Here is a 57,671-nt window from a genome sequence, read left to right on the forward strand (position 1 = left end):
GTTCACGCAAAACACCGATAATCTGCTCTTCCGTAAATCTCTGCTTCTTCATGCGTCCGTCCTTCAATGGGCCGGACGCTAATCAATTCTGGAGGAAATTCGCAGCGGCAGGTCAAACATTGCACCATCAAAGCACGGGATCAAACACCTAGAGCTTCTGACGATGACCTGCCTAGGATTGTAATGGTTTTCGGACCATAGAGCCACCGATGCCTCGGCAGAGAGCCGCCATTCATCGGCGAAGCGGTCGTCGAGATACCTGACAACGAGCTCCCAGTAGACGGTGCTCCACACCGCGTCGATCCTGTTGTTGACCGACGGTCGCGAGCTCACCGCAAGCCAGCCCTTCATGATTTCTTCGAGCAACCCATTGTCCTGTAGTCGTTCCCGGTGGACACGGCCGAGCTCTTCGGATTTCACCACCGATCGGGTGCCGCTCTGCGTCACTCCCCTCAGTTCAGCGAGGGATGCCGCGAGCAGTTCGTTGGGTTTCGCCATGTTGGCCTACGGCGACGGTGGGTGAGTAGTGGACCACTACTTCCGTGCATTGTTGTTGCACTAATTTGAAGCCTTTGGAAAACACTAATATCATGAATTTGAATCACACTAGTTTTACGTCTCTTAACCGCACTAATTTTATGTTTTCGAGTCACTCTAATTTTATGCCTTTGACTCAAACTGAAATTCCGCCTCGCCGAGAACCGTTTCGCAATGCGAGACGAACTCGGTGTTATTGCTGACCACCAATGCGCGACAGATCGATCCGTATCCCGCGCGCGCAGCATCCTGCTCCGCCTCTGGCTGTTCCTCTCTTGCCTTCGTGTCAGCGTCCTCCTCTTCCTCGGCGGCGGTTTTCTCTCTACTTTGCTGCGGTATTTCACCCGGTGTTCCCGGATCCTCCGCCTGAAACACGCTCACGCCCTCGAACTCGCCGGTCTTCCACGCGTAGACCGCATCCTCGAAGATCTGGGGGAAGACGTTCTTGCTCGTGGGGTTGCCATACCATTTCGCAACAATCCTGAGGACCTTGGCGAACATCGCCGTGCCTTTGCGAAGATTTTGGCAGGCATCGACAAGATCGGGTTTCAGATCCGCCGGTTCCTTGACTCCCACTCCCGCCGGAAACTGCGTCAAGCCAACGCAGACGACCGCCTGACCAGCATATTGCCGTACGATCGCTATCGCCTCTTCGGCCGACGTCGCTTTCGGCACGAGGATCAGCGGCCTCCCGATTTGACGGTGATCGCGAGAGGATCAGCCGAACCCGCAGCAGCCACGAACTGCTCGACGATAACCGGCTTGGGGGAAGCGTCTGCGCATACTTTTATCAGGGCGGCGTCGAGCATGGTGTCTCCTTGGCGCTCGGGTGTTGAAGGCAATGACAAGCGGTTTTGCGAAGAGCTTCGCCCATGCGGTGGTAGCGGCGCGCTGGAGGGGACGATGGACGTCCCTTCCGTCCACCAGCCGTTTCCAACTGCAATGATGAAATCCGGGGCGTGCAGCATGAATTGTAGGACAGGTCAAACGATCAGTTGCTCGTAGCAGATCAGCGGTGCAGCCCGGCTGGCGCCGATGGAAACGACCGGATTCGCGAAGAAGTCCGCCCTGGCGCAGCCAATCTCCCCAAACAAGGATCGCCAAGGCTGCCACATCGAACCGGGCACCGGCATGCGTTCGCGATAGAGGGTGCGGCCACCCTTAAGGTTAAAGCGGTTCCTCCAGCCGGAAGAACCAGAACGTGGTGACGGCATCGGCCTGCCCGATCACTTCAGTCAATGTGTCCTTGCCACGGCCAGCGAGATAGGAGGTAAGCCGCGTCGCAGTCAGCTTCGCCGGTATATCGCCTTCACGCGGATTGCGCTGTCCCACGTGAGCGCTGCAGCAAGCGCACGGCTGGCGGGAACGAAAGCCACGCTTACGCTCATGCGGCTGCGGCCACTGTTCGGCTCGCTTTTCAAGGGTTCGTTCTGCCGGCAGGCTCTGGACGTCGATGTAGCGATGGCGTGTTTTATAGCCATTGCTTCGCGCCGGAGGAATTCGCCTGGAAATATCACACACCAGACCCGCCGCATTTTCGCGCCGGCTCTTTTACAGTGTGTTGCTGAGTGCTCGATGTTCAGAACTGTTTGCCTGCTCGCACGGTCGCACCGACGGATTTCTGTCCATCGCCTTCGATGTTGAGCAGGAGGCTCGCTTCGAGCATCCAGAAGTCCGAGGTCTGCATGGCGACGCCGGCGCTGAGGGAGCCGTAGAGGCCCGAGCCGTCGAGACCAGCGTAACCGGCTGTCACACCCAGTTTCGGCGTTATCGTCGCGCCGCTCTCCAGCGTGAAGGACCGCGTGATCTCCGCACCGAGGCTCACCCGGAACTGTTCCGCATCGAAGCCATCGATTGTGAGTTCGTCGCCATCGTCATTGTGCACCGTGTAATCGTCGACCTTTTCGTTGAAGTAGATCGCCCGGAGCTTCGGCGTCAGCACCGTCGCCTCGCCGATCTGCCACTCACCCTTGATCGCCGTGTCGATCATCCAGCGCTGCGTGTCGAACGAGCCGTCCCAAAACGCCGTATCGATATCGTTGGCCGAACCGCCATAGAGCAGGCTTGTATCCCAGAACACGCCCTTGCCGATCTCCAGCGAGGCATAGGGGCCGACGAGCCAACCGTTGCCGGTCAGTTCCGCATCCGCATCGCTCGGATCGGTCATCCGGTCGAGATGGAAGGACAGGCCGATCAGCGCCTTCTCCGAGACCAGATAGTCGGCGCCAAAATTAAGCAACGCGAAGCTACCCCATTTACCGCCGTTCTGGTCACGCTTGTGGGCCAGGAAGGTACCGTCGATCCAGACGTTGAAGGCGGAGGATGACGCATCTTCGACGCCATCGGCCCGGTCGCGGGCCGCGTCCATCTGCGCAAGGCTGGTGGAGAAGCTTGTCGTCATGCCGTCTTCAGAAGGCGTAATGCGGGCGGTCACGGTATCCGTCGCCTGCTCCATCTGCCGCCGTTCCTGAAGACCCGGCACATAGATGCCGTTGGCGATAAGGTCCTGGCGCGTCTCCACGAAGCCCCGCACCAGCGCGTCGATATCCTCGGCGACCTGCTGGGCATCGTGATGGAGATTGTAGGTGATTGTTCCGACATTGGAGGTGCCGAGTGCGCTTTCCAGCCGGTAACCAACCTTCGCCACGCCGGAGAAGGCGGGGTTCGGGCTGAACTGCAGATACCAGCCGACAGGTTCGCTCACCGGCCCCACCTGGGCGACCTGCCCGCGGATGATCTTCGCCGTGCCGGCATTGGCCGGCTCCACGAAGGTCGTCTCGGCCTCCGTGAACGGTCCCCCCGTTGCACCCGCGTTGAGATAGACGTCGGCGGGCGAGCTGCCGGCCGGCACGTCCACCACGCGATCGGGTGCCGTGACCTGACGCGGGCTCACCTTGAGCGAATAGCTCGCCGAGCCCGTTGCGCCGTTGTTGTCCCTGACCGCGATCTTGAAGCTATAGTTGCCTTCGCTTGCCGCATCGAGCGGACCGGTCAGTTCGCCCGTCGAGACATTCAGCACCATGCCCTTCGGCAGCTTGCCGGAGGCAAGGCTGTAGAGCAGCGGCGCCGCGCCACCGGTCGCCTTGATCTGCTGGCTGTAGGCTTCGCCCGCCATCGTCTCGCCAAGGCTGCCTGCGGGCGGCGTGAAGGCAAAGACCACGACCGGCGCCTTGACGAGGATCCTATAGGTGGCCGATCCCGTCGCGCCATAGGCGTCGGTGGCGGTGACGGTGAAGTCGAAGCTGCCAGCCACCGTCGGCGTCCCGCCGATCGTGCCTGCCGCGCCATCCAGCGTGAGGCCTGTCGGCAGCGTTCCCGCCGTGACGGCATAGCTGTAGGGCGCCGTGCCCTTCGAAGCGGTCAGCACGCGGCTATAGGCCTTGCCGACCGTGCCGCCGGGCAGCGTACCGGCTGCCGGCGACAGAACGATCTTCGGAGGCGTCACGGTGACAGTCACGGTCGCCGGCGATGACGTACCGGCCGCATTGGTGGCCGTGTACGTGAACGTGTCCATGCCGGAATAGCCGGCGACGGGCTTGTAGGTGACCGTCTTCTTGGAGGCTGTTGCCGTGCCATGCGAGGCGGCCGTCGCAACAGCAACGGATGTCGCCGCACCACCAGTGATGTTCAGCGCCACCGCCTGGGCCGACGCATTGGCCGCCACCGTCAGCGTTACCGCATTGGCAATCGGGGCCTGTCCACCGATGATGAGGTTGTAGCTTGCCGTTCCCTTGGCACCATAGGTGTCCGTTGCGGTAACGGCAAAGTCGAATCCGCCTGCCACAGTCGGCTTGCCGCCGAGCTTGCCCGTCGCGCCGTCCAGCGTGAGGCCGGCCGGTAGCACTCCCGCCGTGACCGCATAGCTATAGGGCGCGGTACCGTTGCTTGCTGTGAAGGTCTGACCGTAGACCGTGCCGGTCATGCCGGCCGGCAGAGCCCCCGCGGTTGGCGAGAGCGCAAGCGTTGGTGCCGTCACCGTCACGGTGACGGTTGCCGGCGACGACGTGCCGGACGCGTTGGTGGCCGTATAGGTGAAGCTGTCCGTGCCCGAATAGCCGGCAGCCGGCTTGTAGGTGATCTTCTTGCCGGATGCTGTCGCCGTACCGTGCGAAGCGGCCGTCGCAACAGCAACGGATGTCGCCGCTCCGCCGGTGATGTTCAGCGTCACTGCCTTGGCCGACGCATTGGCTGCGATAGTCAGCGTCACCGCATTGGCGATCGGTGCCTGAACGCCGACGGCAAGGCTATAGCTTGCCGTCCCGGTCGCACCATAGGTATCTGTCGCCGTGACATCAAAACTGTAGGCCCCGTCGGTATCGGGCGTTCCCGAGACCTCGCCGCCAGCACTCAGCGTCAGGCCGCTCGGCAGCGCGCCGCTGGTGACGGCATAGCTGTAGGGCGCCGTGCCGTTCAAGGCGGTGAAGGTCTGGCTGTAGGCCGTACCGGCCGTGCCGGCAGGCAGTGCCCCCGCAGTGGGCGAGAGCGCAAGCGTCGGCGCTGTCACCGTCACGGTCACGGTTGCCGGCGACGACGTGCCGGCCGCATTGGTGGCCGTGTAGGTGAAGCTGTCCGTGCCGGAGAAGCCTGCCGTTGGTGTATAGGTGATCGTCGTTCCGGACGCCGTCGCCGTGCCGTGCGAAGCCGCCGTCGCCACCGCGACCGTGCTTGCCGCACCCCCGGTGATGTTCAGCGTCACCGTCTGGGCCGACGCATTGGCCGCCACCGTCAGCGTCACCGCATTGGCGATCGGTACCTGAACACCGACGGCCAGGCTGTAGCTCGCCGTGACTGTGGCGCCATACGTATCGGTCGCCGTGACATCGAAGTTGGAGGTTCCGTCGGTACCGGGCGTCCCGGAGGCGACACCGCCAGCACTCAGCGTCAGGCCACTCGGCAGCGCGCCACTGGTGACAGCATAGCTATAAGGCGCCGTGCCGTTCGACGTTGTGAATGTCTGGCTATAGGCCGTACCGGTCGTGCCGGTGGGCAGCGCACCCGCGGCGGGCGAGAGTGCGAGCGTCGGCATGCCGATCGTCACGGAATAGGCGTTTGAACTCGAATAGGGACCCTGCCCGGTCGAACTGTCCGTTCCCGTTACCGTGAAATTGAATGTGCCGCTGGCCGTCGGCGTGCCCGACAGGACGCCGCTGCTGGGCGAAAGCGTAAGACCTCCAGGCAGAGAACCGGCCGTGACGGCGAAACTATGGGATGCCGTTCCACCGGAAGCCGAAACCGTCTCGCTGTAGGCAATGCCCGTCGTTCCGCCCGGCAGAGCACCTGCCGCAGGCGACAGCACAATCGTTGCCGCATCGACGGTCAGTGCATAGGCCTGGGCACCCGTATAGGGACCCGATGCCGTCGCGCTGTCGGTTGCCGTGACAGTGAAGTTGTAGGTTCCGCCCCCCGTCGACGTGCCCGATATCGTGCCACCGGGATCGAGCACCAGACCGGGTGGCAGCGAGCCTGCCGTGACCGCGAAGGTCACCGGAGCCAGGCCCCCGGTATGGCTCAGTGCCGTACCGTACGGCACGCCAACGCTGGCGTTCGACAGCGTCGCGGGATCGATGGTGATCGTCGGTACGGCAATGGCGATGCTGGCCGAGGCCGTGCTGGTAAAGCTGCCAAGTCCACCCGAACTGTCGGTTGCGGTGATCACGACCGTGGCATTGCCAGCCGTCGTCGGCGTGCCGGAGATAACACCCGCGCTGCTGATCGACAGGCCGTCAGGCAGGCCGCTGGCCGAGAAGTTGGAATAGGGAGCGTTACCGCCGCTGATGCTGACGAAGGCGGCGGCGCTGTTATAGGCCTCGCCGACCGTGCCGGTAGAGGCCGGCAGCGTGACCGAGAAAACGGGATCGTTCACCGGCACAAAGACCTGGCCGACGTTTGAGGTGCCGCCCTGGTTGGTCGCGACGTAGTTGAAGACATCGGTGCCGCGGAAGCCGACGGGCGGCGTGTAGCTGACGAGGCCGGCGCTATCGATGCTGACCGTGGCACCATAGGACGAAGCCCCCACCTGATAACCGGTCGGGTTGTTGGTGGCCTGGGCAGCAAGGCTGAAGGTCGTGGCCGAGCCCGCGTTGTAGACGATTGCCGCCGTCGTCAAGGACGAGACCACCGGCACCGGCGGCAAGACGACCGTCAGCGTCGCCGTCGCATTGGCGTTGTAGGGCCCTGCCCCGAGCGAGCTGTCGGTGATGTTGGCGGTTACCGTGAAGGTGCCGTCGGTCGCCGGCGTACCGCTCACGACACCCCCGCCGCTATCGGTCATGCCTGTCGGCAGGCCGCTGATGCTGTTGACCGTGTAAGCCGCCCTGCCGCCCGAGATCGTCACCGCGGCACTGCCGGTGTTGTAGGCCGTGCCGACGGTGGCCGTGGCCGACGGCAGCGACATCGAAAGCATCGGATTGCCGATCGTCACGGTGACGGTGGCGGGGCTCGACGTGCCGCCGAGATTGGTGGCCGTGAAGGTAAAGCTGTCATTGGCGTTGCGGTAGCCGACTGGCGGGACATAGGTCACCTGGCCGCTGCTGTCGATGCTGACGGAGCCGCCCTGGGCCGTCGTCGCCGAGCCGATCGCATAACTGGTCGGACTGTTGCTCACCTGGCTCGACAGGTTGAACGACACGCTCGCGTTCGAACCGTCATTGTACGGGGCAATCGATCCATAGGTGAAGCTGCTGCCCACCGGCGGCGCGACATAGGTGTACTGGTCGGCTGCGCTCGTCGCACTCGTGCCGCCCACGGTCGTAACGGTAATATCGTATGTGCCTGCCGAATTAGCCGGCGACGTTGCCGTGATCTGCGTGCTGCTGTTGATCGTATAGCTCGCCGTCGTGGCGCCGAACTTTACCGCCCCCGTGCCACTCGCCGCTGCGAAGCCGGTGCCTGTGATGGTAACCGTCGTGCCGCCCGCCGTCGGACCGGCAGTCGGAGACACCGACGTCACCGTCGGTTGGGAAACATAGGTATACTGGTCGGCCGCGCTGGTGGCGCTCGTGCCGCCGACGGTGATGACGCGGATGTCCACCGTGCCCGCCGAACCGGCCGGCGCCGTCGCCGTAATCTGCGTGTGGCTGTTGACGGTAAACCCGGTCGCCGCCGTAGCGCCGAAAGTCACCGCCATGGTACTCGCAAAGCCGGTGCCCGTGATGGTGACCGTCGTGCCACCCGCCGTCGGGCCCGCCGTCGAAGACACCGATGTCACCGTCGGCCGAGAAACATAGGTATACTGATCGGCCGCACTGGTGGCGCTTGTGCCGCCGACGGTGGTGACGGTGATGTCATACGTGCCCGCCGAATTGGCCGGCGCTGTCGCCGTGATCTGCGTGTTGCTGTTGATCGTATAGGTCGCCGTCGTCGCACCGAACTTCACCGCCCCGGTGCCACTCGCAGCCGCGAAGCCGGTGCCCGTGATAATCACCGTCGTCCCACCGCTCGTCGGGCCAGCTGTCGGATATACCGACGTCACCGTCGGCGCCGAAACAAAGGTGTACTGATCCGCTGCAGTCGTTGCACTCGTGCCGCCCGCCGTCGTGACGCGGATGTCCACCGTTCCCGAACCGGCCGGCGCCGTCGCCGTGATCTGCATGCTGCTGTTGATCGTATAGCCGATCGCAGCCGTCCCCCCGAACGTCACTGCCGTCGCACCCGAGAACCCGCTGCCCGTGATCAAAACCGACGTGCCACCTCCCGTCGGACCCGCTGTCGGCGTGACCGACGTTACCGTCGGGGCGGCGATATAAGTGAACTGATTGCCTGTGCCGATGGCGGTCCTGCCAGTAGGGGCGGTTACAAGCACACTGACAGCACCTGCAGTGCCCGCCGGCGCTGTCGCTGTGATCTGCGTGCCGCTGTTGATCGTATACGCGCTCGCCGCAACCCCGCCGAACGTTACACCCGTCGCCTCGGACAGGTTTTCCCCGGTGATGGTGACAACCGTGCCACCCGATACCGGCCCCGTAGCCGGCGAAACCCCGGTGACGTTGAGCGGAACATCCAGGTTGACCGAAATGGCAACGGACTTTGTCGCATCGCAGTTCTCCCCGCCGCCGTAGGACGGGCAGGTGTAGAGCGTAATGGTATCGGTAGCGCCGGCATCGGGGTTCACCGAAATCAGCGTCACCGTGAAGGTATCGGTGGCTGAGAAATCGGACTGGGGACTGTTGGATCTGAAATTGTAAACAGCGTTGGACGTGGATACGAGCGTATCCGCCGCTGGGTATGGAAAGGCTTGCGCATAGCCAGCCCCAGGTCGAGCAATGACATTTTCGCCCGCAACTTTATGCAAACCGCCCCAGAAGGTATAATCGCCATTGTAGTTGATGAAGATATCGCAGCTCGATCCATCGAGCGTCTGCGTATCGTTCACCGCCGAAAAGCTCAGCGTGGACAGGGTGCAGTCCGCAGCCCTGCTCTCTGTCGCCCCCCCCAGGCTGGAGCCGAGAAAGACAGCCATGAAAAGCAGCGCAGCCGACACAAACTGCCCAAGGCGGGGCGCGGACGCCGTGAACAACCTTGCGACAACACGCTGAAATGCCGGAGCCGGATTACGATTGGGAAGCGTTCCCGCTGAGGCAAAAAGGCCGCGAAGAGGTTTGAAGAGACGCGCCAAAATCGCCGAAAACACCAGAAGCCAAGCGTAAATGAGGCGTTCATAGCCACGCTTAGAGATAGCGCCGAGGCCTCCCCAGGCCCCAGTTCCCCATGCCCACATCGAAATCATCCCCCAGCGGCGGCATCGCGCCATCAATAACTCAATAAATCACACCAACCAGCACATGCGCTTCCAGGATTGCTTCTATTCATAGCTGCAACCTTCACGCCCAGCACGCATTGACCCGCACCCTGAATCCGAAAAGCGTCACACCACGACGTCGAATGTTTTGCTCCGGCGCATCTAAGGAACGGAACCCCTGCTGAGCACAGAGCGCTACCGGAATCCCCGAAGGGAGTCTGCGTCCATTTTTGACACGCCGTGAGATTGGATAAAAAAGCGATCCGCGTGAAAAGGCAGCAAGAGCTCACCACCGGTATCCGTGCTCAGTTATCGTGAACGAATGCGACGAGTTAGACAGACGCTACGCTGTCGCCTTGAATTCGCCGCGGCAAATGAGGTGAATTAAGCGTTGCTGGTCATGTTCAGTAGGCTCAGAAATCAACTTTCTGGCGCTTCGGGAGAGGCATCCAACCCATCAGTGCAAATCAAAAGCCGCATTCTCCATTCTAAGCTCTTGGTGGGAATCGAACCAACGATCCCACAACTCGTCACAATGTTCGCCATTATCGCTCCAATGGGAGCCTAGGCCGGATCGACATTCATCGCAGCCAGATCATCGCGGCGACGCGATAGACGAAGCCTTCGAAGTGAATGGTTCTGCGGTCGTAGCGTGTTGCGAAGCGCCGGAAGTGCTTCATTCGGTTGAAGCAGCGTTCAATGCGGTTGCGATGTTTGTAGATGCGTTCATCGTGGGGGATGATGATCTGGCGCGAGCTGTTTGATGGGATCACCGCCTCGGCGCCCATGTCGGCAATGGTTTACAGCAAGGCATTGCCGACATGGGCCTCGTCAGCCAGAACGGCTTCGCCACTCTGGCCCTCCAGAAGAGCCGGCGCTTGCGTGATGTCGCCGAGCTGACCGGCGGTCACGATGAAACGCAATGGTCGGCCCAGCGCATCGGCCAGCAGGTGGATCTTGGTGGTCAGTCCGCCTCGGGAACGCCCCAGCGCCTGATCCTTTGTCCCCCTTTTCCGCAGGCCGCCTGCTGATGGGCACGAACGATCGTGCTGTTGATCATCAGATACAGGTTGTCGCGGTCGGCCGTCAGCGTTTCAAGCACCCGTTCCCAGATGCCGGTATGGCACCAGCGGCTGAAGCGCGTATGCACGGTCTTCCACTTGCCATACCGTTCCGGCAGATCGCACCAATGCGATCCTGAGCGCAGGATCCATAGGCAGCCATTGATAAACAACCGATTATTCAGGCCTGTCCGGCCCGGGATCACCAGCCTTGCCCGGCAACAAAGGCGCAATCCTCGTCTATTGTAAATCGTTCAGTTCATACCGCTTAACCGCCATGCCCAACCCCCGTACTTCAACACAGTGTCCTATGAATCAGCCATCAGGTGATTTGGGAATCCTGAATGTCGACCCGGCCTAAGGTGCTTCGTGCAGAGCTCCCCCGGCCCAGCGCGGTAAACGCCGGACCGAGACTTTACTCCGCGGGTTGCGCGACCGTCATGGCCTCCGCTCTCGCCGATATGACGAGGCCGTTCTGCCCTACCGGGCGCGGGGCCGGTGGCCCGCGACGCGCCATGCGGTGCATGAGAGGCGCGAGCGCCTCGTGGGTTTCCCGGTAGAATTCGAAAACCTCGCCATAGGCGCGATTTCGGCGCATGTCGGGCTCTATGACATGGCTTTCCCGCACCATCCGGCCGGATGCTTCCGGCAGGGAACCGTAGAAACCGGCCCCCACCGCCGCATTGATCGCAGACCCGAAGGCGGTCGCCTCCAGCACTTTGGGTACGGCGATCGGTATGCCGCAAACGTCGGCATGCATCTGCATGAGGAACGGTGTGCGCGTCGCGCCCCCGCAGATCACCATGGTCTCCACCGCGACCGAATGGGTCCGCAGCGTGCGCAGGATGTTTTCCGTACCATAGGCGACCGATTCCACGAGGGCGCGCAACATATGTCCCGGCGTGTGTTTCAGGGTCAGCCCCCAAAGGGCGCCCTGAAGTTCGTAGTCGATATAGGGGTTGCGGTTTCCCTGCCAGAAGTCGAGTGCGACGAGACCGTCGGCACCGATCGGCAGCGCTTCGACCTGCCGCAGCATCTCGCCGTAACTGTCCGGGCCTGCATTGCCGAGACGGCCGATATGATCATGCCACCAGCGGACGATGGAGCCGGAGGAAACCTGGCCTCCTTCCATCACGAGGAGACCCGGCACGACACAATCGGGATGCGGCCCGAAGATGCCGGGTACCTCGACGTCCTGGTCGGTCATCGGCAGGACGAGATGGGAGGACCCGGTGATGAAGGCCGTGCGCCCCGGGCGGCAGACGTCCAGCCCGACCATCGCTACATAGGCATCCGTTCCACCGCAGACGACCAACGTATCGCGCGCCAGCCCCAGGTCTTCGGCAGCGTCCGGCGTGATGTACCCTATCGGCGCGCCGAGCGGCAGGATTTCGTCGGGGAAATGCCCGGTAATCCCGTCAAGACCGGCCTTGTGGAAGAAATCCTCGGGCCAGCCGCCCCGCCGGCCATCATAGAACCAGCGGTTGGTGATGTGATTGAGGCCGAGCGTCAACCGCCCTGTCAGCCTCAGCGCCAGATAGTCCGTCATCTCGACGAACCAGCGGGAGCGCTCATAGACGTCCGGGAGTGTTTCCTTGATCCAGAGGATTTTGGGCAGCATCCATTCCGAACTGACGCCGAGACGCGAGCGGCGCAATGCCGGATGCTTCGTCTCCGTCATGCGCCGCGCCTGCTGGGCAGCGCGGTTGTCCATCCAGAGAATGGCGGGCATGGTCGGCTGTAGACCATGGTCGAGCGCGACCAGCGTACTCGACGTGCCGTCGGCGGAGATCGCCCGGATATCGGCGATGGAAACCCCGGCCTCGCGCACCGCCTGCCGAACCGCCAGACAGGCCGCGCACCACCAGTCGACAGGTGTCTGCTCCGCCCAGCCGGGGCGTGGAAAGGTCGTCGCATAGTCGTGGGTTGCCATGGCGATAACGTTCCCCTCGGCGTCGACGACGATCGCGCGAGCCCCGCCTGTACCGCCGTCCAGCCCGATGAAATAGGCTTTCCTCCCGAGCGCCATCCCTATGCCTCCCGATGTTGCGAATGAGTGGCCCGGCCGGCACGCATGGCGACCGTGACGCCGACGAGCAGCAGCACGCCCTTGATGATCTGCCGCTGGTAATCGGCCCAGCCGAGAAGCGCGCTTCCGCTGACGAGGACGGACAGGATGAGGATCGCGGTTGTCGTCCCCAGAACGTTCGGCTTGCCGATCCTGAGCATCATGCCGCCGAGCAGGACGGCCGTCAGCCCATCGATGAAATAGGACGAACCGATCATCGGCTGGCCCGAAGAAAGGCTCGCCGCCAAAAGCACGCCCGCCAGCGCCGACATGGTCCCCGAGAAGACGAAAAGCAGCAGCAACAGGCTGCGCACGGAAATACCGGCCTGGTTCACGGCGGGCTCGCTTTGGGCGGTGGCGAAGATGTAGTGGCCGAATGTGAGCTTTTCCTGCGCGTACCAGGAGAGTGCGTAGAGGCCGGCGACGAAGACAGCGATCACCGGTATCGGCCCGATATTGGTAAAGATCAGTTCACCGAGCGGACCGGCATCGGCGATGCGGATCGACGTCCCCTTGCCAAGCGCTGCCGCGATCGAAGCGCAGATTCCGCCCGTCGCAATCGTGACGATCAGCGGCTGGATGCGCATGACCGCCACGAGCACGCCATTCACCAGCCCGGCGACGGCACCGACGGCCACGCCGGCCAGGCCCGCTGCAAACCAGCCGTGTCCACTGGCCAGCAAAAAGGCCGTCGTCATGTTGCCGAGGGCCGCGACATGCATGAAGCTGACATCGATCTTCCCCGCCGCGATCACCCAGGTCAATCCGAGGATCATGATCGCCATCAACGCGGAGGAACGCAGGATCGTCGCGATATTGGAGCTATCGACGAGGTGCGGCCTGAGGAATGCGAAGACGGCGACCATGAAGACGAGCGTCGCAAGCAGCCAGTAGCGCCCGATGAAGCGAACCTTCGACTTTGGGGCCTCGAGGCGAGCGACGGAACGGTCGGCGATGACATCGGTCATGCGCGCTTCTCCCTGTTTGCGGGTGACGGCTGGAGGAAGGCTGCGATATCGCCGAAGAAGGCACGGATGCGGGTATCGAAAAGAACAACGCCCGCCAGCAGGATCGCGCTGACGACACCGTCGCTAAAATAATACGGGATGCCGAGCAGCGAGAAACCGTCCAGCAGCATGGTGATGAGGAACGTACCGGCAAGGGTGGCGAGGACGGAGGTCCGGCCAAGAAGCGCCGTGCCGAGGAAGACGCCGGCATAGGCGGGCATCAGCAGGTTTGCCCCCTCGTTCGTATCGGCCGTGCCGGATTCGGCAAGGATCAGGAGAACGGCGAAGACGCAGGTCATGCCGCAGGCGACGAAGGCCAGCATGGTGTAGCGTTTCGTTGGCACGCCGGAATAATAGGCGGCGACCGGGTTCTCACCCGTTGCATAGAAGGACGCGCCATAGCGCGTCCGATGCATGAAGAACCAGGCCACGATATAGAGGCAGACCAGGAAGACGAAGGACAGGCTGTAGCCGAAGACGCGGGCATCGTTGAGGTCGAGGATGCCGGACGTCATGAAATTCTGGAAGATCGTCCGACCGCCCGAATAGACGAAAGCCAGTCCCCCGGCGATCGATCCAGTCGCGATCGTCGTCACGATGTCGGGAAGCCGGAAGTAGCTGATCGCCATGCCGTTGAACGCGCCGATTGCCGCACCCGCAAGGATGCCGACCAGCACGCAGAGCCAGAGATTGACGCCGCCGGCAATCAGATAGCCGATCGTCATGGCCGCAAAACAGGCCGTGCCGGCGAAGGACAGGTCGAATTTGCGGACGATGACCACCAGCGTGAGCCCCAGGGCGGCGAGCCCGTTGGCGGCCATGTGCCGGGTGACGGCGGACATGTTCTGAATTGACAGGAAACGCGGCTCTGCGAGCGTGAAGGCCGTAGCGACCATGATCACGAGAAGCAGGAAGGCCAACAGCCGGCCGCAGCCCGCCGGCAGGGCGAAGGGTCTAGTCACGATGCATTTCTCCCATGATGCCAGCCATCAGAAGCTGGTTGCGGGTCTGGAGACCGGCGGGTGCTGCGACCTGCCGTCCCTTGTAGAGCGCGAAGGTCCGGTCCGCGATGCCATGGACCTCGTCGCAATCGCTCGACATGACGATGACGCCGGCCGACCGGCTGAGTTCGCGCATCAGGCCATAGAGCTTGGCGCGGGCACCGATATCGACGCCAACCGTTGGCTCGACGAAAATGTAGACGTCTGCATCGGCAAAGAGGCCCTTGGCGACCACGATCTTCTGCTGGTTGCCGCCACTGAAGCCGCTGACCGGCATCGCGAGGTTCGGCGGGCTTAGCCCCAGCCGGGCGGCGAATTCCGCGCTTGCCCGGCGATTGCCCGAGCGCTTCAGGATACCGGCAATGCCCGACGCCCGGTTGAGATTGCCGAGCGTGATGTTGAAGATCGACGATTCCGTCAGTGCAAGCCCCTCGACCCGGCGATCGCCGGGCACGAGGAAGATGCCCTCCTTCAGCGCCTCGCGCGGCGAGCGCGGAGCGATGCGGCGACCCTTGATCGCGACGCTGCCGGCGTCCGCAGGTAAAGCGCCGAAGAGAACCTTGGCGAGTTCGTCTGCGCCGGAACCCACAAGGCCGAAAATGCCGAGAATTTCGCCCCGCCGGAGATCGAAACCGATATTGGAGAAGGCGTTGTGGCTCGTCAGCCCCCTGACGGCCAGCACCTCCTCGCCGAGCGCCGAAGCGTCTGCCTTCGCGGGGAAGACATGGTCCAGCGCCTCGCCCAGCATCAATTCCGCAAGAGACAGGTCGCGGTCGCGCACGTCGGCGACCGTCATCGTGCCGACCATGCGCCCGCCGCGGAAGACGGACAGGCGATCGGCGATCTCCATCACCTCCTCCAGCCGGTGGGTGATGTAGAGGACCGAGATACCACCCTCCCGCAGGGTGTTGATAAGGCGGAAAAGCACGGTCTTCTCGACTTCCGTCAGCGTCGAGGTCGGCTCATCGAGGATCAGGATGCGGATACCGTCGCCCGCCAGCGCCTGGAGGATCGCTACGGTCTCGCGCTCGACCGCCGACATCTCAGCAACCGCCTTCGAGAGATCGATTTCCACCGGGAATCGGGCCAGCAGCGCATCGGCGCGCCGCGTGAGATCGCTGCGTTCTATGCGTAAGAAAAGGCCAGGGCGCGCCGCCTCCCGCCCCAGAAAGATATTTTCGTAGCCACTGAAATCCGCGACCAGCTCCGGATGCTGCTGCACGGTGGCGATGCCATGCTGGATCGCCTCCTTCGGGTTCCTGCAGTCGATCGTCTCGCCGCCGACCTCGATCGTCCCCTCGTCCTTCCGGTAGACGCCGGAAAGGATCTTGATGAAGGTCGATTTGCCGGCACCGTTCACGCCGAGCAAGGCATGGACCTCACCGGCTTCGAGCACGAAATCGACGTCGCTGAGCGCATTCACGGGGCCGAACCGTTTTGAGATCGCCCGTGCGCGCAAGGCTGGAGCCGTCATGTCCCGTTCCTCCGCTTGCTTCCTGTCGCTGCGTTTATGGGGTGGCCGAACCACTATCCGACCACCCGTGGTTACCGTCAGACGGCGCGCACCCAGCCTAGCTGGTCCGCTCTACCCGGCACGTCGAAATCATCCGGAATGCCGGCCTTCAGCATAGATTCCTCGACAGCGTAGGTCGGGGTGACCACGAGGCGCGGGGTCTTGCTGCCGGCCAGATGCTGGTGAGCGTAGAAGACCGACAGATAGGCCATTTCGTAGAAGCTCTGGGCCATCGAAAGCTTAAGCTGGGACGGGCCGGCGATGTAGGTGAAAGCCTGCGATCCCCCGTCGATGCCTGTGATGATGAGATCCGGCTTGTTGGCCGCACGCGCCGCCAGCGTCCCCTCCACCGCTGCCCCGTCCCATGCGCACCAGATGGCATCGATGTCGGGGTTCGCCGTCAGGATATTGTCAACCGCCTGGCGCGGCGTGACATTGCCGGCCAGCGCGAAGGCCCAGTCGGCGACGATCTGCATTTCCGGATAACGGCGCAGCGTCCACTCCATGCCGAGCGTGCGCTGGTCCCAGCTTTCATTCTGGGGCAGCAGCACGCGCGCGATGCGCCCCTTGCCGTTCAGCTTGCGGGCGATGTAGTCGCAGGAATGGGCTCCCATGCCGAAATTGTTGGACATGGAGGTCGTGTTGACCGCGACGCCTGGAACAGCGCTGTCGGCGCAGAATACCGGTATGCCCGCCGCAATTGCACGCTGGACGGCCGGCGCGATGGCGACGGCGTCGGCAGGCGTGACGAAGAGCGCATCGGGTTTGGTGGAGATCAACGAGTCGATCTGGTCCGTCTGCGTCTTCGCGTCGAAGCCGGCATCGGTCGTATTGAGAGAGCCGCCCAGTTCCTGGACCGCCGCCGTGAACCCGTCCTGAAGATGGCGTCCCGAATCGTAGGTCGTCCAGCCGAGAGCGGCGGCAAACTTGCGGTCGCCAGCCTGGGCACGCGCAGCCGTCGAACCCAGATATTGCGCTGCCATAATTGCGGCGGTGCCGCCCAGCAATGCACGTCGCGATAGATCGAAATTGAACTTGTCCATGGTTTCCTCCCAGATAGACAGTCTCACCCTCAAGGCCCGGAGCTCCTCAGCCCGGGAACGGAACCGCGCGCCTCACCCGATCGCATCGGGCGAGGCGCGCGGTATGTCAGGCCGCCCTGCCCAGGGCGACGGAAGCACGGCGGATTTGCGGCATGAGCGAAAGCCAGGTGTCGTAGGCTTCGGCGTAGGCCGGCACGAGGTTCTGCACCGGTGTGATCACGCGATTGATGCGCGGCGCCGTCAGAACCTCTTCAGGACGGGCGCCGGTCTGCGCAATCAGAGCAAGCCGGGCTGCGCCGAACGCGGCGCCGAGTTCGCTCGCCTCCGGCACCTTCAGCTCGACGCCGAGCGAGGTGGCGATCATCGAAAGCCAGAGTTCGGAGCGTGACCCGCCGCCAATGGCAAGCAGGCTGTCGATCGACGAACCCGCGGCCCGGAAGGCATCCGCGCATTCCCGCAAGGCAAAGGCGACCCCCTGCAAGACGGCCCGCGTCAGCACCTCGTCGTCGGACGAGTGCTGCAGGCCGACGAGTGCGGCGCGGATCTCCACGTCGGCGCGCGGGGACCAGCATCCGTCGAGGAACGGAACGAAGAGCACCGGGCTCGGCGTTCCGAGTGCCGTGCCGAGATCGGCGACAAGCTCGGAGGCCGGCCGTTTCACAACGCCCGACAGCCAGTTGACGCAGGACGTCGCCGACAGGATCACCGACATCTGATGCCAGACGCCGGGCACGGAATGGCAAAGCGTCTCGATCGCATGGTCGTAGCTCGGGCGCGCCTCGCCGGTCGCGAGGAACAGCACACCGGACGTTCCGAGCGACACCGTTCCCTGCCCGTCGTGGATGACGCCCGTGCCGCAGGCGCCACAGGCATTGTCTCCGCCACCCGCCGCGATCACCGGCCGGGACGCCATTCCCCAGCGCGCCGCCAGCTCCGCCCTGACGGTTCCGGTCGGGTCGATACCCTCATAGAGCGCCGGCATCTGCGCCCGCTCCATGTCGGTCGCAGCAAGAAGCGTATCGGACCAGTCCCGCGCAGCGACGTCCACCCACATCGTGCCACTGGAATCGGCGAGGTCCGAGGCCTTGTCACCGGAAAGCTTCAGCCGGACATAGTCCTTCGGCAACAGGACCGTGCGTGTCCGTCGGAAGGTGTCGGGCTCATGGTCGCGCAACCAGGCAAGCTTGGGCGCGGTGACACCCGGCGTCGGCTTGCGACCGGCGATGCGGCGGATGTCGGGTGCGCGCACTTCCAGATCGGCGCATTCCTTCTCGGTGCGCGTATCGTTCCACAGGATGGCGGGCCGGATCGGCCTGTCCGTCTCGTCGAGCACGGCGGCGCCGTACATCTGCCCGGAAAGACCGATGCCCTTGACGGCAGCCATCGCTTTCGGGTGATGCGCGGCAAGCCCGTCGAGGCTTTCGCAAACCGCATCCCACCAAAGATCGGGATGCTGCTCCGACCAGCCCCGATTGGGCCGGGAAACCTCCACGGAGCGTGACGAGCATTCCGCAATGAGCGTCTGCGCGTCATCCATCAGAATGGACTTAACACCGGACGTTCCCAGATCGATACCGAGATACATGGTTCCTCCTCCCATGCGGACCTTTCAGGGCATCCGCGCTCCCGACGCCTCTTCCTCCAGGCGTCTCTTTCCGGTTGTCACGGGCTCCTCAACCCGCCAGCGACCGTCGCTTTCCCTCCAGAAAGCGGTCGAGCGCTGCCATCTCACCCGCCGTAAGTTTCAGGCCGAGCTTGCTGCGACGGAAAACGATATCCTCGACCGTCACGGCCCATTCCTCACGGACCAGATAGTCCACCTCCGCCTCCGTCAGTCCGGCCCCGAAGGACATGCCGAGATCGGCCCAGCTGCGGGCGTTGCCCAGGATGTCGCCCGCGCGCGTCCCGTAGTAGGTGAAGAGGCGTACAGCATCCTTCTCGGGCAGAAAGGAATGGCGTTCGCGCAGCGACCGCACCCGATCCGCAAAGGCCTCGATCGGAAAGTCGCCGCCGGGAAGCGGTGCCTCGCCCGTCCAGCCGGCGCGGCCGGCCACGGTCTTCGCCTGCCCGGCGCGCAGAAAGGGCAACAGTTTCTCCATCACCGATTCCGCCAGCCGGCGGTAGGTCGTAATCTTTCCCCCGAAGATCGAGATCAGGCCGACGCCATTTTCGTCGTCCACCTCGAGCACGTAGTCGCGTGTCGCCTTCTGCGCCGCACCGGCGCCGTCGTCATAAAGCGGCCGCACGCCGGAATAGCTCCAGACGATATCCGAGGGCCTCACCGGCCGGTCGAAGCACCGGCTGACCGCCGCGCAGAGATAGGCCTTCTCCTCGTCCGTGGCGGAGACGTTCTCGACGTCGCCGTCGAAGTCGCGATCCGTGGTGCCGATCAGCGTGTAGTCGCCCTCGTAGGGTATCGTGAAGACGATGCGCCCGTCGGCGTTCTGGAAGATGAAGCACTTGTCGTGGGCATAGAGCTTTGGCACGACGATGTGCGAACCCTGGACCAGCCGGACCTTTCCCCGTGCGGGCCGGCCGGCCATGCGAGAGACAATCTCGTTTGCCCAGGGGCCGGCCGCGTTGACGAGCGCCCGCGCCCGGATCGTCCGCTGGCCTCCACCGCGCGCGACCGTGACCGCCCACCCTTCCGCCTCGCGCCGCGCCGCAACCATGGCCGTGTGCGTTTCGATCAAGGCGCCGCGCTCGCTCGCCGCCTTGGCGTTCATCACGACGAGTCGGTTGTCCTCGACCCAGCAGTCCGAATATTCAAAACCGCCGGTCAGGGATGGCACGAGCCCCTCCCCCAGCACATTGCCGGCAAGCCGGACCGCGGCAGTCCTGGGAAGGCGGACGCGCCCGCCGATATGGTCGTAGATGAAGAGACCCAGGCGGAGCTGCCATCTGGGGCGCATGCCGGGCATGTAGGGCAGCACGAAACGGAGCGGCCGCACGAAATGCGGCGCGATCGCCCAGAGGCGTTCCCGCTCCTGCAAGGCCTCCCGCACAAGCCGGAACTCGTAGTGCTCGAGATAGCGCAACCCGCCATGCAGCAATTTCGTCGATGCGCAGGACGTCGCCCCTCCGAGATCGTCCTTCTCGCAGAGATAGACCTTGAGGCCGCGGCCGGCCGCGTCTCGCGCGACGCCGCACCCGTTCACACCACCCCCGACGATGGCGAGATCGTAGGTCTCAGCCATGGACCCGCTCCCGTTGTTCGGGGATCGTCCGCGTCGCAAGCAGGCGGTTGGCAATTTCGACGAAGCCGCCGCCACCGCGGCGGGAGGCGACGTAGGCGGGCAATGCGGTGCCGCCGCCCTCGAAATCGACCACATTGGCAACGCCGCACGAGTTCGGGAAGTAGGAGAACATGGGGCCGTCGTTCGGACTGTCGCCTACGAAAACGAAACGCGCCTTGTCGGCGTCGAGGTCGATGCCGAGCACATCGGTTGCGAACACCCTGGTCATCGACAGCTTGTCATACGCGCCGAACCAGCCGTTCACATGGATCGAGGACAGTTTGGCAACCGCGCCAGCCTCCTTGAACAGCGCCAGCACGCGATCGACCTCTCCCTGTGGCAGCGGATCGACATCCTCGCAAACATCGATGGCGAGGTCGGCTTCGCGGTAGAGTTGGTCGGAGGCGATACCCGTGCCGGGCACCTCCCGCAGAATGCGGTCGCGCAGGGCATCGAGCTTGCGGCGGTTCTCGCGGCGTTCCGCGTCCGTGGCAAAGAAGCGCTGCCGCATTTTGCGGGCCTGCCTGTCGTAGGAGAAGTAGAAGGCGCCGTTTTCGCCGACCACGCCCGCCACCGGCCAGAACCGGGCGATCATATCGCACCAGCCGGCCGGCCGGCCGGTGATGGGAACCACAGAGAAACCCGCCTGCGCAAGCTGCTCCAGCGCCGAATAGGGCTCGGCGTGCAACTGGCCTTCCGACGTCAACGTATCGTCAATGTCCGTCAGCACGACATTGACCTGCGAAAGCACGCTTGCAGGAAGATCGGAGAGCGGCCGCATCAGCATTCCTCCTCGATGAATTGTTCGAGAACACCCATGTCCGCGGCAAGATCCAGCATGGAGTAACGGTTGCGCATTTCCTTCGAGTAGCGCACGGCATCGCGATAAAGGTCGCGATCGATGCCGATCTCGGCCGGCGTCGCCCCGCCGCCGGCGGCGCGGATATGATCCGCCAGCGTGGCGGAGGGAACGGACATGCGCTGTAAAACCCGCCGCAGCTCCGGCCAGGCCTGTTCCAGCTGAGCATTGAAGAGATCGGCCTGCGCTGCATCCAGCACCTTGGCGCGCGACGCCACGAGGCAATGTTCCACCGCCGCTGCCGGATAGCGCCTGCGGATATCCGCTTCGTCGAACAGGGTCGGCCTGATCCGTGGCGCCGTCTCGCTCGCCAGGATGATTTCCTGCAGCCGCGCCATCGTGACAGACGACACGCCGACCTGCTGGCCATGAACCGTGCCGGGATGCCTATCGCCGGCAAAACTGTCGATCCAGTGCGAAATCTGGTGCTCGCCCATCGAACCCGGATGGCTCATGCCCGTCGCGCTGATGCCGAAACCGCCAAGCGTCAGGATACGGTGGAGATAGCCGATGGCGTCATGCTCTCGACGGCCGAGCCCGGCGGACCGCGCCAGCATCGCCTCTTCGTCCGCTTCCTGTAAGACGTAAGGCGATGTGGCGTAGGCCGTCTTGAGCATGACATGGGAAAAGTACCAGTCGACCTGCGCCGTCGCGCGGCAGAGGCTGTCGCCGAAACCGGCCGCAATCAGATATTGCGGTGCGTTCGCGCTGACTTCTATATCGAGAAACACGCCCTTGCCCGCATGGGCAGGCAACGTGGTCTTCAAGCCGTTATCGAGTGTGATCGAGGCCGTGGTCGACGTGTAGCCGTTCATCGACGGTGCTGTGCCGAAGACGCTATATTCCTTGCCGTCCAGGAAGGTCGCGTATTTGCAGAGATCGTTGATCGTGCCGGACCCGACCGCGATCACGGCGTCCGCATGGCGCGTCCGCTCCCGAAGATCGCGGACGGCGGTCTCGTCGGCATGGGGATGGTCGAGCACAACGGTGGTGGCCCGTCCACCCAGGCTGCGCGCCACGGCATAGCCCAGCGCATCGTACGTATCGCTGTCTGCAACCACCGCATAGCTGGCGGCCGGCATTGCCCCGGCGACGAACTCCGCCTCTCCCCCGCGCACGCTGTCTTCGATAATGACCGTCTTGAAGGGAACCTCGGCGGGCTTTCCCGTGTCCGGATCGATCCATGTGCCGGCGCTCACCTCACGGATGAGCATGTTCCAGTCTTGCCACCCGACAGGGCGTCGGGCGGCGGTCGCCGCATGAAGCATAGTGTCCTCCCAGACGTGGTGATGGCAATTTTCAATACTGACTGTAAATTGTCAATGGCTTTTTTCATGAGCATTTGAAATGCGCCAAGGGATCCTTGGAAACGTTGGCGAAACTGGACGCGGAGACGAAAAGCTGCCAAATGAAATCGCGGAAGGATCATTCACGCTCATGCATGCCGAACAACCAGATGGCAAAAATGGCCGCCGCAAAGCGCCGCCGATGCAGTTCGGCTCCGATTTGCCGCTATGGGCCGCCTGGCTCTATTACGAGGAAGGCCTCAAGCAGGACGAAATCGCGACACGGCTCGGAATTTCACGCGCTTCGGTCTTCAATCTTCTGCAAAAGGCGCGCGACGACGGGATCGTGACGATCACGATCGATCCGACGCGGCTGAAACGCGCCGACCTCTCGATGGAACTCAAGGAGAAGGGCGGCCTTATCGAGTGTTATGTCTTGCCGTCGATCTCGCCGGGCGCGGCGCTCTCCGAGCAGATCGGCCGGCTAGGCGCCCGCATTCTCGAGCAGAAGATCGAAAACGACGACGTCATCGGCGTGGCCTGGGGGCGCACGGTCATGGCGCTGTCGAAGGCGCTTTCACCAGCCAACATGCCGGGTGTAACGGTCGCCCAGGTTACGGGTAGCTCGATTGCGACCTACGACTTCTCGCCCGAACTTTGCACCTCGAACATAGCCGCAAAGCTCAACGCACGATGCGTGAACCTGCATGCGCCCGGTGTCGTTTCGAATGAAACCATGAAAACCCTGCTGATGCAGGAACCGATCATCGACCAGCACTTCACGCTCCTGCGCCAGTGTACCAAATCCCTGTTCGGGGTTACCAACATCAACGGGCCGACGCTGCTGGAAGACAGCGGTGTGATGACGGAGGATCTGCTGCGCCAGTATCAGGATGCCGGTGCCGTCGGTTTTGCCTCCGGTTACTTCTTCGACATGGAAGGCCGGATCGTGCGAACCGGTTTTGATGATCGGCATATCGTGATGCCGATCGACGACTTCCTCCATGTGCCGCATCGCATTTGCATTGGCGGCGGCCCCGAAAAAATCGATGCTATTCAGGGAATGCTCAAAGCCCGGATCGCAACGATATTGATCACAGATCAAGGCACTGCCCAGAACCTCTGCGCACGTATTGATCAAAGCTGAGGCACAGAGCCTTGCGAAGGAGACATCCGAAATCTTGGAGGGATGTGAACCCTCGAACTGTAAGTGTGCGGTAGCGCACAACGGCGCATTCTGGGCCCTGATCGTTTTGAGCGCCCATTCCTCCTCTGGGCTTCGGCCGCCAATCGCAGCCCACAAGCCCGATCATGGGCTAGAGACAACAAGGCTTTGCTATTGAAATTGCCATGTATTTGCTTCACAGGAAAGCATGACAAAGTGGCGACCCGATGACCGCCTGCTGCAGCGGCCGATCTATATCTCCCTCGCGGATCAGTTCTCTGCTGCAATCAAGAGCGGCCGTCTCTCCGCGGATGAAAGGCTGCCAGCACACCGGGATCTCGCCTATGACCTGAAGGTCTCGATCCAGACCGTCAGCAAGGCCTATGATATTCTGGCGCGACGCGGCCTCGTGTCGGGGGAGGTTGGCCGCGGGACCTATGTAAAGCCGAGCGGCCCATCTCTGCAGCCGCCCTACATGGTCGAGCGTCTGGCGAATGTGATCGACCTGTCCATCGTCACGCCTGTTTGCACCGCCATGCACCACGACCGCATGAAAGAAGCCCTGCACCGGCTCGGTGATACCCTTCCTCCTGCAGCGGCGCTGTCGTTTCGACCCAATACGATCTTCCCCCGGCACAACGAAGCAGCGATCGCCTGGCTTGCCGACCTCGGCGTGCAGGTCTCGGCGCAGAATGTGCTGCTAACGAACGGCTCATCCTCCGCCTTCACGGTGGCGCTCATGTCTGCAGCCGGCCCCGGCGCGATACTGGCCGCGGAGGAAGTCTGTTACCATGTGGTACGTCCGCTCGCGGATTATCTCGGGATCCGAGTTCGTGAGATACCGGCCGATGCGGACGGCATGCTGCCGGCGGCGCTTGACGAAGCCTGCAGCCGAGAACAGATTCGCGCCATCACGCTGCAGCCCAATCTTGCCAACCCGAGAGCGACTCTGATGCCGGAAAGTCGGCGGCGAGCTCTTGTCGACGTGACCCGCAGACATGACGTGGCAATCGTCGAAGTCGATGTCTTTGGACCCCTGCTCTCCCATCGGCTTTGCCCTATCGCGGCCCTCGCCCCTGAACGGACGATCTACGTGACCGGCTTCAGCAAAGTGACCATGCCAGGCCTGCGCATCGGTTATGTCGCGGCACCGGACCAGTTCGCCGCCACCATCGCAAACCGCCAGTTGATGGCCAACTGGATGGCAACGCCGATCATGGCTGAACTGGCCACGGCCTGGCTCAGAGACGGCACGGTGGACGCCCTTGTCAACTGGCAGCGCGAAAGGCTACGTGCGCGAAACCGGATCGTCACCGCATGCTTCGATGGACTCACCTATCGCGCGCATACCGAAGGACTTCACGTCTGGCTGCCCCTCCCCCCCGAAAATGACGAAGCCGCCTTCGTCTCGCAGGCCCTGGCGCGCGGCGTCGCAGTCGCTCCCAGCACGCCGTTCTGCCTTTCGGGAGCGCCCGCGGGCGCCGTTCGCATATCGGTCGGAGCGACCGAGGAAGACGAGTTGCGCGCAGGTCTCGATATTCTCGCGTCTCTTCTGCGCGCCGCGCCAGACCGGAACGTGCTCTCGCTCTAGCAAATTGACACGTATCTTTTTCCTCAATTGACATGCTTTTCTCTGCGCGGCTCAATACTGGCGGAAGCCTCCGGAGCGCGCATGATCGACGAATTTCAGCCACAATGGACACTGGATGATCGCCCCGCTTCACGGCGCATCGGCCTGATTGCACTTGCCACAGACCATACGGTGGAGGCCGATTTCCGGCGTCTGGTGGCAAGCGACGACATTGCCGTCCATGTAACGCGTGTTCACTACGCCAATCCGACCACGCCGGAAAACCTGCGCGCGATGCATCCGCTTCTCGCGGAGGCTGCCGCACTCATCTTGCCGGGCGAAGACCTCGACGCCATCGTCTATGGCTGCACCTCGGCATCGGTGGTCATCGGCGAAGAAGAGGTTGCAGCAGCCGTCCGAGCCGGCAAGCCGGGAACGCCCGTCATTACACCTGCCGGTGCGGCCGTCCAGGCCCTGCGCGCCCTTCGGGCCAGGCGCATCAATATCCTGACACCCTATGTCGGGCGAACGGCAGAGCCAATGCACGCCTTTTTCTCCGACCGGGGCTTCGAGGTCGATCGCCTCGCCTGTCTCGGCATGGAGGACGATCGCGAAATGGCGCGCCTGCCGCACGAGGAGATCGTCAGGCTGGCCGTCGCGACGGTTACACCGGGAGCCGCGGCGCTTTTCGTCGCCTGCACCGCGCTGCGTGTTGCTCAATGCGTACCCGAAATCGAACGGCGGACCGGTCTTCCCGTTGTCACCAGCAATCTGGCGGCCGCTTGGGCCAGCCTCCGGCAATGCGGCATCGCCGCGGAGCCGGCAGCCCCCTGCCGCCTGCTTGCCATTACCGAAACCCCATAATCCGCCCATCGAACAGGATACGTTCTTCATGATCGAACTTCCCTTCGCGCTCTCCGAATACAAGGCCCGGCTTCAGGCTATCCGTGAAGAAATGGCACGCAGAAATCTCGACCTTCTGATCGTCAACGACATCGCCAACCAGCACTATATCACCGGCTATGACGGCTGGTCCTTTTACACACCGCAGGTCGTGCTGGTGCCCGTCACCGACGAAGAGCCCGTATGGATCGGCCGCGCCATGGATGCCGCCGGCGGCCTGCTGACGGCATGGATGAAGCCGCAAAACGTCGTCGGCTTCCCGGAAGATCACGTGCAGCGCGCCGACCGGCACCCGATGGATTGGATTGCCGCTTGGATAACCCAGAAAGGCTGGGGCCGCGGCAATATCGGTATCGAGCTGGAAGCATACTACTATTCACCCAAGGCGCATGCCCGCCTCACCGCCGGCCTGCCCAACGCGACCTTCCACGACGCGGACCTCCTGGTGAACTGGATCCGCAGCGTGAAATCGGAAGCCGAGATCCGCTACCTGCGCAAGGCCTCGCGCCTTGCCGAAGCGGCCGTGGCCGCGGCCTATGACGTCATTGCGCCCGGTGTGCGCGAATGCGACGCCATCGCCCGGATCCAGGCGGCGCAGATTGCAGGGTCACCGGACTTCGCCGGCGACATCACCGCGCTGCCCCCGACCATCCTGGGCGGCGAAAACGCATCAGCACCCCATGTCATGTGGAGCGACCGACGCTTCGGCGAAAACGAGACAGTGGCGCTCGAGCTTGCCGGCGTGGTCCGCCGCTACACGGCAGGCCTTGCCAGAACGATGCAGCTTGGCACGATGCCCACCAAGGTGAGCGACACGAGCAAGGCGGTTCTCGAAGGCATGGAGGCCGTGCTTGCGACTGTCAAACCGGGTGTAACGGCGGAGGAGGTCGAGACGAGCTGGCGCCAGGTCATCCAACGCTACGGCCTGAAGAAGGAATCGCGCATCGGCTACTCCATCGGCGTCGCCTACCCACCGGATTGGGGCGAACACACGATCAGCCTGCGCGCCGGCGACAAGACCATCCTGAAGCCCGGGAACGTGCTGCATTCCATACTCGGCATGTGGATGGACGGCTGGGGCATTGAGGTGAGCGAGACCTTCCTCGTGACCGAGCGGGGATGCGAGACGCTCACCAATTTCCCAAGGGAAATCCATGTCAAAGCCTGATCAAGACACGGCAGGAATGGAGCCGTCTCTGGAACGCCGGATGATCGACATCCGGCGTCACCTGCACCGCACTCCGGAACTCTCGAACGAGGAACGGGAGACGCAGGCCTATCTGAAGCAGGTGCTCGAGGAGGCCGGGCTTGAACATATTCGGCCCGTCGCCGGCTTCGGCCTTGCTGTCGACGTCGTCGGAACAGCCGGCCCTTCTAACCGCAAGGTCGTGGTCCGGGCCGATATCGATGCCTTGCCGATCAACGAAACGTCGGGGGTGCCGTTCTCATCGGAGCGGCCAGGTGTGATGCATGCTTGCGGCCACGATGCCCATGCCGCGATGGGTTATGCCGCCGCGGTTCTCCTGAATCAGCAGAAGCAAGCCTTCAGCGGTACCGTGCGGCTGATCTTCCAGCCCGCCGAGGAAGCTGAACCGCTCGGCGGGCGGCGCGTCATCGAGGAGGGCCTTCTCGATGACGTGAACGCCGCAATCGGCATCCACGTCGATCCCTATATGCCAGCCGGCCGGATTGGCGTCGGCGCAGGCCCCTACACACTCGCCTGCGATATCTTCGACGTCATCGTGACCGGAAACTCCGCGCATGCCGCGAACCCCTCGGATGGCGTGGATGCCATCGCGGTCGCCTGCTCGATGGTAACGGAGCTGCAGAAGATCGTATCGCGTGAGATCGATCCGTACGATCCGCTGGTCGTCTCTGTCACCGGCATCGAAGGCGGAGGCGCCTATAATGTAATTGCGCCCGAGGTCCGCCTGAAGGGCACGATCCGCAGCGGCCATGAGGAAACAAGGCAAAAAGCCTGGCGCCGGCTGCGACAGGTTTTCGACGGCGTTGCCGCAACTCATGGAGCCGCCGTCGAGGTGAACATCCAGCGTGGCGAGCCACCGGTCGTCAACGATCCCGAGATGGTCGGCTTCATCCAGCGCGCGGGCGCCGACGTGGTCGGACGCGACAACGTCCTCAATGCGCCCGGCTGGACTGCGGCCGACGATTTCGCGTTCTACAGCGAAAAGTGCCCCGCCGTGTATTTCCGCCTCGGCATCCGCAACGAGACGATCGACGCCGTCTATCCTCTCCACCACCCGAAATTCCGCGTGGACGAGATGGCACTACCTATCGGCGCGAAGGTGCTGGCGATAGCAGCAAGAGCCTTCCTCAATCACGTGGAGTAGGCTTATGGAGAAGCTTATTGCTCAAACAGCTATCATATCTCGCCACGCTCTGCATTTTGGCTGTGGTCATGGCTTTGCTTGTCAGACCGATGCTCGATACGCGGGCTCCTCCACAGTTGTTTGCGAAATTTGGTTGTATAAAGGATAACAGACCGCTCGCGCTTCAGCGCACAAATTTCATTGGCTTGACTGAGTGTAGGCCCTGACTGCCCGACGTCAGCGTCCTTGAAACCAAGAGCGGTTAACTCTGAACCGCCCCTGGTTTTCCGGAGACCATTTTGTTTAAGTTATGCGGCCATGGCTTCTGCGTCCAACTGGAGCGTGCGCCTCGGGGTGGACAGATTGATGAAAAAGTTTTGACCGGTTCGGGCATTTGCTATGGAGATAGCCCATGCCACGAAGACACCGCCGCCAAAGCACAGCGATGAAGCGCGAGATTGTCGAAGCCTATTTCCGAGGCGAGTCGATGCGCTCGCTGAGCCTGAAGCATGATATCTGCGGTACGCTGATCCCCATCTGGACCGAGAAATACGAGCGCGGCGAGTTCGACGGAGATGCCGTCGAAGCCGAACTTCTGCCCGAATACGAGACCCGGATCGCTGCTTTGGGACGACTTATCGGACGACAAGCGCTGGAGATCGAGTTTCTAAAGGGGCTTTGCAGCACAGACGAGTACCGAAAAGCGAGTCTGGATCCGTGATCACCGGCCCGCTTCCCTCTCCGTCAAACGAGGGTGCGAACTGATGGGCCACCGCGCTCCATATTCTATGCCCAATCGGCGGTAGCCCGGACAATCCTGTCACAACCGAGATCCACGCCATATGCGAAATGGCCTGCCCCAACTATGGCTACCGCCGTGTGACGGCCGAATTACGCCACCGCGATTTTGTGGTGAATTCAAAGAAGGTGCGCCGGATCATGCGCGAGCAGGCACTCAGCCCCAAGAGGAAGCGCCGCTACGTTGCAACGACCAACAGCGATCACGACAGTCCGATCCATCCCAATGTCGCCAGGGGTTTGAAGGTCTACGGCCCTGATAACTCTGGGTCGGTGACATCACCTTTGTCGCTATCGCGGTGGGTTTTGTCTATCTGGCGGTCATTCTCGATGCCTGGTCACGCAAGGTTATCGGCTATGCACTCGGTCAAAATACCGACACCAGACTGACGCTGGCAGCGCTGAACGCCGCTATCGCGATCCGCAAGCAGCTTCCTGGCTGTGTCTTTCAAACCGACAGAGGATGCCAATATGTTGCCTCGCGTCATCAGCGTGCACTCGAAATGCATAGCTTCGTCGGATCCATGAGCCGGAAAGGCAACCCGTATGACAATGCCAAGGCCGAGAGCTTCATGAAAACACTCAAGGTCGAGGCGGTCTACATTACCGAATATGACACCTTCGAGGATGTTGCAGCGGACTTGCCTGCCTTCATCGACAGCATCTATAATGAAACGCGCCTACACTCAGCCTTGGTTATATGAGCCCGAACAAATTCGAGGAAAAACACGCCCTGCCCTGGTCAATTCAGACTACCTGATCTGTCCACTCCGAGGGGCGCACTCCACGCGTGACCGGATTTTACTCCGCCGTTGACAGCCGGTACCGCCTTCAGATCCCGGAATGACCAGCGAAAGGTAGATTCATCAGTTTTGCGCCGGTGACCCGCTCGACGAGTTCCACGGCATTCAGCCGCGATACCAGCATGTCATCAGGGCCCCGTATGACCAGAAGATCGCATCCGATCTCGCACACCATTTCATTCGGATAGCCATCAGCGCCTGTATCCAACCACATATCCACGACTGCCCGCGTGATACGTTCGAGATCGGGCTGCGGGTTGATCCTGTGATAGGTGCCGACGTCTCCAGGGAACATCTCCCGCCAGGCATCTGCCGTAACGCCCGCATACATCTCCCGAGCCGGATCGCTTTCGCCCAATGCCCAGTGCGCGCCGATCGCCAGCACCTTGTCGATCGAAATGTCTTTTGCCGCCGCCAGCCGGAGGGCAACGATGCCGCCATCGCTATGACCAATCAGCGTGACAGGGCCGGGATCGAGGTGGCGCAAAACGGCCGCGACATCCTGTTCAATGCGCCGATAGCTGAGCTTTTCCAACCCTAGCGTTGACTTCCCCTGTCCCCTGCTGTCGATGCCTATTAGGCGGCACTCCTTGTCAAGCCGCAACAAGATTGGTTGAAATCCTCGATTGTGCCAAGTCCGTCATGCAAGAAGACAAGCGACTTCCCCACCTTGTTACCCTCGACCTCGTAGTATAGATCAGCGCCATAGACCGTCAGGTGCTGCCCGTCTTGATGATTAAAAACGCTCACTTCGTCTTTTGGCATACCTGCCACCCTTCATTCTATGCACGCGATTTTGACAGGCCCATGCCTTTTTGAGCCGACATGGGATTCCACCTATCTCCTATGATTGCGCGCTACACTTCTACTACAATAAGCATTTGTCGAATCTGCCTATTTCCTCTCATCCTGATCCAGGGCCTGGCGACGGGTACCTGAACGCAAGGGGCTACATGGCGGAAATGCCACTTATCCCAGACGTTCGAATTTCCCGAGCCACCTCTGTCGACACGATCAACGCGTATCGAGATTGGCTGCAAGGGCGGTCGATTTTTGAAAGTCGAGGCCGATATTGCACCTGAAGTGCTGAAGGCGCTGATACGCTCGGTGGAAGAGGCATGATCACCCAGACACAAATGCCCGGGTCTATCTCGCCTGCGGCTTGGCCGACATGCGTAAACGGATCGACGGACTGATGGCGCTGGTGCAGTCGTCGCTACGCCAGACGCCTGCGACCGGATCGGTGTTCGCGTTTCGTGGGCGACAGGGTGATCGCATCAAGCGGCTGTTTTGGGATGGCCAGGGCTTCTGCCTCTATTACGAGGTTCTGGAGAAAGGCCGTTTCCCCTGGCCATCGGCAAGCGATGGCACCGCGCGGCTGACGGCAGCACAACTGGCGATGCTAAGGGAAGGGATCGATTCGCGACGGCGGCACAGAAGCTCGGCTTCCAGTCGATGCCGATGCCTGCCGATGCCGAAGCCTGCCGATGCCGCCGTGCCGACCTACTTTAATTGGAAAAAGAAATACGCCGGTCTGCTGCCGCTGGAGATCAGGAAGCTGAAGCAGACCGAGGACGAGAATGCGCGATTGAAGAAGCTCATTGCGGTTTCTCAGCTAGCCGGCCCCGTCCAAGCCAGCTGATGGCGCAGACTTACAAAGCCGAATTTGGGTGCGGCAGGCTGTCATAAGCGCCCCAGACCGCCTGGTCGAAGTTGATAATGGCACCGGTCATCAATCCGGACTCCTCCGAAGCGAGGAATGCGGCAGCGCGTGCAACCTCTTCAGGGTCGATCAGGCGGCCATTCGGTTGGGCGGTCACGGCCTTGGCAAGCCAATCAGCTGGCTGACCATCCAGCTCGCGTTGCGTCCTGTCCTCGCCTTCCGACGCCATCCAGCCGATGTTGAGGCTGTTTACGCGAATACGATTCCGCAAAGTGGCGTAGGCGGTGTTGCGCGTGAGTGTGTCAAGAGCGCCCTTGGAGGCGCTGTAGGCAGCCAGGAACGGCTGTCCACCCATCGAGGACATCGTTGAAATGTTGACGATCGTTCCCGCAATGCTGTCGCGCTTGAAAAGCTCGATCGCGCTTTGCATGAGGAAGAACGGTGCCCGGGTGTTGACCGCGAACAGCTGATCGAAGAGTTCCGGACTGGTGTTGAGGATCGTGCCGCGATTTGTCATGCCGGCAGCATTGACCAAGCTGTCGAGTTGGTCGAATTTCTTGTCCGCCGCGGCGATGACGGCCTTGCAGTCTTCCACGTTCGACAGGTCGGCTTTGACAAAAACCGTTTCCGCACCCAGGGCTTCAAGTTGGGCTGCCTGCGCCGCACCTTTTTCTTCAGATCGCCCGCAAATGACCAGCCCTTTCGCGCCGCGTTCCGCAAGAAGCTTTGCGGTTGCGGCACCAAGCCCCTGGGTGCTGCCGGTCACGACGATGATCTTGTTTTCAAACTGTGCCATTCGAATTTCCTCTCCTGCGCCTGCGCGATGTCTTACGGTTTGGTTCGTCCAGTGCGCGCTCTAGGCGAACTGCAGCGGCAACCATCCGCCATTGTGCTTCTCATGGCTGTCAACGACGGCGTCGACGAAGGCCACGCCTTTGAGCCCGTCATAGGAGGAAGGGATCCCCTCCCCGAACGGTCCAGCCGAGGCTCCGCTCTCCTTCGCACGGATGACGGCGGCGAAGCCGGAATAGAGGTTCGTGAACGCTTCGATATAGCCTTCGGGATGGCCCGGCGGTGTGCGGGTTCGAACGCGCGCACCATAGGTGAGATCGTCGCGACCGCGCTTGATCGTTTCCGGGGCGCCGAAGAGCCCCGTGAAGACCAGTTCATTCGGCTGCTCCTGATGCCAGGCGAGGCTGCCCTTCTCGCCGAAGACCCGTAGCCGCAGGCCATTCGACTGGCCGATCGCGACCTGGGAGGACCACAGAAGGCCGCGCGCACCGCCTTCGTAGCGGATCATCACGTGGGCATTGTCATCCAGAGCACGGCCCTCGACGAATGTCGCAAGGTCGGCGGCGACGGCTTCAGCCTTCAATCCGGTTACGAAGCCCGCGAGATGATAGGCATGCGTGCCGATGTCGCCGATCGAGCCGCCGCGCCCGTTCTTCTTTGGATCGGTGCGCCAGGCCGCCTGCTGGTTGCCTTGCAATTCGATCCCCGTCGCCATCCATTCCAGCGGATATTCGACCTGCACCACGCGGACCTTGCCGAGGTCTCCGCGCGCAACCATGGCCTGCGCCTCATGGACCATCGGGTAGCCGCTGTAGGTGTAGGTCACACCAAGGAAACGTCCTGTTGTCTTTGCCAGGTCGTGGAGCGCGATCGCATCCTCGACGGTCGTGGTCATGGGCTTTTCGCAAATGACGTCGATCCCCGCTTCGAGAAACGCCTTGGCAATGGGAAAATGGGTGTGGTTGGGCGTGCAGATCGCCACCACATCGATGTGATCGTCGCGTGCGCGCTCGCCCGCCACCATGGCGAGATAGTCGCCATACGAGCGGTCGCTATCGATGAAATTCTTCGAGGCGAAGCTGTGGCCTCGTTCGGCATCAACATCGAATGCGCCCGCCACGAGATCGAAGTGGTTATCGAGACGGGCGGCGAAGCGGTGGATGCCGCCGATATAGGCGCCTTCGCCGCCACCGACCATGCCGAGGCGAAGACGACGGTTGGACAGGTTAGTGTTCGACACGGCCAAAGTCCTTAAATACCGAGGATTTCATTGTTGACGGATCGGTCTGCACCGAACTTCACGAAGTCATCGAAAGCGCGATCCGAGACTTTGATGATGTGATCGCGAATGAAGTGCGCTCCCTCGGCAGCGCCGTCTTCCGAATTCTTCAGGCAGCATTCCCATTCGAGCACGGCCCATCCATCAAAACCGTAGCCCGTGAGTTTCGAGAAGATCGCCCCGAAATCGACCTGCCCGTCGCCGGGGGAACGGAAGCGGCCGGCACGGCTGACCCAGGGTTGATAGCCACCATAGGCGCCCGTCTTGCCCGTTGGCCGGAACTCCGCATCCTTAACGTGGAAGGTCTTTATGCGCTGGTGGTAGTGATCAATGTAGGTGAGGTAGTCGATCGACTGAAGCACCAGATGGCTCGGGTCGTACATGATGTTGCAGCGCGCATGATTGTCGACGCGCTCCAGAAACATCTCGAAGGTCAGGCCGTCATGCAGGTCCTCGGTCGGATGGATTTCGTAACAGACGTCGACGCCCTCGTGGTCGAAGGCATCGAGGATCGGCCGCCAGCGCCGCGCCAGCTCATCGAAGCCGTCGGAAATCAACCCGTCCGGCCATTGCGGATAGGGGTAGAAATAAGGCCACAGGAGCGTTCCGCTAAAAGTCGTATGGCGATCAAGGCCGAAACGGCGCGAGGCCTTGGCTGCGCAGAGCAACTGGTTGACGGCCCATTCCTGACGGGCCGCTGGATCACGGTGAACCTTGGCCGGCGCAAAGGAATCGGCCGGCAGGTTGAAGGACGGGTGGAGGGCGACGAGCTGCCCTTGCAGGTGACTGGCGAGATCCGTCACGACGAGGCCATGCTCGCCAAGCGTTCCCTTGATCTCGTCGACATAATCCTGGCTATCCGCCGCGCGTTCGAGATCGATCACCCGGCGGTCCCAGGTGGGGATCTGAACACCCTTGAACCCCTTGTCGGCGGCCCAGCCGGCCAGTCCCTTCAGCGAGTTGAACGGGGCGTCATCGCCGGCAAACTGCGCGAGAAACACGCCGGGACCCTTGATGGTTCTCATGCTTGTCGTCCTTCAGATCAATAGGGTTACGAGGCCGTGGCGCGATCAGACGCCGACGCGCTGGTTCTTGCGACCTTCCTGCTGGTCCTTCGCGGCGGCATTGACCTCCGCCCGCTCGCTGACCTGCGGCACGCCGACATCCCACCAGGCATCACCGGGCGTCCAGGTGAAGGCATCGGACACGATCGTCAGCACGGTCGTGCGGTCCGTCGTCTGCGCCCATTCGACCGCATCGCCGAGATCGGCAAGGCTTTCGACGTGCCGGGTGAGCGCGCCCATCGACTCGGCATGTTTGCCGAAGTCGACCGCGAAGGGCTCCTTGACGCGGCAATCCTTGATGAGATTGTTGAAAGAGGCGCCGCCCTTGGCATTCTGCAGGCGATTGATGACGGCGTAGCCGCCGTTGTCGCAAACGATGAGGATCATCTTGTGGCCGGAAAGAACGGTCGAATAGATGTCCGAATTCATCATCATGTAGGTGCCGTCGCCGATCATGACGATGGGCGTACGGGTGGGATCGGCCATGGCCGCGCCCCAGCCGGCGGCGATTTCGTAGCCCATGCAGGAGAAGCCGAATTCGCAATCAAAGGTGTTCGGCGCCTTGACACGCCAGTTCTTCATCACCTCGCCCGGCAGGCCGCCGGCGGCGGTGATGATGAGGTCACGGTCCTTCGCCTTGGAATTCACGATGCCGACCACGTGGGCATAGGTCGGAACAGGCGCGTTCGTCGGCTTCTGATAGCCGTCGAGCGCATCGTTCCACTTGGCGAATTCCAGCCTGCCCTTTTCCGTCCAGCCGGCGTCGGCCTTGTAGTCGCCGATGGCGGCCTCAAGCTCACCGACCGTTTCCAACGCATCGCCCACCACGGCGACGGCGCGATGCTTGTTGGCATCCCAGCGCGCCGCATTGATCGAGACGAACCGGGCGTCGGGCGAGAAGGCCGTCCAGGAGCCCGTCGTGAAGTCCATGAGGCGTGTGCCGACCGCCAGAATCACATCGGCCTCGCCGGCAAGCGCATTGGCCGAGGTGGAGCCGACGATGCCGATCGGGCCGACATGGGCGGGATGGTCGTGGGTGACCGTGCCCTTGCCGGCAATGGTCTCACAAAGCGGGATGCCGTGCTTTTCCGCAAAATCGGCCAGCGCCGTTTCCGCGCCGGAATAGCGCACGCCGCCGCCAGAGATGATCAGCGGCCGCTTGGCCGCCTTCAACACGCGGATCGCCTCAGCGAGGCTGTCGCGATCGGGCCGCGGGCGCGGCACCTTGTGCACGGTCGGCGTGAAGAAACTTTCCGGATAGTCCCAGGCGATCTCCTGCACATCCTGCGGCAAGCCGAGGAACGCCGGGCCGCAATCGGCGGGATCCAGCATGACGGCGACGGCCTGCGGCAGCGAGGAGAGAATTTGTTCGGGATGGGTGATGCGATCCCAGTAGCGTGTCACGGCCTTGAAGGCATCGTTGACGGTAATGGTCGGATTGCCGAAATGCTCTACCTGCTGCATCACCGGATCAGGGCGGCGGTTGACGAAGCTGTCACCGGCGAGAAGCAGGATGGGAAGGCGATTGGTGTGCGCCACGCCCGCAGCCGTCACCATGTTCAGCGCGCCCGGGCCGATGGAGCTGCACGCGACCATGATCTGGCGGCGGCGCGTCGCCTTGGCAAAACCGATTGCAGCGAGTGCCATCGACTGTTCGTTCTGGCCGCGCCAGGTTGGCAGCGTGTCCTTGACCGCCTCCAACGTCTCCGACAGGCAGGTCACATTGCCATGGCCGAAAATGGCGAAGACGCCCGGGAAAAGCGGCTCGCGCCGGCCGTCGATTTCGGTAAACTGGTTGCAGAGATAGCGGACCAGGGCCTGGGCCATGGTGAGACGAACGGTACCCATTTAAAAAACCTCCCTGAGCCGGCATTGCCGCGCCAGCCCTCTTCATGAAACTATTATTTCATTTTTCAGATTATTGCAATACTTATTGCGGACTACGAAGGCAGCGCGCAATCTGTCCATCGCCCGCCCGACTGGCTCGATGCGAGCGCCGCTTCGATGAGCTTGACGCCAAGCGCACCGTCCACCACCGTCGGATATTCCAGCAGCCCTGCGGGCAGGGTCCTGCCAAGACGGCGTGCCTCGACGGCAATCGCGAATTCCTCGTAGAGATTGCCCCAGGCGTCGCTCAGCGCCTCCGGGTGGCCGCGCGGCATGTGCACGAAGCGCGCCGCATGCACGCCGATACCGGCGCCTTCGCCGCGCGTCAGCACGTGGGCCGGTTCGTTGAAGCGGCGGAAATGCAGGATTTCAGGCTCTTCCTGGTTCCATTCCAGGCTTGCCTTGTCGCCGAAGGCCCGGATGCGCAGCCCACAATGGGCGCCGGGCGCGACCTGCGAGATCATGATGGTGCCGGGAATGTCGCCTTCGTAGCGCACATGCATGAAGGCCGTGTCCTCCAGCGCCTTCGGCGGGCCCAGTGTGTGGAACTCCGCCCGAACCGCCGTGACGGGGCGACCGCAGACGAAGGCGCCGAGATGATGGCAATGGGTGCCTATGTCGCCGGTCGTGAAGGTGGGGCCGACGATCGACGGATCGACCCGCCATTGCGCGCCGGCACCGGCATCGCTCAGCGGGGTCAGCGCCCATTCCTGAAAATACTCGACATGCACCTGCTGCAACTTTCCAAGCACGCCCTCGCGGATCATCGCCCGGGCTTGCCGCACCATGGCGGAGGCGGCATAGGCATAGGTCACGCCGAAGACGAGGCCCGTCTCCCTTTGCCGTCGCACGAGATCGAGTGCATCGGCAAGCGTCGTCGTCAGCGGCTTGTCGCTGATGACGTCGATGCCCTTTTCCATGAAGGCGCAGGCGATGGCATGGTGGGAATTGTTCGGCGTGGTGATCGCCACGGCATCGATGCCATCCGGCCGCGCCGCCTCGCGCTCGGCCATCACCCGGTAATCCGTGTAGATGCGGTCCTCAGCGAGCAGCCAGGCACGCCCGGATTCCAGCGCCACCTGCGGCCGGGACGACAGTGCGCCCGCAACAAGATCCCAGCGATTGGAGAGCCGGGCGCCGCGAGCATGCACCTTGCCGATAAAGCTGCCCTGCCCTCCACCGACGATGCCGAGCCGCAAACGACGCTCGGCCAGCGGAAATTCTTGGCTGCCTGAAACCTCTGCCATGATCCCCTCCCTCAAAATCCACGCTTGCCCGAAAACAGGCTTGCAGAATTAATATTGACGGAATATCAAATGCGCAACTTTTTTTGCATCACCATCAGGAGGAAATTGATGATCAGGATCGCGTTGCTCGGCTGCGGGCGCATCGGGAAGATGCATGCTGCCACGATTGTGCGTTCAAGCAAAGCCGAACTCGCAGCCGTGTACGACCCCGTTTCCGCAGCCGCCGACGAAGTCGGTCGCGAGTTCGGATGCCTGGTTGCCGGAAGTGCGGAAGAAGCCATCGCACAGGCCGATGCCGTGCTGATCGCGACCTCCACGCCGACGCATGCGGATCTCATCGAGGCATCCGCGAAAGCCGGCAAGGCCATCTTCTGCGAAAAGCCCATCGATCTGTCGCTGGCCCGGGTCAAGGCCTGCCGCGCAGCACTACAGGGCTTCGACAGGCCGATCCAGATCGGCTTTAACCGCCGCTACGATCCGGGCCACCGGGCAGCGCGCGATGCGGCGCGGTCCGGCGAGATCGGCGATATTCGCCAGGTGATCATCACGTCGCGCGACCCCGGCCTCGCCTCGCGCGAATACCTCAAGGCATCGGGCGGCATCTTCAAGGACATGACCATCCACGATTTCGACCTCGCCCGCTTCATGCTGGGCGAAGAGCCCGTCGAAGTTTTCGCCACCGGCAGCGCGCTCATCGACCCAACGCTTGCGGAGCTGAACGATATCGACTCCACCATGGTCGTTCTGCGCACGGAAAGCGGCAAGCTCTGCAACATCAACAACTCCCGCGCCGCGATCTACGGCCATGACCAGCGCGTCGAGATCCTGGGTTCGAACGGCATGCTCATCTCCGGGAACCGTCGCGCGCATGGCCTCGAACGGTTCGGGCCGACCGCGACGGGCGCCGCAGAGCCCTTCCTCAACTTCTTCATCGAGCGCTATGCGGAAGCCTATGCGCTGGGGCTGGAATCGTTCATCGACTGCGTCGAAACCAACGCCACGCCGGATGCCACCTTTGAAGACGGCGAAAAGTCCCTGGCGCTCGCCGAGGCTGCAAATCTCTCGCGCGCGGAGCGGCGGTTCGTCAACATCCGCGAAATCGTCGGCTGAGACCCCTGCCCGCCGTTCCAGACGGATATGGCGGGCATTTTCTTCTTAGGGCTTGCGGCGCTGGTTTCCCGTCACCGTCGGAATTTGCGGCGAGTCCTTCTTGTCCTCCTGGAGCAGCGCCGCAACCGCGACCGCGATCGCCTGGGTCAGACACATGGGCGCCGCAAGCGAGCGCGAGAACGAATATTCATCCTCCGGGATCGTGAACAGAACGCTGGCGTTCTTCGCAAGCGGTGACAGCTGGCTGTCGGTAATGGCAACCATCGGCGTGCCATTGTGTGCCGCAACGTCGGCGATCGTCACGACTTCCTTGGCATAGTGACGGAAGGCTATTGCGATCAGCACGTCCTTCTTGCCCATGACCTGCGCCATCTCGGGCGCGAGCCCGCCCGCAGGGTCGAGCAGAATGACCCGCAACTGAAGCATGGAGAGCACGTAGCGGAGGAATTTCGCGATCGGCTCGGAGCGCAGTTGCCCGGCGATAAAGATCGTATTCGCGCTCTTTATGACCTTGGCCGCCTTGGACAGGCTTTCCTCGGGCGTCGAGCTCAGCAGTTCCTGAAGCGTTGCAATATCGCGAACGACCAGATCGTGCAGGAAGCCAAGATTTCCCTTCCGCTTGTTCTTTTCCAGATCGACGTCCAGCGCGCTGATCCGCTCGCGATAACCGGGGGCTGCCGTCGAGAGCCGGGTCTGGAAAACCGCCTGGAGCTGTTTGAAACCGGAAAACCCGAAATTCTGGGCGAAGCGTACAAGGATGGAGGGATGGGCGCCGCACTCCTCGGCAATCGCGTTGATCGATTTCATCGCGACGACGTTCGGGTTCTGCGTGATGAAGCGGGCAACCTGCTGGAAACGGTCGCTCAAGTCCGGATAGGCTTCCGTGACGAGATTGACGAATGTTTCGTAGTTGGCTGTGCGCGGTGGCGGCTGATCGGACTGTTTTACCCGTGGCATGCAGCGCAACTCCTGAAGCGTGATGTGCAAGAGGCCGCGGCATTCCATACTTGTCTTGCGCGCGGTCCAATCGCCTGATCAGTGCAGTATTGCAAAAATCGACAATCCGCAACGCTTGTCGCGGCGGACCTGTCCGGCCGCCCTTCCAGAGGCGACTATACGGGTGCGCCCTGATGAGCGCACCCCTTTCATTCCTCAATAGGGGGCATCGGGGAAGTAGTATTCCGCCGCATTGTCCTTGGTGATCAGCGGGCTGCCGAGCACGTAGCGACCGTTGATCGGTGCCTGCGTGGCGAACTTCATGGTGACGAGTTCGATCGCCGGAATGATCAGCGTCGGCGGGTAGAAGATGTCGGCATCGACCATGTCATGGCCGTCCATCACCAGCTTGATCACCTTGTTCATGCCGGAACCGCCCAGCACCGTCACATTCTTGCGCTCCGCCTGCTTGATCGCCTCGATGGCGCCGAGTGCGGCATCGTCGTCGCCGGCCCACACGCCGTCGATCTCAGGGAACCGCTGGAGATAGTCCTGCATCACCTCGAAACCCTTGTCCGGGTTCCAGTTGGCATACTGCATGTCGAGCACTTCGATCTTGGTATCCTTCAGCGCCGCGTTGAAGGCGTCGATGCGGATGTTGTCGATCGCCGTCGGAATGCCGCGCATCACGACGATCTTGCCACCATCCGGAAACTTCTTCTTGAAGTATTCGGCCGCCGCCTTGCCGTATTGCGGGTTGTCGCCGCCGACATAGAGGTCTTCGATGCCTTCTTCGGCAAGACCCCGGTCGACGGTCGCGATGAACACGCCCTTCGCTTTGGCAGCCTTGACCGGCTCGGTCAGCGGATCGGATTCGAAGGGCAGTACGACGAGCGCATTGATGTTGCGCGCCATCAGGTCCTCGATGTCGTTGACCTGCTGCGTGGCGCTCGACGAGGTCGCCAGCACGAAGTCGATATTCGGGAAGGCTTCCTTCATCCGGTCGATCGTGCGCTTGGTGTGGTAGTTGAGGCCACCCGTCCAGCCATGGGTGGCGGCCGGGATCGAGACGCCGATAACGGCGTCGGCGGCGAATGCCGGCATTGCCAGCCCCGCGACGACCGCGCCCGCGGCGATCATGGATTTCAATCTGTTGAACATTTCGCGTGTCTCCCTGTTGAAGCGAAAGAAAGGTCATCCCTGCGAGCGGTCGCGTTGCAGGAGGACTGCGATGATGATGATCGCCCCCTGGAATGCGCCGTTGAGATAGGGGCTGACGAAGCCGGTGAGGTTGAGGATATTGCTGATGAAGCCAAGGATCAGCACGCCGACAATGGTACCCCAGATACGGCCGAAGCCGCCGCTAAGCGCCGTGCCGCCGATGATGACCGCGGCAATCGCCTCCAACTCCCACATCAAGCCGGTCGAAGGGGTAGCTGCGCCGAGGCGCGGCACGTAGATCACCGTTGCGATGGCGACGCAGAGGCCCTGGATGACATAGGTCAGGATGCGCACGCGGTTGACCGGGATCGCCGAATAGAAGGCGACATGGCGGTTCGATCCGATGGCAGCCGCATGCCGGCCGAAGCGCATGCGACGCAGCACCAGTTCGCCGACGAGGGCGATAACGCCGAGCACGAGGATCGGCACGGCGATACCGAGGATCTGGCCATAGTAGATCGGGCGCGCGGCATCGCGCAGCGAGAAATCGAGCGAGATGGAGCCGCCATCCGCAAGCCAGGTGATGACCGAGCGGAAGATGCCCATGGCGCCAAGCGTCACGATGAAGGCTTCCACTCGCCCCTTGACGATCATGACCCCGTTGAGAAGGCCGGCCGCGGCACCGACGACAAGAGAGCAGACGATGCCGGCGGCAACGAGTTGCCAGCCCGGCCCGAGCACCTCGGCGGCCGAATTCATGAACATGATCGTCACGCCTGCGACCAGCGCCGAGAGCGAACCGACGGAAAGGTCAAGCCCGCCCGCCGTGATGACGAAGGTGGCGCCAACCGCGATGATGCCGATGATGGCGCTGCGCGTGAAAACGTTGGAAAGGTTTTCCGCGCCGAGAAAACTGTCGCTCATCAGGGAGCCGACGAGCATCAGCAAGATGAGGGCGATGAGCGGGCCTGCGGCCTCGAAAATGCCCGCAAGGGTGCGGCCCGGCGACGCTTTGGCGTTGCCGGCGGATGATGCGGTAATGTCGGTCAAGGGCTTGCCTCCTCCTGCGGGGCTCTGTCTTCCAGGCCCATGGCAAATCGAATGATGTCGGTCTCGCTGATCGCGTCGCCGGAAAGTTCACCGGTAATGCGGCCGCGCCGCATGACCAGCACGCGGTCGGACAGACCGACGATCTCCTGCATCTCGGACGAGATGACGACGATCGCCTTGCCCTCTGCGGCGAGTGTCGCGATGATCTCGTAGATCTGCTGCTTGGCGCCGATATCGACGCCGCGCGTCGGCTCGTCGAAGACGATCAGGTCGGGCTCGACGGCAAGCGTCTTGGCGATCAGAACCTTCTGCTGGTTGCCGCCGCTGAGCGCGCCGGCCGTCACGTCGAGCCGTCCGGTGCGGATGTCATAACGTCCGACGGCGGTTTCGAGATCACGCCGCTCAGCCCGCCGGTCGATCCAGCTCGCACCGTTGATCGCCCCCTTGGTCAGCGCCACGTTCTGGTCGAGCGACTTGCCGAGCAGCAGGCCCTTGCCCTTGCGGTCCTCCGTCAGATAGGCGAGTTTCAGCCCCCAGGCCTCACGCGCCGCCGGCAGCTTGCGCGCCTCGCCACGCAGCACGAAGGACCCGCAGCGTGCCGGCCGCAGCCCGAACAATGCCTCGAAAAGTTCCGTGCGGCCGGAGCCGACGAGCCCGGAAATGCCGAGCACTTCGCCTTCACGAATATCGAGTGTCGCCTCCTCGACGGCGCCCGGCGACGTCAGGCCGGCGACGCTGAGCAATGCCTTACGGTCCGCCGCACCGCGCCTGGGTGGATAGATTTCCGCAAGCGGCCGCCCGACCATCGCCTCGGCCATCGCATCCTCGGAAATATCGCCGGTGTTCTCGACACGCACGATCTGGCCGTCGCGCAGGACCGCGACGCGGTCCGCGATATCCTTCACCTCATCAAGGCGGTGCGAGGTGAAGATCACCGAACCGCCCGTCTCGCGGAACGCGCGGATGCGGCTGAACAGGTTGCCCGCCTCCGTCGCTGACAACACTGCGGTCGGCTCGTCCATCAGAATGAGCTTCGGCTGGCGGGCGAAGGCCTTTGCGAGCTCGATCATCTGCCAGTCCGAGACAGGGAGATCGCGCAACCGTGCTCGAACGGGAGCCGCCGAACCGAGTTCAGCCAGCAAATCGCGCGCCCGTATCTCCATCGCCTTGCGATCGGTGAAGAGGCCGCGTGTGATTTCCCGGCCTAGAAAGACGTTTTCCGCCACCGTCAAATGGGGCGCCAGGCAGAATTCCTGGTGCACCATGACGATGCCCGCGCGCTCGGCGGCATGCAGCGTTGCCGGCGCCGGCGCGCCGTCCAGCAGCATCGTGCCCGAAGACGGCGGCGCCAGCCCGGCAGCAATGCGCATGAGGGTGGATTTGCCCGCGCCGTTTTCACCAACAAGCGCCAGCACCTCGCCCGGTTTCACCACGAGGTCGATGCCCTTCAGCACCGGCACGATGCCATAGGATTTGGCGATGTCGCGAAATACCAGCAGCGTCATGATCAGCCGCCGACCGGAGAAAGACGCGGAGCAATATCGGCGCGGTTGACGACGAGTGCCGGGTCGAGCGTGCCGCTGAAGAAATCCAGGATATTTGCCGCTGCCGAGATGGCCATGCGCCGCGCGCAGGCTTCGGTGAGCCCGGCATTGTGCGGGGACAGCACCACCCGGTCGCAGGCGAGCATGGGATCGTCATTCGCCGGCGGTTCGGCATCGAGCACGTCGAGACCGGCCGCGGCAAGCCGCCCCTCGTTGAGCGCCGCCAGCAACGCCCCTTCATCGATCAGACCGCCGCGCGCCGTGTTGACGAGAATGGCCGAGCGTTTCATCACGGCCAGCTCCTTCGCACCGATCAAAGGCTCGGCGCCTGACTTGGGCACATGCAGCGACACCACGTCGGCGCGCGAAAGGCCATCGAGCAAGTCATCCACCGGCGTTGCGCCGGCCGCCACGATCTGGTCCGCACCCTGGAACTTGTCGTAGGCAAGCACCGTCATGCCGAGCGCCGTCGCGATCTGCGCCAGCCGCCTGCCGATGCGCCCAAAGCCGACCACCAGCAATGTGCCACCGTCCAATTCATCGGCATCCAGGCTGTTGCGATAATTCCAGTCGCCTTCCCGCATCTTGCGGTCGAAGAGGACGGTGCGGCGCGCGGCCGAGAGCATCAGCATGACGGCGTGCTCGGCCACGGCGCGGGAGTTCACATCTCCCACGACGGCAAGCGGGATGCCGCGGCCGTTCAGGGCCGCAACATCGACCGAATCGTAACCGACGCCGTGGCGCGAAACGATCTTGAGGTTCGGCGCATCGGCAATGAAGGCCGCCGACAGCGGCTGGGTGCGAATGAGGAGCGCATCGGCGGTCGCGAGGAACGGCGCGTAGCTTGCCGCGGAAACCTCCTCGACATAGTCGATCGTCAAGCCGGGTGCGGTATTGAGGACGGCAAGACCGTCTGCGTGGATTTTTCCCGCCACCAGGATTCTGGGCATTCAATATCCCCCCGTGTCGATCGTGTTGGCGGGCGCGACTTCCTGCACGAGATCGCGGAATTTTCGCACACTCGCCTCGGCAGCACCTGCGAGGAGACGAACGTCGTTGGTGACGGTCACGAAATCGAAACCCCAGCCCACAGCTTCCGCTGCATAATCAGGGGTGCCGTTGTGCAGCGCTGCCCGCTTGCCGGCCTTGTGGGCGGCATGAAGGATCGTCTTGATCGCCTCGATCATTTCCGGCTCGCGGCGATCGAAGCCGGGCGCGTAACGCTTGCCCTGAAGTCCGAGCGTCAGGTCGGCAGGGCCGATATAGACGCCGTCGAGGCCGGGGGTCGCGAGGATATCCTCGAGGTTCTCGTAGGCCTGCGCGGTCTCGATCATGGCAAGGCAGATCATTTCGTCGTCGGCTTCCGCGGCGTATCCGGCACCGGCGGAAAACAGTGCTCGACTGGGGCCGAAGCTGCGCACGCCCGTCGGCGGATAGCGCACATAGGAGACGAGCCGCTCGGCCTCGGCGCTCGTGTTGATCATCGGGCAGATGACGCCATAGGCGCCGGCATCCAGCGCCTTCATGATGTCGGCGGGATCGAGCCAGGGCACGCGCACCAGCGGCGTCACCCCGCTTGCCCGCATGGCTTGCAGCATCGGCACCGCCCCGTCGTAACCGACAATGCCGTGCTGCATGTCGATGGTGAGCGAGTCGTAGCCCTGCGCGGCCATGATTTCTGCACTGAAGGAATTGGCGATGGAGAGCCAGCCATTGAGGACAGGCTTGCCTTCGGCCCAGCGCTGTTTGACACCGTTCTTGATCATGGCTGCCTCCTCAGACCAGCATTTGCGCGAGCTTGACGTTGGAATAGTCGAGGATGCCCTCGGTGCCGCCTTCGCGGCCCATGCCACTCGCCTTGATGCCGCCGAACGGCGCCTCGGCGGCGGCAAGCGCAAAACTGTTGACCCCGACCATGCCCGCCTCCAGCCGCGCCGCCGCCTCGCGTGCACGGCCGGCATCGCGGGTGAAGACGTAGGCCGAGAGGCCCATTTCGGAGGCATTCGCCCGCTCGAAAACCTCATCCGTGCTGGAGAACGACGTGATGGCGGCGATCGGGCCGAAATTCTCCTCGGCGATCGCCTTGGCATCGTCCGGCAGGCCGGTGATGACGGTCGGCTCGAAGAAGAAGCCGGCATTCATGTCGGTCGGGCGACGGCCGCCTGCGAGAATCTTGCTGCCGCGGTCGCTGGCATCGGCAATGATTTCTTCGATTGCGGCGATGCGCCGCTCGTTGATCAGCGGCCCCATCTGCGTCGCCTCGTCGAGGCCATGGCCAAGTTTTAACGCGCGGGCACGGGCAGCAAAGCCGTTGGCAAAGCGATCGTGCAGCGTTTCGTGCACGTAGAAGCGATCCGGCGTCACGCAGACCTGTCCGGCATTGGCGTATTTCGTCGGCACCGCTAGATCGAGCGCCTTGTCGAGATCGGCGTCGTCGAAGACGATCATCGGCGCATTGCCGCCGAGTTCCATGCTGATGCGCTTCACCGTCTCGGCGCTGTCGCGGATCATCTGCTGACCGACGCGCGTCGATCCCGTCAGCGAAACCTTTCGCACGACCGGCGAGGCCATGATGGGCTTGTAGGTGTTGCCGGTCGGGCCGATCAGGAGGTTGGCGACACCGGCGGGAAGGCCAGCTTCGCGCAGGCAATCGAACAGAACCATCGCCACGCCCGGCACCTCGACCGATGGCCGGACGATGACGGCGCAACCGGCGGCAAGCGCCGGTGCGACCTTGCGGGCAATCAATGCCGCCGGAAAGTTCCACGCCGTAAAGGCCGCGACGACACCGACGGGCTCGTGCGCGACCTCCAGGCGGCCGCCCGGCACACGGCTCTCGATGATGCGGCCGTAGATGCGGCGAGCCTCCTCCGCGTACCAGCGGAACTGGTCGACGACGAGCGCCCATTCGCGACCCGCCTGCGCCAGCGGCTTTCCGGTTTCGAGCGTGATCTGGCGCGCAGCCTCGGCCGTGCGCGCCGCCATCACATCGGCCGCCTTGTGCAAGTGGTCCGCGCGCGTCCAGGCCGGCATTCTCTTCCACGCGTGCAAAGCCCTGTCCGCTACGCTGATCGCCCTGTTGGTGTCGTCAACGCTCGCCACGGGAACGACACCCAATATGTCGCCGTTGCCCGGATCCGTGATTTCGGTCGATGCGCCGGTCGCGGGACCTGACCAGGCACCATCGATGAACAAACCGTAGGACGCGTACATGTTTCCTCCTCGCGTTGCTGAAGGGATCCGACCAGCAACATTTGTTTTCATTATTACAAAGGCGCAATTTTAATTGCACGTCAAGTGTAATCGACACGATTGACAGCTTGTTCGGGGTAAATGGAGGGTTGGACACACCGTCATTCAGCGCGGCACGAATTGCCAGCCAATTCCCATATGCAATTATTATTGCGCCACCGCCGCTTGTGGTCAATCACCCTTCACATCAAGCCAGGTGCCGGTGCGCGACGATTTCTGGATCGTCTCCACCAGCGTCTGGAGTCGCAGGCCGGCCCGGAAATTGAACGGTTCCGGCCGCAAGCCGGCGATCGCCTCCAAATACCCCGCGACCTCGATCGCCTTGAGATCGTTGAAGCCGAGCTGGTGGCCGGGCGCGACGCAGAAGCGGCCGTAGGGCGCATGGTCTGGGCCGGCCTCGATGCGCCGGAAGCCCTGACGGCCCCTGGCGTCCGCCGTGGAATAGAAGTGAAGCTCGTTGAAGCGCTCCTGCGAGAAGGCGAGCGCGCCCTTCGTGCCGTAGACCTCGAAATCGTGCTGCATCTTGCGGCCTGTCGCGATCCAGTTGCCCTCGATGGAGCCGGTCGCTCCGTTGGCAAAGCGCAGGAAGGCGCGGCCGACATCGTCCGTCTCGACCGGCCGCACGCCGCCCTTGCCGTCGGGGCGGCTTGCGATCATTGTCACGCAGTCGCCCATGACCCTGGTGATCGGTCCCATCAGCAATTCCGCCGTCGCCAGCGCATGGCTACCGATATCCGCCAGCGCGCCGCCACCGGCAGGATCGTGCCGGAACGTGAACGGGCCGCTTGCATCGGCCATGTAGTCTTCCGCATGGATGCCGCGGTAGCCGCGGATTTCGCCCAGTTCACCGCCGGCGATCATATCCCTGGCGAGGCCGAGCATCGGATTGCAAAGATAGTTGAAGCCGACCTGCGTCTTGATGCCGGCCTTTTCTGCCGCCTCAGCCATCTCCCGCGCATCGGCGGCGAGCGGGGCGAGCGGCTTCTCGCAATAGACATGCTTGCCGGCGGCGATCGCGGAAAGCGCCATCTCCTTGTGCAGCGCATTCGGCGCGGTGATGTCGATCACATCGATAGTGGGGTCCGCCACCAGGCTTCGCCAGTCATCCGTCGCCTGCGCAAAACCGAAGGCAGCCCGCGCCGCTTCGGCCTGGACCATGGTCACATCGGCGATCGTGGCAAGTTCCACGTCATAGGGCAGGTCGAACACCCGCTCGGCGGCGGCAAAGCCGAAGACATGCGTCTTGCCCATGAAACCCGACCCGATAAGGCCAAGACGAAGCTTCTTTTTCATTCTCTGTGTTTCCTCGATGAGGCGCAGTTTGCTGAATGCAATTATCATTGCAAAAATCTATAAATGTCAATATTTGTTTTGTCGAACACCTCAAGCCCTCACCTGGAGCCCGACCATGAAAGCCAGACTCGGCATTGCCCCATCGCCTGGTGGAACGACGACCTGCCGGAAATCAGCAGCGACATTTCGCTGGAAGGATGCCTTGCCGAAGCCGCAGAAGCCGGTTTCACCGGCATGGAGACCGGCCGGCGCTTCCCGATGGATGCAAAGGTCCTTCGCCCCATCCTCGACAAGCACGGCATCCAGGTCTGCGGCGGCTGGTTCTCCGGCCTGCTGCTCGATGGCGACATCGAAGCGGAGAAGGACCGGATCGCCGAGCAGATGGCGCTGTTCAAGGCGGTCGGTGCACCCTGCATCGTCTATGGCGAGACGGCCGGCACCATCCAGGGCGACCGCCGCGCGCCGCTTGCCACCAAGCGCAGGCTTTCCGAAGACGAGATCAAGGCCTATGGCCGCAAGATGACGACCTTTGGCGAGTGGTGCTCCGACCAGGGCATGCCGATCTCCTATCACCACCACATGGCGGCACCGATCGAGACCGAGGAAGAACTCGATCTCCTGATGAAACATTCCGGCGAAGGCTTGCCGCTGCTCTTCGACGCCGGCCACATGGCCTTTGCGGGCGGCGACGTCCTGCGCGTCATCGACAAGCATCACAGCCGCATCACCCATGTGCACACCAAGGACGTCCGCCTGCCGGTGATCGACGCGCTCGACCGCACGCGCGAAAGTTTTCTCGACGCCGTCATAAAGGGCGCCTTCACAGTGCCCGGCGACGGCAGCCTCGATTTCGAGGCCATCGTCAAGCGGCTCGCCTCCCATGGTTATGAAGGCTGGTTCGTCGTCGAGGCGGAGCAGGACCCGGCCCACAACCCGCCGCTCGACATGGCGAAGATCGGCCATAAGGAACTCCTCCGCGTCATGGCTGCCGCCGGTTACGAGGTGGTTCGTCAATAGAGCGACGGGACGTGCCGGCCCGAGCCGGCACGTCCGTTTCAGATCGTCCCGCCGAGCGAGGATTCCAGCAGCGCCAGTTCCTGCCCGCCGGCCATCATGTCCTGCAAGGCTGCCGCATCCACCGTGCCGCGTTCGGCGGTGCCTAGCGTCTGGCCACGGTTCAGCACCGTGAAGCGGTCACCGACAGCGAGAGCGTGACGGACGTTGTGGGTGATGAAGACGACGCCGATGCCCTGTTTGCGCACCCGATCGATCGTGCTCAGCACGTTCGCCGTCTGGCGCACGCCGAGCGCGGAGGTCGGTTCGTCGAGGATCAGCACCTTGGCGCCGAAATAGACCGCTCGCGCAATCGCCACCGTCTGGCGCTCGCCACCGGAGAGCGTGCCGACCGCCTGGTCCGGACCACGCAGGCTGATGCCCATCTTGCGCATTTCCTTGACGGTGATGTCATCGGCCTTGTCCGTATCGAACGTCTTGAACGGCCAGACGCCGCGCTCCGGCTCCCGCCCCATCCAGAAATTGCGGCTGACGCTCATCAGCGGAATCATCGCAAGGTCCTGATACACCGTGGCAATGCCCGCCGTCATGGCGTCGCGCGGGCTCTGGAACAGGGTCGGCGTGCCTTCCACCAGCACCTCCCCTCCGCTCGGCTTGTAGACGCCGGACATGATCTTGATGAAGGTCGATTTTCCGGCACCGTTGTCACCGAGCAAACAATGGCATTCGCCGGCCTTGACGTCGAAGGAGACACCGGCCAGTGCGATGACATGGCCAAAATGCTTCGTGATGTTTCTCATCTCCACGATGGCGGACATCAGCGTTCTCCCGTGATGATGCGGCGGATGTAGGTGTTCATGATGACCGCCGTCAGCAGGATGACGCCAAGGAACACCCGGAAGAGCGAGCTTTCCGCATTGGCGAAGAACAGGCCCTGCTGCACCACGCCGAAGATGATGGCGCCAAGTGCCGCCCCGATGACGGAGCCGTAGCCGCCGGTGAGCAGCGCGCCGCCGATGACCACGCAGATGATCGCCTCGAACTCTTTCAACAGGCCACGGTCGGCCGCCGCCGAGCCGAACTCCATCACCTGGCAGGTGGCGAAGACGACGGCGCAGAAGGCGGAGAACATGAACATCAGGATTTTTACGCGATTGACCGGCACGCCGACGTAGCGCGCGGCGAGCGCATCTCCGCCGGCGGCAAAGATCCAGTTGCCGAACTTGGTGCGGGTCAGCAGCCAGTGGCCGAAGACCACGAGCACGATCGCCCAGACGACGAGCATGGGAATACCGTCGATGACCGGCTGCCCGGCGCGATTACCGCGGGTGAAGGTGGCGATCCAGCCCGCCTCCCCCATCCAGGTAAAGAGCCAGCCTAAAACCTTGCCGCCGAAAATCGGAGCGAGCCAGTCGGTTGCCGCTTTTTCGGCAACGCCGCCGATGATCGTCTGGCGGGTAAAATAGATAGAGCCCCAGATCGTCAATCCACGCAGGATATAGAGGAAGGCGAGTGTCACGATGAAGGACGGCAGGCCGGTGCGGATGACCAGCCAGCCGTTCACACCGCCCAGCAGGACGCAGAAGACGAAGGTCGCGATGATGGCAAGCCAGAGCGGCACCCCGAGATGGACCGACAGAATGGCCATCATGACACCAGAAAAGCCGATCATCGAGCCGGTGGAAAGATCGAACTCGCCGGCAATCATCAGAAGGCAGGCACCCACCGCGATGACCATGAACTGGGCCGAAACCACCGTCCAGTTCATCACGCCCTCGGCGGCGAACATGCCGCTGTCGCCGGCAATCACCGCAAACAGCAGGAAGACCAGGATGGTACCGCAGATCCCGCCTAGCTCGGGCCGGATCAGCGCGCGCCTGAGCGGCGAGACGGGTTTGATGCGCTCGTCCTTCAGCGCGTCCGGAATGACGTCCGTCATGAATGCATTTCCTCCCTCAGAAACATTTTTTGGCGCGCACGGGCAATGACCCGATGCGCGCCAAAAATCCGTCAGATCAGCGGTACTGGCCTGCCAGCGACTCGACGAGCGCGATGTTTTCCTTCGTCACGAAGCCAGGGCCGGTGAAGATGGAGTTCGACGGCGTCACACCGTAGCGGACGAAGTTCGTCAGCACCTGGATCGGGATCGAGCCCTGCAGGAACGGCTGCTGATCGATGGCGAAGTTGATCGTGCCGTCCTTGATGGCCGCCGAAATCTCGGCGGAGAGGTCGAAGGTGCCGAAATAGAGGTCGCCGTCGAGGCCCATGTCCTTCACCGCACGGATCGACGGTTCGGCCGAGTTGGGGCCGAGCGTCAGGATCGCGCCGGTATCGGGATTGGCGGTGAGATAGGCTTTCACCTTGTTCTGCACTTCCGACGGATCGATGCCGGAATCGACCATCTGGTTGCCGAGTTCGACGCCGATGCCTTCGGCAAAGCCGCGGCAACGCTCCACGGACGCCGGGTTGGTGATGTAGTGGTTCACGCAAAGGAAGCTCTTGATGCCTGCTTCCTTCGCCCGCTTGCCGGCACCAAGGCCTGCTTCATATTCCGGCTGGCCGACATGCATCAGCGCGCCGAGTTTCTGGCTTTCTTCCACCGTGCCCGAATTGACGGTGACGACAGGAATGCCCTTGGCAACGGCATCCTTGATCGGCCCTTCGAGTACGTTGAAATCGGCGATGGTGACGATGATGCCATCGACACCGGCCGCCGAGCTCTGCTGCACGAGGCGCGCCATGTCGGCGAGGTCACCGCTCGGCGGGTTGCGATACTCGGTCGTAACGCCCATCTGCTCGTTCGTGACCTTGATCGCGTTCTTGATGACGTTGAACCAGCTGTCGCTATCCGGGCCATGGCTGATCCAGACGAATTTCTCGCCATCCGCATTGGCGATACCGGCAAACGCCGTCGTGGCGAGCAGCGCGCCGAGGGCGAGCGATTGCAGAATTTTCTTCATGAACGATTTCCTCCCGAAATTGGCTTCCTGTTTCCTCCCCGCCCGAAGCCATTGCGGGTAACTTTTAAGCGGCGCGCTTGGCACCCTGAGCGGCAAGCGCTGCGTCGAGCTGTGCCTCGTCCCAACCTTCCACGACGGCCCGGGCGAGCAGCTCCTGCTGGCTTTCCGGTGCGAGACCGCCAAGCGGCGGGTCGGTGTCGAGATTGGTCGGGAACGGATAACCGTCCGCGGTCGCTGCAATCACCGCCCGCCGTCCCTGCGGCGAAAGTGCCGCCAGATGTGGATAGACGGCGCGGGCCATGGCGGTGCGGTCGAGATTTTCCATATGGCGAGCGAAGGCGGATGCCGTCTGGATAAGATTGACCATGCGCACGACATCCGCCGTCCGATTCTCGCCGGCGGCGTGGAACAATGCGGGGCTGAAGAAGATGGCGTCGCCCTTTTCCAAGGGAAGCTGGACGCAATGTTCTTCGAAATAGGCCTGGAACTCCGGCCGTGTGGCGGCGACATAACCCGGCAGGTAGCGCTGCGAATGCGGCAGCAGCTTCGTCGTGCCGCTCTCGACGGGCATGTCGCAATGGGCGACGCCGCCTTGCAGGATGAGGGTCGGGCCGGTGGCGTGGATGTGCGTCGGATACTCTGCCATCTGCTCCGGCTTCATGAAGCCGAGGTGGTAATCGCGATGCGGCGCCTGTGCCTTGCCGCCGGGGCGCACCTGATTGACCTGGGTGGCGATCTGATAACCCGGGCCGAGCCAGGCGCGGCAGGCAATGTCGATCACCGGATTGGCCATGTAGCGGGCATAGACCGCCGGATTGCGTAGGCACAGCTTTTGCAGGCTGTTCCAGATGCGGTCATTGGCACCGGCCTTGGCAAAGTGGTCACCCGCGGCCGTGCCTGCCGCACGCTCGTCGGCGATGATCTGGCGAAACACGTCACTGGCCGCGTCGATGGCGCCAGGATCGGTGAAAGCGCGCTTCACCACGAAGAGGCCCGGCCCCTCACCGATGACCGAGGCCCATTCCGGGCCGATGGCATCGTTGACGGACGCGCCGTCATAGATCGGGATGTTCTTCTCGATGGCAATGGCCGTCGGGCACATCGCCTTCGTGGTTTCGGTTTCGACCTCGCGCCGGAACTGCGCAAGATCGATCACCGCTGCAATGTCACTCATGAAATCCTCCTACCGATCTGTATCGCCCCCTGCAGAAATCAGCACGTGGCGCTCTCGCAACGCGCCTGTTGCGCATCGCAAGTCACTGCCGGGATTGAATAATTGCACTTATCCTCAAGGAGCAACATTAATTGCAGATAATGGAATGTCAACACACTTCGCAGCCATGGCGCACGAACGGGAAACCACCCTTTAGCAAAGACAAAAAAACGGCGCCGATGAACGGCGCCGATACGGTCAAGCAGGGTGAGAGAAGGTGCCGCTACTTGCGGATCGCCCAATTCCGGAGCGACTTGTCACCATAGGCCGCCCCGACGACGATGAGGCCGAGAATGAGGATGAACCATTGCGGCTGAACACCGGTGACGACCAGATAGGACTGAATGGAGGACAGGACGAATGCACCCATCAGGGCTCCGATCAGCGAGATCCGCCCGCCAGCCAGCAGGCAGCCGCCCAGAACACAGGAGGCAATGGCCTGCAACTCCATCAGTCGCCCCATGGATCCATCGGCAAATCCGAGCTTTCCAGCCTCCAGCGCGCCGGCAAAGGCGGCGAGCATACCGCAGATGACGAATGCGGACAGCTTGATGCGCTCGACACGCACACCGCGCGAATGCGCACTGTCCGCCGAGCCGCCGACGGCCAGCAGCCGGTTGCCGAATGGCATGGCCTTCAGGACGACGAAGAGAATAGCAAAGACCGCGATCAACCAGAACAGAGCGGTATTGAAGCCGAGAAAATCGCCCCCGCCAAGAAGAAAGTAGGTCCAGCCGTTTCGCGCGGCATAAGGAATGGAAAACGAAAAGCCGTCCGTCAGCGCGATCGCGATGCCACGAAAGATCATCAGGGTGCCAAGAGTGATGATCAGCGAGGGTGTCTTTGTCCTGGTGATGAGCCAGCCGTTCACATAACCGATAGCCGCGCCAACCACGATCGCAGCCAAAGCGGCAAACACGGGATCGACACGGGCGGCAAGCCAAAGATAGGCGAGCGCACCCATGCCGAAGGTCGAGCCGACCGAAATGTCGATTTCACCGGTCCCGATCACGATGGCGACACCGAGGCTCATCAGCCCGAGCGTCGCGGTCACCTGCATGATGGTTCCGATGTTGTAGAGATTGGCCCACCGCCCGTCCGAGGTCGATGCGAAAATGACGATCAGGATGGCGCCGATCAGGAAGATGCCGATTTCCGTGTGGCGGCGAATGAGGGGTTTTGCCGCGGAGAGTACCATCAGACCGCCTCCTTCTCGACGACGCGACCGCCCTGGCGGATGACATCTTCAAGCGCTTCCGCCGACATGCTGTCGGTCGACGCATCGGCAACCTTCTCGCCGTTTTCCATGATGACGATGCGATCGGCGAGCTTGTGCACCTGGAAGATATCATGCGTGATGTAGATGACGAGCAGGCCCTGCTCCTTTAGCTGCACCGCCAGTTCGTTGACATGCTCGCGTTCGCGCACCGACAGGTGGTTGGTCGGCTCATCCATGATGACGACGCGGTTCTTGAACTCGACGGCCCGGCCGATCTTGACCGATTGGCGCTCACCGCCCGACAGCCGCTCCACCTCGTCATCGGCCGAGACGTTCTCGCGAAGGCCGAACTGGCGGATGACGCGACTGGATTTCTCGCGCATCTTGGCGAAATCGAGAAACGGTATGCCGAGGATGCGTTTGACCGGCTCCCGGCCGAGATAAAAGTTGCGTGCGATCGAAAGATTGTCGCAAAGGCCGACGGACTGCTGGATGGTCTCGATGCCCTGGTCGATGGCGAGCTTCGGGTGAAACTTCTCGACCTTCTTGCCGTCGAAAAAGACCTCACCTTTCGACGGGGCGTGAATGCCACACAGAACGCGTATCAGCGTGGTCTTGCCGGCACCATTGTCGCCGACCAGGCCGATCAGTTCGCCGGCGTTGAAATCGACCGAAACGTTTTTTAGGGCGTGGAAGGCCCCGAAATAGAGGTCGAGGTTTTTTACCTGGATCAGAGGGTGTTGGGTCATTTGAGCGTCCTCCCGCGTCAAACGCTGTGCCCGACAAAGCGGGCAAGCTTCTGATTGAAAATAACCGCCACGATGAGAACGGCGCCGACGAATGTGATGTACCAGGACGATGGTGCGCCGAGCGCGATCAGCTCGTAACGGAAGCTGACAACGATCAAGGCGCCGAGGACGACGCCGAGGATCGACCCTCGCCCGCCAGTCAGCAAGCACCCGCCAATCACCGCTGCCGAGATGGCTTCAAGCTCCATGTTCTCGCCGAGCGTCACATGGGTCTGCGGCTGGTTGCACAGCGTCAGGATGCCGGCGAAGCCTGCGAGCAAAGAGCAGAGGACAAAGGCCGCCGTCTTGATGCGGTCGGTCCGAACGCCGCGCGATTCAGCACTTTCCCGACTGCCGCCGGTCGCCAAAAGCCGGTTCCCGAAACGGGTGCCCCAGAGCATGATTGCCAGCAGGACGGAAATGATACCGACCCAGTAGATGGCCGCTGCAACACCGAAGAGCTCTCCACCCAGGAGCCGGGTCAGGGCGTGAGTGCGAGCATCCGGGGAGAAATTATGGACGGATCCGCCCGTCCAGACGTAGATGATGCCGCGCGCAGCAAACAGGCCGCCAAGCGTGACGATCATCGATGGAAGCTCGCCTTTGACGACAGCGGTTCCCTGGATAAACCCGGCCGCCGCCGCGATGAGCAGCGCTACGATCAGAGAGCCGGGCACGCCGAGAGCGGGCTCCAGCGTTATGAAGGCCACGCCGGTCAGCCCGTAGATCGACCCGACGGACAGGTCAATCTCCTTCGTCATGATCACAAGGGCCTGCCCCAAGGCCACCAAGGCGAGGATGGCTGTGAACTGCGTGACGTTGGACAGGGTCTGCACCGTCCACCATCCGGAAAAATCGATCACTGTGAAAACGGCCAGCATGGCGATGACGCCGATGGTCGCGCCGAAGCCCTGGCTGCGGACAAGGTACTTCATGGTTCTTGATCCTGCTCGTTGATATGCGCTGCGGGATGCGCAAATGAGGGCAGCCGGCCTGTCGAAAGGCCAGCCGCCCTCGCCCGGGAGGGTACCGGTTACCAGGTGTTCTGTTCGTCGTAGGCCTTGTCGCCGAATACGCCGCGGACCTGCTCGGCCCACTGATCCGCATTATCCTTGTTGATCACGAGCGGACCCGTCAGGATGCTTTGCTGAGGCGCGTATCCGAACTTCTTGTTCCAATACAGCCACTCCATCGGTGCGTAGCCCTGCAGCCAAAAACCCTGGCTGTTCGTCGCGAGAATATGCCCCGCGCGCACGCCTTCGATCGATACCGGGCCTTCGTCTACGGTCAGAACGGTGACGCCCTTGTCATCGACATCAGGATCGAGTTTCATCTCGTTTGCAACGCCCCACGCCCAGGGGGACGACCAGCCGGCGACCGTGAAGATATAATTGGTGTCCGGATTGGCCTGCAGGAAGGATTGCAGCGTGTTGCGCGCCGTTGCCGGCTCCGCGCCGATGAAGAGTTCGTCGAACTTTGCGCCCGCCTTCTCCATCACCTCTTTCATACCGGCGCAGCGCGCCTTGAGACCCTGATGTGCCGAGTCATGGCTTGCGCAGACCACATGCGTCGGCTTCGGGATTTCGCCGGCCTCGACCTTCGTCAGCGCGTATTCCCCGAGCTTCTTGCCCGTCAGAAACTCGTCGCCGCCGACATAGGTGAGATAGGGAATGCGCTCACCATCGGGCCGACCGTCCGGGATGTTGAAGGCGACAACCGGGATGCCGGCCTCGATCGCCTTGCGCAGCGGGCCTTCAAAGGCATCCGAACTGACGATCGGCACGGCAATGCCGTCCGGCTGGGTTGCGATTGCCTGCTCGAGCAGGCGGACATGCTCCTGAACCGAGTAATTGTTCGTGGAAATGTATTCGGTCTTCACGTCCGGATACTTCGCCTCGAACTCCTTCAGGGATGTCGTCAGCCAGTTCATGTTAGGATCGTTGGAGCCGATATGCGAGACCATGACGAAGCGATACTGCTTTTCGCCGTCCTGGGCATGGGCGACCCCAAGCGCAGCCGACGCCAAAAGAGCAGAATACAGGATGCTTTTTCCAATTCTCATAAGGTTCCTCCTCCTTGAATGGGTAGACGGAGTTATCGATGCGAGCGGATTGCTCAGTCGTCTTGAAACGGCATCACAAGCAACCTCCACGCTGCCTGCTGAACTCCTCGATGCAATATTAATTGCATTATTTTAATACTGTCAACATTTATTCCAGATCGGGAGCGAACTCGGCATTGCGTCAGCGTTTGCGGCTACCTTCGGACCGCCTGAAGACGAG

Annotated in this window: 41 protein-coding genes and 8 pseudogenes; 12 read left to right on the forward strand and 37 right to left on the reverse strand. The window is 62.5% G+C overall.

The window, feature by feature from the left end; genetic code table 11:
* Positions 1-78: 78 nt before the first annotated feature.
* The 15 genes and pseudogenes from ACT6VE_RS24780 to ACT6VE_RS24850 form a co-directional block, all read right to left on the reverse strand.
* Positions 79-498 (reverse strand): hypothetical protein, encoded by a 420-nt coding sequence (locus ACT6VE_RS24780; protein WP_444801015.1) that lies wholly within the window; start codon positions 496-498, stop codon positions 79-81.
* A gap of 232 nt (positions 499-730) precedes the next feature.
* Positions 731-1,346 (reverse strand): annotated as a pseudogene (locus ACT6VE_RS24785) (TraH family protein).
* 19 nt (positions 1,347-1,365) lie between these two features.
* Positions 1,366-1,697, reverse strand: a pseudogene (locus ACT6VE_RS24790) (nitrilase-related carbon-nitrogen hydrolase); the annotation flags it as partial.
* A 7-nt stretch (positions 1,698-1,704) separates the two neighbouring features.
* Entirely contained in the window at positions 1,705-1,869 is a 165-nt protein-coding gene (locus ACT6VE_RS24795) for a hypothetical protein (protein WP_444801016.1), read from the reverse strand.
* A gap of 247 nt (positions 1,870-2,116) precedes the next feature.
* A complete protein-coding gene (locus tag ACT6VE_RS24800) occupies positions 2,117-8,995 on the reverse strand; it encodes a putative Ig domain-containing protein (protein ID WP_444801017.1) in 6,879 nt (2,292 codons plus the stop codon).
* 860 nt (positions 8,996-9,855) lie between these two features.
* Positions 9,856-10,569 (reverse strand): annotated as a pseudogene (locus ACT6VE_RS24805) (IS5 family transposase).
* A 181-nt stretch (positions 10,570-10,750) separates the two neighbouring features.
* Positions 10,751-12,364: an FGGY-family carbohydrate kinase gene (locus ACT6VE_RS24810; protein ID WP_444801018.1), complete on the reverse strand. Its 1,614-nt coding sequence runs from the start codon at positions 12,362-12,364 to the stop codon at positions 10,751-10,753.
* A 2-nt stretch (positions 12,365-12,366) separates the two neighbouring features.
* Positions 12,367-13,371 carry an ABC transporter permease gene (locus tag ACT6VE_RS24815; protein ID WP_444801019.1) on the reverse strand — a complete coding sequence of 335 codons (1,005 nt, stop codon included), beginning with the start codon at positions 13,369-13,371 and terminating at the stop codon, positions 12,367-12,369.
* Positions 13,368-14,372 carry an ABC transporter permease gene (locus tag ACT6VE_RS24820; protein WP_444801020.1) on the reverse strand — a complete coding sequence of 335 codons (1,005 nt, stop codon included), beginning with the start codon at positions 14,370-14,372 and terminating at the stop codon, positions 13,368-13,370. Before ACT6VE_RS24820 ends, ACT6VE_RS24815 begins: the two co-directional genes overlap by 4 nt.
* A complete protein-coding gene (locus ACT6VE_RS24825; RefSeq protein ID WP_444801021.1) occupies positions 14,365-15,885 on the reverse strand; it encodes a sugar ABC transporter ATP-binding protein in 1,521 nt (506 codons plus the stop codon). Before ACT6VE_RS24825 ends, ACT6VE_RS24820 begins: the two co-directional genes overlap by 8 nt.
* 77 nt (positions 15,886-15,962) lie before the next feature.
* Positions 15,963-16,967 (reverse strand): sugar ABC transporter substrate-binding protein, encoded by a 1,005-nt coding sequence (locus ACT6VE_RS24830; protein ID WP_444801022.1) that lies wholly within the window; start codon positions 16,965-16,967, stop codon positions 15,963-15,965.
* A gap of 106 nt (positions 16,968-17,073) precedes the next feature.
* Positions 17,074-18,552, reverse strand: coding sequence for a xylulokinase (gene xylB, locus ACT6VE_RS24835; RefSeq protein WP_444801023.1), 1,479 nt, complete (start codon positions 18,550-18,552; stop codon positions 17,074-17,076).
* 88 nt (positions 18,553-18,640) lie between these two features.
* Positions 18,641-20,164, reverse strand: coding sequence for a glycerol-3-phosphate dehydrogenase (gene glpD, locus ACT6VE_RS24840; protein WP_444801024.1), 1,524 nt, complete (start codon positions 20,162-20,164; stop codon positions 18,641-18,643).
* A complete protein-coding gene (locus tag ACT6VE_RS24845) occupies positions 20,157-20,984 on the reverse strand; it encodes an HAD-IIB family hydrolase (RefSeq protein ID WP_444801025.1) in 828 nt (275 codons plus the stop codon). Before ACT6VE_RS24845 ends, glpD begins: the two co-directional genes overlap by 8 nt.
* Entirely contained in the window at positions 20,984-22,330 is a 1,347-nt protein-coding gene (locus ACT6VE_RS24850; RefSeq protein ID WP_444801026.1) for a sn-glycerol-1-phosphate dehydrogenase, read from the reverse strand. Before ACT6VE_RS24850 ends, ACT6VE_RS24845 begins: the two co-directional genes overlap by 1 nt.
* 220 nt (positions 22,331-22,550) lie before the next feature.
* Between ACT6VE_RS24850 and ACT6VE_RS24855 the strand changes: the two genes are divergently transcribed.
* The 8 genes and pseudogenes from ACT6VE_RS24855 to ACT6VE_RS24890 all read left to right on the forward strand — a co-directional run.
* Complete coding sequence (locus ACT6VE_RS24855) at positions 22,551-23,495, forward strand: sugar-binding transcriptional regulator (RefSeq protein WP_444801027.1); 945 nt, start codon at positions 22,551-22,553, stop codon at positions 23,493-23,495.
* A gap of 226 nt (positions 23,496-23,721) precedes the next feature.
* A complete protein-coding gene (ehuR, locus tag ACT6VE_RS24860) occupies positions 23,722-25,104 on the forward strand; it encodes a MocR-like ectoine utilization transcription factor EhuR (RefSeq protein ID WP_444801028.1) in 1,383 nt (460 codons plus the stop codon).
* 81 nt (positions 25,105-25,185) lie between these two features.
* Complete coding sequence (gene eutA / locus ACT6VE_RS24865) at positions 25,186-25,947, forward strand: ectoine utilization protein EutA (protein ID WP_444801029.1); 762 nt, start codon at positions 25,186-25,188, stop codon at positions 25,945-25,947.
* 28 nt (positions 25,948-25,975) lie between these two features.
* Positions 25,976-27,154, forward strand: a complete 1,179-nt coding sequence (locus ACT6VE_RS24870; RefSeq protein ID WP_444801030.1) for a M24 family metallopeptidase — start codon at positions 25,976-25,978, stop codon at positions 27,152-27,154.
* 40 nt (positions 27,155-27,194) lie between these two features.
* Positions 27,195-28,337 (forward strand): M20 metallopeptidase family protein, encoded by a 1,143-nt coding sequence (locus ACT6VE_RS24875; protein WP_444801031.1) that lies wholly within the window; start codon positions 27,195-27,197, stop codon positions 28,335-28,337.
* A 424-nt stretch (positions 28,338-28,761) separates the two neighbouring features.
* Positions 28,762-29,037: a hypothetical protein gene (locus ACT6VE_RS24880; protein ID WP_444801032.1), complete on the forward strand. Its 276-nt coding sequence runs from the start codon at positions 28,762-28,764 to the stop codon at positions 29,035-29,037.
* Between the two features lie 110 nt (positions 29,038-29,147).
* The gene (locus ACT6VE_RS24885; protein WP_444801091.1) at positions 29,148-29,504 is read left to right on the forward strand and encodes an IS3 family transposase; all 357 of its coding nucleotides are present in this window, start codon (positions 29,148-29,150) and stop codon (positions 29,502-29,504) included.
* A pseudogene (locus tag ACT6VE_RS24890) lies at positions 29,390-29,818 on the forward strand (transposase); the annotation flags it as partial. The gene ACT6VE_RS24885 and the pseudogene ACT6VE_RS24890, both read left to right, overlap by 115 nt.
* Positions 29,819-29,945: 127 nt before the next feature.
* Here the strand turns inward: ACT6VE_RS24890 and ACT6VE_RS24895 are convergent.
* A pseudogene (locus ACT6VE_RS24895) lies at positions 29,946-30,539 on the reverse strand (alpha/beta fold hydrolase); the annotation flags it as partial.
* Positions 30,540-31,070: 531 nt separating this feature from the next.
* Here ACT6VE_RS24895 and tnpB point away from each other — a divergent pair.
* Together tnpB and ACT6VE_RS24905 are read left to right on the forward strand one after the other, a co-directional pair.
* Positions 31,071-31,340 (forward strand): annotated as a pseudogene (gene tnpB, locus ACT6VE_RS24900) (IS66 family insertion sequence element accessory protein TnpB); the annotation flags it as partial.
* 78 nt (positions 31,341-31,418) lie between these two features.
* Positions 31,419-31,523 (forward strand): annotated as a pseudogene (locus ACT6VE_RS24905) (transposase); the annotation flags it as partial.
* Between the two features lie 46 nt (positions 31,524-31,569).
* Here ACT6VE_RS24905 and ACT6VE_RS24910 read toward each other — a convergent pair.
* From ACT6VE_RS24910 to ACT6VE_RS24930, 5 genes are all read right to left on the reverse strand, one after another.
* Positions 31,570-32,376: an SDR family oxidoreductase gene (locus ACT6VE_RS24910; RefSeq protein ID WP_444801033.1), complete on the reverse strand. Its 807-nt coding sequence runs from the start codon at positions 32,374-32,376 to the stop codon at positions 31,570-31,572.
* A gap of 60 nt (positions 32,377-32,436) precedes the next feature.
* A complete protein-coding gene (locus tag ACT6VE_RS24915; protein ID WP_444801092.1) occupies positions 32,437-33,570 on the reverse strand; it encodes a Gfo/Idh/MocA family protein in 1,134 nt (377 codons plus the stop codon).
* A gap of 53 nt (positions 33,571-33,623) precedes the next feature.
* Positions 33,624-34,676 (reverse strand): sugar phosphate isomerase/epimerase family protein, encoded by a 1,053-nt coding sequence (locus ACT6VE_RS24920; protein ID WP_444801034.1) that lies wholly within the window; start codon positions 34,674-34,676, stop codon positions 33,624-33,626.
* Between the two features lie 45 nt (positions 34,677-34,721).
* Positions 34,722-36,563: a 3D-(3,5/4)-trihydroxycyclohexane-1,2-dione acylhydrolase (decyclizing) gene (iolD, locus tag ACT6VE_RS24925; RefSeq protein WP_444801035.1), complete on the reverse strand. Its 1,842-nt coding sequence runs from the start codon at positions 36,561-36,563 to the stop codon at positions 34,722-34,724.
* 92 nt (positions 36,564-36,655) lie between these two features.
* Positions 36,656-37,849 (reverse strand): Gfo/Idh/MocA family protein, encoded by a 1,194-nt coding sequence (locus ACT6VE_RS24930; protein ID WP_444801036.1) that lies wholly within the window; start codon positions 37,847-37,849, stop codon positions 36,656-36,658.
* Between the two features lie 108 nt (positions 37,850-37,957).
* Between ACT6VE_RS24930 and iolG the strand changes: the two genes are divergently transcribed.
* Positions 37,958-38,959 (forward strand): inositol 2-dehydrogenase, encoded by a 1,002-nt coding sequence (gene iolG / locus ACT6VE_RS24935; protein WP_444801037.1) that lies wholly within the window; start codon positions 37,958-37,960, stop codon positions 38,957-38,959.
* Positions 38,960-39,004: 45 nt separating this feature from the next.
* Here iolG and ACT6VE_RS24940 read toward each other — a convergent pair whose 3' ends face one another.
* From ACT6VE_RS24940 to ACT6VE_RS24975, 8 genes are all read right to left on the reverse strand, one after another.
* Positions 39,005-39,916, reverse strand: a complete 912-nt coding sequence (locus ACT6VE_RS24940) for a MurR/RpiR family transcriptional regulator (protein WP_069063817.1) — start codon at positions 39,914-39,916, stop codon at positions 39,005-39,007.
* Positions 39,917-40,111: 195 nt separating this feature from the next.
* Positions 40,112-41,056 carry a substrate-binding domain-containing protein gene (locus ACT6VE_RS24945; RefSeq protein ID WP_444801038.1) on the reverse strand — a complete coding sequence of 315 codons (945 nt, stop codon included), beginning with the start codon at positions 41,054-41,056 and terminating at the stop codon, positions 40,112-40,114.
* A 33-nt stretch (positions 41,057-41,089) separates the two neighbouring features.
* A complete protein-coding gene (locus ACT6VE_RS24950) occupies positions 41,090-42,106 on the reverse strand; it encodes an ABC transporter permease (RefSeq protein WP_444801039.1) in 1,017 nt (338 codons plus the stop codon).
* Positions 42,103-43,611 (reverse strand): sugar ABC transporter ATP-binding protein, encoded by a 1,509-nt coding sequence (locus ACT6VE_RS24955; protein ID WP_444801040.1) that lies wholly within the window; start codon positions 43,609-43,611, stop codon positions 42,103-42,105. Before ACT6VE_RS24955 ends, ACT6VE_RS24950 begins: the two co-directional genes overlap by 4 nt.
* A gap of 2 nt (positions 43,612-43,613) precedes the next feature.
* Positions 43,614-44,600 (reverse strand): hydroxyacid dehydrogenase, encoded by a 987-nt coding sequence (locus tag ACT6VE_RS24960; RefSeq protein WP_444801041.1) that lies wholly within the window; start codon positions 44,598-44,600, stop codon positions 43,614-43,616.
* The gene (locus ACT6VE_RS24965) at positions 44,601-45,416 is read right to left on the reverse strand and encodes an HpcH/HpaI aldolase family protein (RefSeq protein WP_444801042.1); all 816 of its coding nucleotides are present in this window, start codon (positions 45,414-45,416) and stop codon (positions 44,601-44,603) included.
* Positions 45,417-45,426: 10 nt separating this feature from the next.
* Complete coding sequence (locus ACT6VE_RS24970) at positions 45,427-46,863, reverse strand: NAD-dependent succinate-semialdehyde dehydrogenase (RefSeq protein WP_444801043.1); 1,437 nt, start codon at positions 46,861-46,863, stop codon at positions 45,427-45,429.
* A 210-nt stretch (positions 46,864-47,073) separates the two neighbouring features.
* The gene (locus tag ACT6VE_RS24975; protein ID WP_444801044.1) at positions 47,074-48,195 is read right to left on the reverse strand and encodes a Gfo/Idh/MocA family protein; all 1,122 of its coding nucleotides are present in this window, start codon (positions 48,193-48,195) and stop codon (positions 47,074-47,076) included.
* Positions 48,196-48,310: 115 nt separating this feature from the next.
* Between ACT6VE_RS24975 and iolE the strand changes: the two are divergent.
* Positions 48,311-49,212, forward strand: a pseudogene (gene iolE, locus ACT6VE_RS24980) (myo-inosose-2 dehydratase).
* 38 nt (positions 49,213-49,250) lie between these two features.
* On the opposite strand, the gene ACT6VE_RS24985 reads toward iolE, so the two are convergent.
* The 8 genes from ACT6VE_RS24985 to ACT6VE_RS25020 form a co-directional block, all read right to left on the reverse strand.
* Positions 49,251-50,027 carry an ATP-binding cassette domain-containing protein gene (locus ACT6VE_RS24985; protein WP_444801045.1) on the reverse strand — a complete coding sequence of 259 codons (777 nt, stop codon included), beginning with the start codon at positions 50,025-50,027 and terminating at the stop codon, positions 49,251-49,253.
* Complete coding sequence (locus ACT6VE_RS24990) at positions 50,027-51,148, reverse strand: ABC transporter permease (protein WP_444801046.1); 1,122 nt, start codon at positions 51,146-51,148, stop codon at positions 50,027-50,029. Before ACT6VE_RS24990 ends, ACT6VE_RS24985 begins: the two co-directional genes overlap by 1 nt.
* Before the next feature lie 76 nt (positions 51,149-51,224).
* Complete coding sequence (locus ACT6VE_RS24995; RefSeq protein ID WP_444801047.1) at positions 51,225-52,169, reverse strand: sugar ABC transporter substrate-binding protein; 945 nt, start codon at positions 52,167-52,169, stop codon at positions 51,225-51,227.
* 64 nt (positions 52,170-52,233) lie between these two features.
* The gene (locus ACT6VE_RS25000; protein ID WP_444801048.1) at positions 52,234-53,343 is read right to left on the reverse strand and encodes a phytanoyl-CoA dioxygenase family protein; all 1,110 of its coding nucleotides are present in this window, start codon (positions 53,341-53,343) and stop codon (positions 52,234-52,236) included.
* Between the two features lie 262 nt (positions 53,344-53,605).
* Complete coding sequence (locus ACT6VE_RS25005; RefSeq protein WP_444801049.1) at positions 53,606-54,580, reverse strand: ABC transporter permease; 975 nt, start codon at positions 54,578-54,580, stop codon at positions 53,606-53,608.
* Positions 54,580-55,350 (reverse strand): ATP-binding cassette domain-containing protein, encoded by a 771-nt coding sequence (locus tag ACT6VE_RS25010; protein ID WP_069063560.1) that lies wholly within the window; start codon positions 55,348-55,350, stop codon positions 54,580-54,582. Before ACT6VE_RS25010 ends, ACT6VE_RS25005 begins: the two co-directional genes overlap by 1 nt.
* A 17-nt stretch (positions 55,351-55,367) precedes the next feature.
* Positions 55,368-56,324, reverse strand: coding sequence for an ABC transporter permease (locus ACT6VE_RS25015; protein ID WP_444801050.1), 957 nt, complete (start codon positions 56,322-56,324; stop codon positions 55,368-55,370).
* A gap of 98 nt (positions 56,325-56,422) precedes the next feature.
* The gene (locus ACT6VE_RS25020) at positions 56,423-57,451 is read right to left on the reverse strand and encodes a sugar ABC transporter substrate-binding protein (RefSeq protein WP_444801051.1); all 1,029 of its coding nucleotides are present in this window, start codon (positions 57,449-57,451) and stop codon (positions 56,423-56,425) included.
* Positions 57,452-57,671 lie beyond the last annotated feature (220 nt).

It is taken from the genome of Shinella sp. (genome assembly GCF_052438155.1).
Classification (GTDB): Bacteria; Pseudomonadota; Alphaproteobacteria; order Rhizobiales; family Rhizobiaceae; genus Shinella.

Coding starts and splice junctions, on each gene's coding strand:
- ACT6VE_RS24780 (WP_444801015.1), bottom strand. CDS start 498: ATGGCGAAACCCAACGAACTGCTCGCGGCATCCCTCGCTGAACTGAGG.
- ACT6VE_RS24800 (WP_444801017.1), bottom strand. CDS start 8,995: ATGGCTGTCTTTCTCGGCTCCAGCCTGGGGGGGGCGACAGAGAGCAGG.
- ACT6VE_RS24810 (WP_444801018.1), bottom strand. CDS start 12,364: ATGGCGCTCGGGAGGAAAGCCTATTTCATCGGGCTGGACGGCGGTACA.
- ACT6VE_RS24815 (WP_444801019.1), bottom strand. CDS start 13,371: ATGACCGATGTCATCGCCGACCGTTCCGTCGCTCGCCTCGAGGCCCCA.
- ACT6VE_RS24825 (WP_444801021.1), bottom strand. CDS start 15,885: ATGACGGCTCCAGCCTTGCGCGCACGGGCGATCTCAAAACGGTTCGGC.
- ACT6VE_RS24830 (WP_444801022.1), bottom strand. CDS start 16,967: ATGGACAAGTTCAATTTCGATCTATCGCGACGTGCATTGCTGGGCGGC.
- xylB (WP_444801023.1), bottom strand. CDS start 18,552: ATGTATCTCGGTATCGATCTGGGAACGTCCGGTGTTAAGTCCATTCTG.
- glpD (WP_444801024.1), bottom strand. CDS start 20,164: ATGGCTGAGACCTACGATCTCGCCATCGTCGGGGGTGGTGTGAACGGG.
- ACT6VE_RS24845 (WP_444801025.1), bottom strand. CDS start 20,984: ATGCGGCCGCTCTCCGATCTTCCTGCAAGCGTGCTTTCGCAGGTCAAT.
- ACT6VE_RS24850 (WP_444801026.1), bottom strand. CDS start 22,330: ATGCTTCATGCGGCGACCGCCGCCCGACGCCCTGTCGGGTGGCAAGAC.
- ACT6VE_RS24855 (WP_444801027.1), top strand. CDS start 22,551: ATGCAGTTCGGCTCCGATTTGCCGCTATGGGCCGCCTGGCTCTATTAC.
- ehuR (WP_444801028.1), top strand. CDS start 23,722: ATGACAAAGTGGCGACCCGATGACCGCCTGCTGCAGCGGCCGATCTAT.
- eutA (WP_444801029.1), top strand. CDS start 25,186: ATGATCGACGAATTTCAGCCACAATGGACACTGGATGATCGCCCCGCT.
- ACT6VE_RS24870 (WP_444801030.1), top strand. CDS start 25,976: ATGATCGAACTTCCCTTCGCGCTCTCCGAATACAAGGCCCGGCTTCAG.
- ACT6VE_RS24875 (WP_444801031.1), top strand. CDS start 27,195: ATGATCGACATCCGGCGTCACCTGCACCGCACTCCGGAACTCTCGAAC.
- ACT6VE_RS24880 (WP_444801032.1), top strand. CDS start 28,762: ATGAAGCGCGAGATTGTCGAAGCCTATTTCCGAGGCGAGTCGATGCGC.
- ACT6VE_RS24910 (WP_444801033.1), bottom strand. CDS start 32,376: ATGGCACAGTTTGAAAACAAGATCATCGTCGTGACCGGCAGCACCCAG.
- ACT6VE_RS24915 (WP_444801092.1), bottom strand. CDS start 33,570: ATGGTCGGTGGCGGCGAAGGCGCCTATATCGGCGGCATCCACCGCTTC.
- ACT6VE_RS24920 (WP_444801034.1), bottom strand. CDS start 34,676: ATGAGAACCATCAAGGGTCCCGGCGTGTTTCTCGCGCAGTTTGCCGGC.
- iolD (WP_444801035.1), bottom strand. CDS start 36,563: ATGGGTACCGTTCGTCTCACCATGGCCCAGGCCCTGGTCCGCTATCTC.
- ACT6VE_RS24930 (WP_444801036.1), bottom strand. CDS start 37,849: ATGGCAGAGGTTTCAGGCAGCCAAGAATTTCCGCTGGCCGAGCGTCGT.
- iolG (WP_444801037.1), top strand. CDS start 37,958: ATGATCAGGATCGCGTTGCTCGGCTGCGGGCGCATCGGGAAGATGCAT.
- ACT6VE_RS24940 (WP_069063817.1), bottom strand. CDS start 39,916: ATGCCACGGGTAAAACAGTCCGATCAGCCGCCACCGCGCACAGCCAAC.
- ACT6VE_RS24945 (WP_444801038.1), bottom strand. CDS start 41,056: ATGTTCAACAGATTGAAATCCATGATCGCCGCGGGCGCGGTCGTCGCG.
- ACT6VE_RS24955 (WP_444801040.1), bottom strand. CDS start 43,611: ATGACGCTGCTGGTATTTCGCGACATCGCCAAATCCTATGGCATCGTG.
- ACT6VE_RS24960 (WP_444801041.1), bottom strand. CDS start 44,600: ATGCCCAGAATCCTGGTGGCGGGAAAAATCCACGCAGACGGTCTTGCC.
- ACT6VE_RS24965 (WP_444801042.1), bottom strand. CDS start 45,416: ATGATCAAGAACGGTGTCAAACAGCGCTGGGCCGAAGGCAAGCCTGTC.
- ACT6VE_RS24970 (WP_444801043.1), bottom strand. CDS start 46,863: ATGTACGCGTCCTACGGTTTGTTCATCGATGGTGCCTGGTCAGGTCCC.
- ACT6VE_RS24975 (WP_444801044.1), bottom strand. CDS start 48,195: ATGAAAAAGAAGCTTCGTCTTGGCCTTATCGGGTCGGGTTTCATGGGC.
- ACT6VE_RS24985 (WP_444801045.1), bottom strand. CDS start 50,027: ATGTCCGCCATCGTGGAGATGAGAAACATCACGAAGCATTTTGGCCAT.
- ACT6VE_RS24990 (WP_444801046.1), bottom strand. CDS start 51,148: ATGACGGACGTCATTCCGGACGCGCTGAAGGACGAGCGCATCAAACCC.
- ACT6VE_RS24995 (WP_444801047.1), bottom strand. CDS start 52,169: ATGAAGAAAATTCTGCAATCGCTCGCCCTCGGCGCGCTGCTCGCCACG.
- ACT6VE_RS25000 (WP_444801048.1), bottom strand. CDS start 53,343: ATGAGTGACATTGCAGCGGTGATCGATCTTGCGCAGTTCCGGCGCGAG.
- ACT6VE_RS25005 (WP_444801049.1), bottom strand. CDS start 54,580: ATGGTACTCTCCGCGGCAAAACCCCTCATTCGCCGCCACACGGAAATC.
- ACT6VE_RS25010 (WP_069063560.1), bottom strand. CDS start 55,350: ATGACCCAACACCCTCTGATCCAGGTAAAAAACCTCGACCTCTATTTC.
- ACT6VE_RS25015 (WP_444801050.1), bottom strand. CDS start 56,324: ATGAAGTACCTTGTCCGCAGCCAGGGCTTCGGCGCGACCATCGGCGTC.
- ACT6VE_RS25020 (WP_444801051.1), bottom strand. CDS start 57,451: ATGAGAATTGGAAAAAGCATCCTGTATTCTGCTCTTTTGGCGTCGGCT.